Genomic DNA, 46530 nt, shown 5'->3' with positions numbered 1-46530 from the left:
CCGGAGCCGGCTCGAGCGGCTGATGGAGGAGTCACTCCGGGTCTCACCGGCGCCAGGAAGCCACTCGCCCGCATGGCGCGCTAGCGTGACGCTGCACCGTTGGCACGCAGGTGCCAACTCGACCGACGTACCTGACGCCTCGGCCGGGGGTTTGCCGGTCCGCGGCACTGATCGCGGCAACCGGCCTCATCCGACGCGTGGGAACGGTACGTTGGAGGTGTGGTCGATCCTCCCTGGGACCTTCTGCTGACTGTGGCCTTCGTGCTCACGGGCACCGCGGGGATCTGGATTCTCGTGGTCTGCCCACCATCGGGCGGGGAGACCGTTCTCCACCTCAACCACGCCGCGATGAGTGCGGCGATGATTCTGATGATCTGGGTGATCGTCTCGGACGCTGCGGTCTGGGCACAGGTCGCGCTCTTCGCGGGGCTGACCCTGGCTCTGCTGCCGGCTCTGCGGGGCGCGAGCGACAGGGCCCGGCGGGCTGACGTGGTCGGACATCTCGCCCTCAACGCCGCGATGATCTGGATGCTCGCCGCGATGCCGCTGCTGATGGCTGACGTGGGCGGTCTCGAGGGTCATGCGGGCCACGGCAGCGCGGCGGCGATCGCACCGGCCGGGCACCCGCCCGGCTGGGCGATCGCGGTCAACTCGGGTTTTGTCGTGGTCTGCGCGGCCGGGGTGCTCTGGTGGCTGGTGCGGGCGACCTCGGTGCGCGAGCACCGCCTGCCGGCCCTCGGCCACGGGCTGATGGCTGCTGGGATGGGCACGATGCTCGTCCTGCTTCCCGCATGAGGGTCCGGCTGCGGCGTACGAACTGGGTCAGACACCCGCGAGCGGCCGGCCGCTGTCGCGCCAGCCGAGCACGCCGCCCTCGAGGTTGTAGGCCCGGCGACCGGTCGCGGCGGCCCGGGCGGCGAACCGTGCCGACCGGTCACCCGTCGGGCAGGCGAAGACCACACGGGACGCCTCGGAGAACGGCATCCCCGCCTCCAGGACCTGCTCGAGCAGGTCGTCGCGGAGGTTGATCGCCCCGGGGATGTGGCCGGCCTGGAACGCCAGGGCCGTGCGTACGTCCACGACGACCACATGCTCGCCCGCGGCGGTCCAGGCCTCGAGCTCCTCGGGGGCAGCCGAAGGCGCCTCATCGGCAGGAGCCGGTCCGGCAGCCCCGAACAGGTCAGGACGGCGGTGGCGGTAGTAGGAGAGGTACGGCTCCATCCGGTCGCACGCGATCACGACCGCGGTGACCGGGCCACCAGGCCCGGACAGGAGCCGCTCTCGGGCAGCGGCATAGGCGGCCCCGGTGGTGGGGCCGGCGAGCACACCGTGCCGGGTGGCGAGCTCGAGGCTGGCGGAGATCGCGTCGGCCGAGTCGACGGCGGCGATCGCGTCGTAGAAGCCGGGGTCGAAGAGACCGACCTCCCACATCTCCGCCGCCGAGCGGATGCCGGGGATGAAGTCACCTTCCGCGGCGACGACGCCGACCACGGCCGTCTCCGGGTTGCGCTCGCGCAGGTACGTCGCGGCCCCTCGGGTGGAGCCGGTGGTGCCGAGCCCGCCCACGAGCAGGTCGACCGGGCCGGCGTCGCGGTAGATCTCGCGACCGGTCTCCTCGTAGTGGGCTCGCAGGTTGTCCTCATTCGTGTACTGCGAGGTGTGGTGATAGCGGCCGGGCTCGCCCGCCATGAGGTCGCCGATCACCCCGAACACGTCGTTGGGCGCGGTCGGGTCCGGGCACTCCGAGAGTCCGGGCATCTCGGTCACCTCGGCGCCGAGCAGCGACAGCATCTCGCGGACCTCCCGCACCCGGACCCGGTTGGTGAAGGCCCGGAACCGGACGCCGTGCATCGAGGCGATGATCTGGAGCGCCTTCGCGGTGTTGCCGCTCGATGCCTCGAGGACGACCTGCTCGTCCTCGACGATCGATCCGATGTGGTCGCGCAGCAGCGCCCAGGCGACCCGGTCCTTGACGGAGCCGAACGGGTTCGCCGACTCCAGCTTCAGGAAGATCTCGGCCTCGGGCACACCGTGGGCTGCCGGATCGAGCCGCAGCAGCGGGGTGTCGCCGATCATGTCGAGCACGCTGTCGTATCGCATGGTCAGCTCCCGTGGTGGTCGTCGGCGACGAAGGTGAACCGTCCGCCCTCCAGGACCGCCGCGACCTTGGGCGGCGGCGGATGCCCGCCGGCGGAGGAGGCCGAGAGGTCCATCTGATAGGCAGCGGTGTTGACGAACGCGAGTACGTCGCCGCTGCTCGGCTCGGAATCCAGGAACACCTTGCGGCGGCTCACCAGGTCCGACTCCAGGCACAGCCGGCCGGCGAGGAAGACTCCCTCCGCCGGCGGCTCACCATGCGCATCGACGAGCACCGGGTCCAGCAGGACCTCCTGGTCGGCGGGGGTGACCTGGTTGCGGGAGAGGTCGAGCACGACCAGGTCACGCCCGGCAGCGCGCTTGCGGTAGAGGACCGAGGCCAGCGTGATCCCCGCATGGTCGACCAGGGCCTTGCCCGGTTCGATCCACAGCGTCAGCATGCACTCGCGCAGGACCTCGGCGACGGGGCGCCGCTCGATCTCTGCGGCCAGGAACCTCTCCAGGACGTCGGTGGCCGGGCGGTGGTTGCCGTACTTGTGCGCGACTGGTGCCCCGGCCACTGCGCCCGCTCGCCGGAGCCCGAGGTCGTGACCTGGCCACACCAGCTCCCCCGGTCCGGTGGCAACCGCCTGTGAATACCGCTGGAACGGCTCGGGGTCCTCGACGAACCGCTGGCGGAACCCGCCGCCGATGTCGATCACCGACGGCCGCAGACCCTTCCGGTGGGCGGCGGCCACGACCGCCATCGACTCGGTCAGCGCGTCCACCCGGGCGGCCGGGTCGGCCGTGTCGAGGTGAAACGCGACGCCGCGCAGGTCGAGGCCGGGGGCGCGGCGTACGGTCTCGAGGGCGGCGTCGGCGTCGGCGAGGTCGATGCCGAAGCGGGACTGGGGCACCGCCGGCGAGGCGAACCCGGAGAGCCGCAGCAGGACCGGGACGGTGCTGCCGGCCGGCGCGGCAGCGGCGAGCCGGTCGAGCTCCCAGAGGTCGTCGGCGTTGGCGGTGAGCCCCAGCGCGGCGATCCGGTCGATGAATGCCGGCGACTTCGGACCCGTCGCCTCGATCCGGTCCGGCGCGAACCCCGCGGCCAGGGCGCGGTCGAGCTCGGCCGCGGAGGCCACGTCCGCGCCGAGCCCGGCGATGGAGGCTCCGGCGAGGAGTGCGGCCGAAGCATTGACCTTGTGCGCGTAGAAGATGTCGTACGGCACGCCGTGACGCCGGAGCACGCTCGCAAGCGCCGTGGCGTTCTCGGCCATGACCTGGGGAAAGACCACGTGGAGCGGCGACCCGAACCGTTCGATCGCCTCGCCCACCGCAGCCGCGTTGTCGAGGAAGCGGGCGGCGATCGGGTGCCGCGCGGCGGGAAGCGGGTAGCGAACGCTCACCCGTCGGCCACCGTGTAGCCGGAGTCGCGCAGGTCGGCGAAGACCCGGTCGCGCTGACCGGCGTCGGTGAACCTGGCCCGCACCCGCTTCCCGTGCAGGTCCACCTCGATCAGCTCGGCCGCCTGGGCGTCGAAGACGGCGGTGATCGTCACCCGGCAGTGCCGGCAGGTCATGTCCGGGACCCCGAACTCCTGCTCCCCTGCCGCGAACGACCCCTCCCCCGCGGCCGGTCCGGGCGCCTCGGCGATCCGCACCGACTCGACCGCCGACCGGAACGCGCCGGTGAGCGCCTCGGCGACGGCCGCGAGGGGCTGGACGCGCTGCCCGTCGACCTGATGGGCCCGCTGCCCGAGGCAGACGGGCCGCTCCCCCGCCGGCAGCAGGGCGTACTGTCGCGAGATCTGGTCGAGCTCGACGTGGTAGCGCTGGATGGCGGCACGCACCCCGAGGCCCTCCTCGCGGGCCCGGTCCATGACATCGTGGGCGTCGGCGATGGTGCGGCGCTTCATCTCGGCGAGCAGCGCGACGGTCTCGGGGGTGTAGCGCAGCCGGCCGCCCGTGCCCTCCAGGCTCGCGGGGATCATGCCTCTGCGGTACGTGGAAGCCTGCAGCTCCCAGAACCAGGTCGAGGCCACCGTGCCGTAGAGCCCGGAGTCCAGCATCGCCTCGGCGAACTCGACCGGGTCCTCGATCCCGACCTGTCCGGCGAGCATGCCGTGCTGGACGAGCGCGCGGCCGGCGGCCTCGGCCCCGACGCGGAAGATCTCGGCGGGCTCCTGGTCGGTGGTGGTGTCGGCGAGGACGTCGAGCGCGTCGTCGCCGAGCGCGTCCGAACGTGCGGTGACAGGATCGGCGCCGGCGATCGCGTCAGCGACCGCGATCACGGCCTCCCTGGCAGCGATCGGCAGCACCGGGCCGAGCGGGCCCGGTCCGATGTGGCCGCTGTTCGCGATCCCGCGGGAGTCGCGCCAGGTGATGCGGTGGGTGGCACTGACCACCTGGTCGGGTCGGCACGGCCGCATGAAGGACTCCAGGTAGCGCCGCTGTCCGGTCGTCAGCGGTCCCCCGGGTTCCGGGCGGAGCGCCTCGACGCGGTAGTCCACCGACACCTCGGCCACCGCCGGGGCCGGGCCGGTCAGGAAGTCGGCACCTGCGACCTCGGCCAGGATGCGGGCGGCGGCGGCGCGGTCGTACCTGATCCCTTCGTTCTGCACGTGTCAGTCCCTTTCGGCAGCGGCGGCGAGGCCCTGCAGGAGTCGGTCGACGTCGTTCTTGTCGTTGTACAGGTGGAAGCTCACCCGGACCGCGTCCTCCCGCGGCCCGTCCAGACAGTGGTCGCCGGCGCGTACGTACACGCGGCGGCGTTCGAGGGCGAAGGCCACGTCGGCGCCCGCCTGGCCATCGACGGCGAAGGCGGCGATGCCGCTGTGCGGTCTGCTCGCGTCGACCGGCGGCCCGAGGAGGGTGACGCCGCCGATCCGGGAGGCACCGTCGGCGAACCGGGCGGCCAGGGCGGCCAGGTGGTCGCCGACGCGGTCGAGGCCGATGGTGTCCAGGAACGCGGTGGCGCTCGCGAGCCCGGCGGCGCCGGCCCCGTCGAGGCTGCCCTCCTCGGCGGCGTCGGTCAGCGGCGAGACGTGTCGCGCCGGCCCGCTCCGAGCGGCCGCCCGGTCGACCGCGATCCGATGATGCTGACCCCGGCGTACGTACACCGTGCCTGTGCCGGGAGGCCCGAACATCTTGTGGCCCGAGACGACGGCGAGCTCGGCCCGGGACTCGGCCAGACGCAGGGGCAGCCGCCCGGCGCTCTGGGAGCAGTCGAGACAGACCGTCGCTGCCGGCGGGATCGCCAGGGCGTCGAGGTCGGTCCGGGTGCCGTGGAGATTGTGGACGTCGGTGGCGACGACGACCGCGGTGCGGTCGCTCGCGGCACGGGCGAAGTCGTCGGGGTCGATGCGACCCAGGCGGTCGCGGCGGTACGCCACCGCCCGGACGCCCTGGTGCCGCATCCGCTCGGCGAGCCGGAGCCACGGCCGAACCGTCGAGAGGTGGTCGCCGGGGCAGTAGAGGATGTCGCCGCCGTTCGCCAGCGCCGCGGGTCCCCAGCGGTCGGCGAGGAACGCCATCGCGCCGGTGGCGCCGCGAGTGAAGGCGACCTCGTCCGGGAACGAGGCGCCGAGGAACGCGGCGACGGTGGCGCGGGCCTCCTCGAAGCGACGCAGCGCGTCCCGAGCCCACGGGTGTCCGCCCCTGCCGGGGTTGGCGGCAGGCCCGCGCAGCTCGGCGGTGAGCTGGGCGATGACCGGTTCGGGACAGGGGGTGCCGGACGCGGCGTCGAGGTAGACGAGATCAGGTTCGCTGGTGAGGGCCGGAAAGTGCTGACGGGAGCCGAGGCCGGGCACGGACGACTCCTCGGCCGGTCAGGGTTCGCGAGCGATCGTGAATCCGGCCTTGGCGAGCGTGGATCTGACGACCCTCGGTTCGAGCGGTCCGTCGGCGGTGACGCGGGCGCTGGACACAGCTCCCGGGTTCAGGTCGACCACGACCCCCTCGACGCCCTCCAGGCCACCGAGAGCGCTCGTCACGGTCTCGACACAGCGGTGACAGGTCATTCCATCGATGCGCACTTCGAACTGAACCGACATGAAACTGCCCTTCAGTAGGACTTCGGTGGTCGCCCAAAAATATCACCGAACGAGTGGCCGCGAGGTCGGTTCGCGTACGACGCAGCGGAACCCGACGTGAGACGTCGTGTCCCGCACGCCGTGCCCCTGGCGCGCTGCCGGCCGGTAGCGGCGGCAGTACTGCGGTGAGCACAGGTGCGACCCGCCCTTCGTCACCATCCGATCGGTCTCCTTGACCTGGTCGTCGCCGGTGCCGGGGCGTTGGCTGCCACCGCAGCAGGAGGGCGCAGCGACGTCGGCCCGCCGCGAGGACGCACCCGAGCCAGCCCGACCGTGAGGTGGGGCGATCAGGTCACGATGGTCGGGCGTCCAGGGGGTGCGGGTCCATTCCCACACGGTGCCGACCATGTCGTAGAGGCCATGCCCGTTCGGCGGGTATGAGGCGACCGGGCTGGTGCGGTCGTGGCCGCGCGGATCCTCGCTGCGCCACGGCCACTGTCCCTGCCAGGTGTTCGCCATCAGGCGCCCGCCTGGGGCGAGCTCGTCACCCCACGCGTAGTCAGCGCCGACGAGGCCACCGCGGGCCGCGTGCTCCCACTCGGCCTCCGTCGGAAGCTCCTTGCGCGCCCAGCGGGCGTACGCCACGGCGTCCTCCCAGCCGACGTGCACGACCGGGTGGTCCGGGATCTCGGTCCAGTCCGCCACCTGGCGTCCGGGCCGGCTCCCGACGTCTACTGCGGGGCCGTCGGGGTGGCGCCACTGGGCGCCGGGCTGCCAGCGCCACCATCGGGTCCAGTCGTGCAACGGGACCGGACCCGGCGCCTGGGTGAACACCTGCGATCCGGGCACCAGCAGCGCCGGGTCGGCACCCGGGAAGTCTGCGGGGTCGAGATCGCGCTCGGCGACGGTGACATGCCCGGTATCAGCCACGAAGGCCGCGAACTGCGTATTCGTCACCGGGTGCGGATCCCACCACACATCACCCACGGCGACCTCGACCACCGGGCGCTCCTCGGGGTAGAAGCGGTCGCTGCCCACCAGGTCCAGGCCGCCGGTGACGAGCACCTGCCCGGTCCTGGCGGTCGCTGAGGTCTCGACCTGATGGGAGCCCATCTCTCAAAATCCTCCGGTAGAAGCGTGGGGTGACGGGTTGTCGCGTTCGGCCCCGTCTGCATCGCGATGCGTCGAGCGTAGGAACCGGACGGCTCCCGGCACACCACCCGAGACGGGTGAGGCACCGGTCCTGGGCCTCAGTCCAGCAGCGCGGCGAGGTGGCCGGCGACGGTCGAAGGATCCAGGCCGAGGGCGCCCTGGCCGACCGTCATCTCGGTCACCATCCGACCCGGCTCCTCGGCCGCGGTCCAAGGTCTGCTGAACGCGAGCGACTGCTCCTCCATCTCGGCGAGGAGACGGGCGTTGACCTGGTCCGGGTCGCCGGCGGCGTACAGCAGGAAGGTGTTGGTGTGCGGCACGGGTGGCTGGACGGTGATGTACGACGGAAGCGCGGCGGCCAACGCCCTCCCCCAGATCACGCACTGGCCGATGTGCGGGAGCCGGTCCCGCAGGCCGACCAGCGCGGCGACCGCCTCGGCGGTCGACCGGTAGAGGGTGCCACCCATCCGGTGCCGCCACAGCCTGGCCTGCGCGACGAAGTCCTCATCGCCCAGCAGCGCCGCGCCGGCGAGCCCGCCGAGACCCTTGTAGAAGCTGGTGTAGACGGTGTCCGCGAGGCCGGCGATGTCCGCCAGCGGCTTGCCGAACCACTGCTGCGACTCCCAGATCCGGGCTCCGTCGAGATGGAACGCGATCCCGCGCTCACGGCAGGCCTCGGCCAGCTCCGCGAGCTCGTCGAAGGTCGGCAGCAGGCAGCCCGCGTCGCGCAACGGGATCTCGACCAGACACGCGGCCAGCGGCCCCGGGATGGCGTCCAGGTGAGCCTTCGTCGGAGTCGTACGCCCGGTGGTGAGGTGTTCGATCAGCAGGTCCTGGAGGATCCGCGGCCCGTCGTCCTCGTGGACGAGCAGGTGCGAGAGGTCGGGCATCGCGACCCGCCGGTTGCCCGCGTTGTCCGCGTGGATCCGCAGCGCCACCTGCTGCGCCATCACCCCTGAGGGGAAGTACGCCGCCGGCTTCCCGAGCAGCTCACCGACCTCGGCCTCCAGCCGTGCCACCGGCCCCCGCTCGGCGTAGACGTCCCACTCCTCGATCCCCAGCTCCCGGCAGGCCTCGGCCAGCCCGTCGAAGACCTCCGCCGGGCTCGCGTACGCCGGGAACACGCTCTCGCGGCAGGCGATCATCGCCGCCCGCAGCCGCTGCTCCAGGGGCTGCTCCATGGACTCCTCAGTCGCCGTCCCCACCGCCGTCGATCGCCTCTCCGCCACCTTCGGGGCCGTGCGGGATCCGGTCCTCGAGCTGGTAGGCGATCGTCTCCTCCAGCGGCACCGACGGCGGGAGCTTGCTGAAGTCTTCCGGGGGCTGGTTCGTCATCTCTCGAGTATCGCCCCAACTCGCCGCTCCGTGCTCGGAATTCCCGGCGGCCGCCCCATGGGTAGATCGACCCACTACCCACCGCAGGCGAATGCGCCGTACGACCGACGCGGAGCGGCGAGGTACGGACCTAGCGTCATCAGCATGGACACCACACACATCGAGACGCTCATCATCGGCGCCGGGCAGGCTGGCCTGGCGACCGGCTACCACCTACGACGGCGCGGCCGCCCGTTCGTGATCATCGACGCGAACGCGCGGGTCGGCGACAACTGGCGGCGCCAGTGGGACTCGCTCCGGCTCTACTCCCCTGCCAAGTACGACTCCCTGCCGGGCATGGCGTTCCCGGCGAAGAGATGGTCGTTCCCCGGAAAGGACGAGGTCGCCGACTATCTGGAGACGTACGCCCGCACCTTCGAGCTGCCGGTGCGGCTCGAGACCCGAGTCAGCGGACTCGAGCGCCACGGCGACGGCTTCGAGGTGACGACGGATCGGGGCACCTGGACCTGCGACAACGTCGTGGTCGCGACCGGCTCCTTCGGCCGTACGCCGAACGTCCCGGCCATCTCCGCACAGCTCGACCCGTCGATCCTGCAGCTGCACTCCAGCGAGTACCGCCGTCCCGGGCAGCTGCGCGAGGGCCCGGTGCTCGTCGTCGGCGCCAGCCATTCCGGCTGCGACATCGCCTTCGAGGTCGCCGAGTCCCGGCCGACGATCCTGGCCGGCCGAGACTGCGGCGAGATCCCGCCGCGCCTGGAGTCGCGGGTGATGCACCTGATCTTCCCCGTGCTGCTGTTCATGTGGCGGCACGTCATCACCCGGCGTACGCCGATCGGCCGCAAGGAGATGCCTGAGGTCCGGCGCCACGGCGGGCCGATGCTGCGGGTGAAGCGCTCGGACCTGGCCGACCGCGGCGTCGAGCGGGTCACCTCGAGGGTCGAGGAGGTCCGCGACGGGCTGCCCGTGGTCGACGGCGCTCCGCGCGAGGTCGCCAACGTCGTGTGGGCCACCGGCTTCCGGCAGGCCTTCGACTGGATCCACCTCCCGGTCCTCGACGAGGACGGCTGGCCGCGGGAGATGCGCGGCGTGGTGGCGGAGGCCGAGGGGCTGTTCTTCTGCGGCCTCAGCTTCCAGTACGCCTTCAGCTCGATGCTCCTGGCGGGCGCGGGGCGCGACGCTGCCCTGGTCGCCGACCGAGTCACGACTCGGATGCGCCGGGCCGCACCCCACTCGCTGGCCGCCTGATCCGAGTACGCTCTCCAGTGGAGGTGCCTGCCGTGGCCGACATCCAGCTGGAGAGCGCCCGCGCCGACTTCGTCCGCGGTGACTGGGGCGCGGCGTACGCAGCCTGGTCGGGAGCCGACCCGGAGGCGCTCTCGGCCGAGGAGCTCGAGGACTTCGCCGTCGCCGCCGAGCTCACCGGGCACCACGACGACACGGTCAGCGCCCTGCACCGCGCCTTCCGCAAGAGCCAGGACGCCGCCGACCTCGGCCGCTCGGTTCGCTGTGCTTTCCGGATCACGATGACCGCCCACGTGCACGGGGAGAGTGCCCTGGCCCGCGGCTGGACCTCACGGGCCGTGAGCCTGGTCGCCGATCTCGACGACGGTGTCGAGCTCGGCTGGGTCGACTTCCTGCGGATGTTCCGGGCGCTGAGCACCGGCGACTTCGCCATGGCGGGCGGCTTCGCCGACAAGGTCGCCGAGCGCGGCCGGCGCTACGGCGAACCGGACCTCACCGCTCTGGGGCTCTGCTCCCAGGGCCGGATGGCGCTCTACTCCGGCCGGGTCGCAGACGGCCTCGCCCTGCTCGACGAGTCCATGATCCGGGTGATCGCGGGCGAGGCCTCCCCGGTCGTGGCCGGGCACGTCTACTGCACCGCGATCGAGGGCTGCCAGGAGATCAGCGACTTCGGCCGGGTGGCGGAGTGGACCGCGGCCCTCGAACGCTGGTGCGCCGCCCAGCCCGGGCTGCTGACGTTCACCGGCCAGTGCGCGGTCCACCGTGGCCAGCTGCTGCGGCTGCACGGCGAGTGGCAGCAGGCGCTGGAGGAGTTCGAGCACGCGACCCGCCGCTACCAGGAGGTGCACGCGCCGGACGCGGCCGGTCTGGCGGCGTACGAGGCCGGCGAGGTGCTCCGGCTGCGCGGTGAGTACACCGAGGCGGACGCCGCCTACGAGCGCGCCGCCGACCGCGGGTTCGACCCGCAGCCCGGGCTCGCGCTGCTCTGGTCTGCGCTCGGCCAGGGCGCGGCGGCGCTCGCCGCCACCGAGCGGCTGCTGGTGGAGACCGGTGGTCCCGTGCAGCGATGCCGGCTCCTGCCGGCCGCCGTCGACGTACTGCTCGGTGCGGGCGAGACCGACCGGGCCCGGCAGGTCGCGGACGAGCTCGACGGGCTCGCCGGACACTTCGGCTGCGTCTGGCTCGAGGCCGCCGCCGCGCACGCCCACGGCGCGGTCGAGCTCGCTGCGGGAGACCCCGCCGGTGCCCTCCCCTACCTGCGCAAGGCCCAGCAGCTGTGGGCGCGGGCCGAGGCGACCTACGAGCGGAGCCAGGCACGGCTGCTGACCGGGCGCGCGCTGGCCGGCGTCGGCGACACCGAGTCGTCCCGGCGCGAGCTCGAGGCGGCGCGTACGGTCTTCCGCCAGATCGGCGCCCGGCCCGCCGCCGACGAGGCCGACGGCCTGCTCGCCCCCGCGTCCCTGCCCGCCGGCCTCACCGCCCGCGAGGCCGAGGTCCTCCGCCTGGTCGCCTCCGGCCGCAGCAACGCCCAGATCGCCGCCGACCTGGTCCTCAGCGAGAAGACCGTCGCCCGTCATCTCTCCAACATCTTCACCAAGCTCGACGTCCGTTCGCGCACCGCCGCCACGGCCTTCGCCTTCGAGCACAGCCTGGTCTGAGCACGAGCGTTTCCGGCAGCCGGTGGCGACGGATTTCACCCAGACCGGATGAGGACGCCACGACCTGGCCCGTCGAGGATGACGGTGTGTAGGGAGAGGGAGGGTGGCCGCCGCGATGGACCAGGTACTGACGCGTCGGTCGACCCGGCTCAACCTGGTCGCCGCCGTCGCCTTCGTTCTCGGTGGCTCGTTGTTCGCCCTGGGGGCGGCTTTCGCCCAGCTCGGGGTGGTCACCCTGCCGACCGTCAACGTGACGTACCTGGTCGGTGGCTGCTTCTTCACGCTCGGCGGCTACGTCTCGATCCTGCTCGCGGACAGCACCGATGAGCACAGGCCCTGGTGGCGCTTCCGGTCGCGCCCGCGCAGCTGGCTGAGCGCGTTCGTGCTGTTCGTGGGCACGCTGTTCTTCGGAGTCAGCCTGGTGGCCGCCTTCGCCGAAGGTCTGACGCCGCGTCAGTCCGACGGGTGGATCTGGTTGCCCGACATGACCGGCTGCGTCTGCTTCCTGGTCTCCGGTCATCTGGCGATGCTCGAGGTGGGCGCGGGGCACGTCCGGATGCTGACCCACCTGGTCGGCTGGTGGGTCGTCGCGGTCAACCAGGTCGGGTCTGTCCTCTTCTTCCTCGCCGGCATCGCTGCCTTCACCCGCCCCGCGACCTCGAGCGCGATCGACACCGGGCTCGTCAACTGGGGGACGTTCACCGGCGCAGCGTGCTTCGCGGTCGGCGGGGTCATCCAGGCATTCGACACACCCACTACGACAAGAACGGTGGTTCAGCAATGACACGACTCAGCGACACAGAGGCCGAGGTGCTCTACGGCAACCGGTTCCTGACCGAGGCAGCCCCCTCGACCACGTTCCCCGAGACCGGAATGCGCCCGGTCGACGCGATGCGCCTGATCGGCGAGGACCTGGTCATGGAAGGTGACCCGCAACGCAATCTCGCGACGTTCGTGACCACGTGGATGGAGCCGGAGGCGCAGCGGATCATCGCCGAGAACCTGCACCGCAACTTCATCGACCACGCGGAGTACCCGATCTCCGCCGAGATCGAGCAGCGCTGCGTACGGATGCTCGCCGACCTCTACCACGCCCCCGGCGAGACGACCGGCTGTCGCACGCAGGGCTCGTCCGAGGCGATCATGCTCGGCGCCCTGTCCCTGAAGTGGAAGTGGAAGCAGCGCCGGCAGGCCGCGAACGCCTCGGTCGACCGGCCCAACCTGGTGTTCGGCGGCGACGTCCACGTCGTGTGGGAGAAGTTCTGCCGGTACTTCGACGTCGAGCCGCGGATCGTCCCGCTCGAGGAGAAGAGGTACACCATCGGCCCCGATGACGTCGCGCCCCACCTCGACGAGAACACCATCGGCGTGGTCGCCGTGCTGGGCACGACGTTCACCGGGCACATGGACGACGTCGTCGGCATCAACCAGCTGCTGCTCGACGTCAAGAACGACAAGGGCCTGGACATCCCGCTGCACGTCGACGCCGCCAGCGGCGGCTTCGTCTGGCCGTTCCTCTACCCCGACTCCCCCTGGGACTTCCGCCTCGAGCAGGTCCGCTCGATCAACGTCTCCGGACACAAGTACGGGCTGGTCTACCCCGGGATCGGCTGGCTGGTGTTCCGCGAGAAGTCAGACCTCGCCGAGGAGCTGGTGTTCTACGAGAACTACCTCGGCAAGACCGACGCCACCTTCACCCTGAACTTCTCGACGGGTGCGGCCATGGTGCTGGCGCAGTACTACAACTTCGTCCGGCTGGGCCGCGACGGCTACACGTACGTGATGAAGCAGATGCAGCAGAACGCCAAGGCGCTGGCGAAGAACCTGCGCGACAGCGGCCGGTTCGAGGTGATCGGCGACGACCTCGAGCAGCTTCCGCTCGTGGCGTTCCGGCTCAGCGGCGACCGCACGACGTACGACGAGTCCGACATCGCCTGGCAGCTCTCGGCCGAGCGCGGCTGGATGGTGCCGGCGTACACGTTGCCGCCCAACGCGGAGAACGTGAAGATCATGCGCGCGCTGGTCAAGGAGACGATGAGTCGCGAGCAGGTCGAGCGGCTCACCCGCGACATCGCCGACGCCTGCGCGACACTGGACGAGAAGGGCGGCGCCCATCCGTCCGAGCGGGAGCAGGTCAAGCGAGGGACCGGGTACTGAAACTCGGTCGGGGGCCACGGATCTCGAATGCGACGCCGCGTCTCACGCGGTGTCCGCGAGCCGCCCGAATGCGCTGCGGTGGAAGATCAGCGGGCTGCCGGCGTCGGGATGTGCCACCGCGTGCAGTCGAAGCAGCACGATGATGTGGTCGCCCGCCTCAACCTCGCGATAGATCGTGCAGTCGAAGAGGGCCAGCCCGTCGTCGAGTGCGACGGCGCCCTCCTCGGTCACGGTGTACGCCGCGCCGTCGAAGCGATGCTCGACGGGTCCCGCCAGCCGGCGGCAGACCTCGCCCTGGTGCTCGGCCAGCACGGTGACGCCCAGGTGCGGGGCCCGGCGCAGGTCGGGCCACGTCTTCGAGGTCGCGGCGACCGAGAACGAGACCAGAGGAGGATCGAGGCTGACGCTCGTGAAGGAGGAGGCAGCCAGGCCCGTCGGCCCACCGTCCACCTGCGCGGCCACGGCGACCACCCCGGTCGGGAAGACGCCGAACGCCTTGCGCAGGGCGGCGGGGTCGAGGTCCTGGTTGGTGTACAGGGGCGAGACGGTCATCGGGAGTCTCCTAGGTCTTGTAGACGATCGCAGGAAGGTCGCTGCCGAGCTTGAGCGACTCGAGGAAGGTGACGACCGTGGCCGCGACCGAGCGGTGGGAGACGTCGTTGAGGATGTCGTGGCGGCCGCCGGCGACGAGCCGGCGGTGGACCGTGGGTGCGTCCGCGTACGCCTTGATCGCCTGCTCGGCGGGCGTGACCGGGTCGGCGTCGCCGTGCACGACCAGCACGGGCTTCGCGGGAACCGGGAGGCTCAGGTCGGACCACTCGCCGGGAAGGTTCGCGCTCAGTGCTCCCCTGCCGAAGCCGTCGTCCTCCCCGATCACCTTGCGGTGGACGGGGCAGGCGCTGCGGGCCTCGACCTCGTCCACCCAGCCCTCGACGGTGGACGATCCCGGCAGCGCGATCCCGGCGATGACGGCTGCGTCCACGGCGAGGTCGTTGATCACGGTCGCGGCCAGGGTGGCGCCCGCATCGCTGCCGACCAGCACCTTGGGCGCGGGCAGGGACTCATCGGCCAGGTGTCGTTCGATCTCGGCACCGGCCGTGCTCAGGTCGCTCAGGTCGGTCTCGACGAGCCGCACCCGGTAGGCGTCGGCGGCGAGCCGTCTGCCGAAACGCTGGTAGGTCGTCGCGGTCTCCCCGCGTCCGGTGAGCACGATCAGTGTGCCGCGCGGGGTGCCCCCGGGTGGCTCGTCCCAGGCGGTGGGGATGGTGGTCTCGGTGACGATGGTCATGTGCTGCTCCTGTCGGAGGATGTGGATCGGGGGCGCGAAGAAGGCTCAGATCGCGACGCGGGTCCGGGCGGCGCGGTGGGCAAGCTCCTGGCGGACCAGAGGGAGCAGGTCGCGGCCGTAGTCGATGGCGTCCTGGAGCGGGTCGTAGCCGCGGATGAGCACGGTGTTCACGCCGATCTCGACATAGTCGAGGATCGCGGCGGCCACGGTCTCCGGTGACCCGACCAGCGCGGTGGAGTTGCCGCCTCCCCCGACGGCCTTGGCGGTCGGCGTCCACAGGCAGCGGTCGTGGAGGTCGCCTGTCTCCGCGACGGCGAGCAGGCGCTGCGAGCCGGCGTTCTCCGGGGCGGCGCCCTGCGGATGAAGCTTGTTGACCTTCTGCTTGAACTGGGCTCCGATCTCGCCGTTCACGGTGTCCAGGATGCTGTGGGCGCGCTCCCAGGCGGCCTCGTCGGTCTTGCCGAGGATCGGCCGGAAGGAGACCGAGACCCGGGGACGCTGCGTACGCCCGGCCTCGGCCGCCTTCTCGGTGATGGTCGCGATCTGCTCGCCGGTCTGCTTCAGGGGCTCGCCCCAGAGCATGTAGGTGTCGGCGTGCTTGGCCCCCACCACGTACGCCGCCGGGGAGCTGCCACCGAAGAAGAGCTCCAGGTGGCGCTCCGCGTAGGGGAAGACCTGGGGCGTGAAGCCCTCGAAGCGGTAGTAGGCGCCCTCGAAGTCGCGGGGGCCCTTGGTGTCCCAGGCGGCGCGGAGGATCTGGAGGTACTCGTCGGTGCGGGCGTACCTCTCGTCGTGGGGGACGAAGTCGCCCTCGCGCCGCTGCTCGACGTCGCTGCTGCCGGTGACGATGTTGAGCGCGACGCGACCGTTGGAGAACTGGTCGAGCGTGGTGAACGTGCGCGAGGCCAGGGTCGGGTGTACGACCCCGGGCCGGTGCGCGATCAGCAGGCCGAGCCGCTCGGTGCGGGCGGCGGCGTACGCGGCCACCTGGGTGCCCTCGGACCAGCCGGAGCCGTAGCCGATCAGGACCCGGTCGAAGCCGCCCTCCTCGTGTGCCTGGGCGAAGCGGGCCGTGTAGTCGGGGTCGATGACTGTGCCATCGGACGGACGGATCTCGGAGGCGTCGGCGGTGCCGATCATGCCGAGGATCTCGACGTTGTCGTAGGTCATGCTCGGTCCTTTCGTCTGCCGGCGGAGTGCCGGCGGTCGCTCGGGGTGAGTGTGTTGGCGAGGCGGCTCAGGCCGGTTCCGTGGCGAGCTGGAGGTCCTCGGTGCTCTCGGGGCGGATCTGGCCGAGCCAAGTGGCGGCCACGTGGCAGGCGGCGCTTCGCTCGGTGGCACCTGGCAGCGGCATGGCGGCCGGCTCCTGCTGGCAGGCGTCATGGGCGAACCGGCATCGGGCGGCGAACACGCAGGCGCCGGGTCCGGCTGGGAAGGGATCCGCGTCCGGCGCGGGCCGGATGTCCGCCGGACGTAGCCGGTCCTCGTGGCCGACCGAAGGCGCGGAGGCGGTGAGAAGACCGGTATAGGGGTGCGCCGGGCGGGTCAGGACCTGCTCGACGTGGCCGGTCTCGACGAGTCGGCTGCGGTAGAACACGGCGATCCGGTCGGCGATCCCGGCCAGTGAGGACAGGTCGTGGGCGATGATCACGACGGCGAGGCCGAGCTCGCGGCGTAGCCGGTCGAGCAGGCTGAGGACGAGGTTGCGGTTGGAGACGTCCAGCGCGCTGACCGGTTCGTCGCAGAAGAGCAGCTTCGGGCGCGTGACGATGGCGCGGGCGAGCGCGATGCGCTGCCGCTGACCGCCGGAGAGCTGACGCGGTAGCCGGGCGCCGATGGCTGCCGGGTCGAGACCGACGAGCCCGATGGCCTCCTCGACCCGGGCGCGCTGCTCGCTCCGGGGTACGCCGCCCACAGCCAACGGCTCGGAGACGATCTGGTCGACGGTGAGGTCGGGGTCGAGGGAGCGCAGCGGGTCCTGGAAGACGAGCTGGACCTGGCCGCTTCGGCGGAATCGGCGTCGTGCTGCCCCCGTGAGTCCGCCGATGTCGGCGCCGTCGAAGACGATCGACCCGGCGGCCGGCGCGACCAGGCCGACGGTCGCGCGGGCGAGGGTCGTTTTGCCCGATCCGGTCTCGCCGACGATGCCGAGGATCTCGCCTGGGCGGACCTCGAGGCTGACGTCGCGCAGTGCGGCACCGGCGCCGAGGTGCGTGCCCTGGCGTGGAGGCGCGTAGGTGACCGAGAGATCGGTGATGCTCAGCAGCGGCGTACTCATGCGGAGGCCTCCAGACGGACGCAGCGAGCACTGCGCACGGGTCCGATGTCGGTCAGGGGTACGGGTCCGCCGAGGCACGCCTCGGCTGCGTACTGGCAGCGCGAGGCGAACCGGCAACCCGGCATCCGCTCCCCCGCTGCCGGCGGCTGACCCGGGATGACCTCGAGGGTGCGGCGCGACCAGTCCCCGATGGTGGCCACCGAGAGCAGGGCCCGGGTGTAGGGATGGCGCGGATCGGTGAGCACCTGCTCGGTCGGACCGGACTCGACGATCTCTCCGCCGTACATGACCAGGATCCGGTCACAGGTCTCGGCGACGACCGCGAGGTCGTGGGTGACCAGCAGCAGGGAGAGCTCGTGGTCGCGGCGCAGGCGGGCGATGAGCTCGAGGATCTCGGCCTGGATGACGGCGTCGAGGGCGGTGGTGGCCTCGTCGGCGATCAGGAGCTCGGGATCGCAGGCGATGGCGATGGCGATCAGGACGCGCTGCAGCATCCCGCCCGAGAGCTGGTGGGGATAGTGGTGGAAGACGCCTGCCGGATCGTGGAGGCCGACCTCGCCGAAGAGCTCGACGGCACGGTCGCGGGCCTCGGTCCTGCCGAGCCCGCCGCGGACACGGAGCTGCTCGACGAGCTGGCGGCCGACGCTGATGCTCGGGTTGAGGTAGGAGCCGGGATCCTGGAAGACGGCGCCGATGCGGGTGCCGCGGACACGGTCCCAGGTGGGACGCCCGGCGCCGGTGAGGTCGACTCCGGAGTCTCCGTCACCGAGGGTGATGGTGCCGGAGTCCACCTCACCGGTCTCCGGCAGCAGCCCGAGGACGGCGCGGCAGGTGAGGGTCTTGCCGCTGCCGGACTCGCCGACCAGGCCGACGGCCTCGCCGCGGCGGATCTGGAAGGAGACGCCGTTCACTGCGACGAGGTGGTCCCCGACGCTGACCTGCAGGTCCTCGACGGTGAGGGTGCGGGGGCCGGTGGCGTACGTATCGGGATCAGGCTGCGGCATCGACGGTCTCCTTCCGGTCGCGCGCGCGGGACGGGCGTCGGCGGCGGCGCTGGGTGCCGGCGTCACGGATGCCGTCGGCCAGGATGTTGAGGGACCCGACGGTCGCCATCATCAGGAGCGCCGGGAAGATCGGTGCCCAGCTCTGCTGGCCGAGGTAGCCGAGGTCGGCCGAGAGCATCCCGCCCCAGGTGGGCGCCGGCGGCTGGACGCCGATCCCGAGGAACGAGAGCGAGGCGACGACCAGGAGGCTCGCGCCGGTGGCGTGTGCGGCGGCGACGGCGACGTTGGGAAGCACCTTGCTCCAGATGTGCTTGCGCAGCGTCCACCATTGGCTCGCGCCCATCAGCTCGGCGGCCTCGACGTACTGCGTACGCCGAAGGCCGAGGGCCGCGGCCCGGGTGACCCGGAAGAACATCGGGCTGATCAGGACGCCGACCGCGACCATCGCCTGCTGGATGCCGTTGCCGATGGTGCCGGCGACGGCGATGGCGAAGACGGTGAACGGCAGGATCATCAGGGTGTCGGCGATCCGCAGCGAGACCCACTCCCCGATCCTGCCCATCCAGGCCGAGGCCAGCCCGGACGGGACACCGAGGACCGCGGCGATCGCAACCGCCTCCAGCGCACCGACCACCGAGAGCCGCGTGCCGGCCATGAGCCGCGACAGGACGTCGCGTCCGACGTAGTCGGTGCCGAGCAGATGCTTCCCCGAAGGGGCCTGGAGCACCTCGTCGCTGAACTGTCGCAGCGGGTCGTACGGCGCCAGGGTGCCGCCGAAGACGACCAGGAAGGCGATCACCGTCAGGACCGCGAAGGCGAAGCGGCTGGCGGGCTGCGCCCGCAGGGCCTTGAGCGTTCTCATCGCTTCCCGCCCCTCGCGCCGCGAGCGGCCGGGTCGAGCGCCGCCTGGGCGACGTTGACCACAAGGCTGGCGATGACGACGACGACCGCGGTGACCAGCAGAGTGCCGAGGACCACGGGTACGTCCCCCTTCTCCGAGGACTGCAGAGCGAGCTGCGCGATGCCGGGCAGGCCGAAGAGCTTCTCGGTCATGACGGCACCGCCGATGACGAGCGGGATGGCCAGGCCGATGACGGCCAGCGTGGGGGCTGCGGCGTTGCGCAGGACGTGGCCGAACAGGACCCGCCGGCGACCGAAGCCGCGCATCTGGGCTCCGATCGCGTAGTTCTCCCGCAGCGCCCCGACCAGCGAGGTGCGCAGCTGCCGGGCGATCGAGGCCGCGACGTCGAGGCTGAGCGCCAAGGAGGGCAGGATCGCGAAGCGGAGCCACTCGGCCGGGTTCTCCCCGATCGGTACGTAGCCGCCGGCGGGAAGCAGCTTGGCCTTGACCGCGAAGACCACGATCAGCGCCATCCCGATCACGAACGGCGGCAGCGTGCCGAGCAGCGAGCAGACGACGGTGACCGCCCGGTCGAAGACTCCCCCGTTGCTCAGCGCCGCGCCGATCCCGGCCGCCCCGCCGACGAGGATCGCCAGCACGATGGCGAGCAGGGCGATGGAGAGGTCGACCGGGAGCGCCTGGGCGATGCTGTCGGCAACCGGGACGGTCGTGAACCAGGAGACGCCGAGGTCGCCTTGCAGCGCGGAGCCGAGCCAGTCGGCGTACTGGACCACCAGCGGCCGGTCGAGACCGAACTGGTGGTCGAGCCGGGCGATGTCGGCATCGGTCGCGGTCTCGCCGAGCACCGCCGCGGCCGGGTTGGTCTTCGCCATCGCCCCGAGCGCGAAGGTGATGACCGAGGCCAGCAGCAGCACGGCCGCGGTGATCGCGACCAGATTGAGGATGCGGCGGAGCCAGCCGCCGACCGCGCCCGCGGTCGGTCGTACCGCCGACGCGTCGGCGTACGCGGCGGTGGAAGAGGTGGCTTGGGCCACGCTCACGAGGTCGTCACTCCCTCGAAGCGCTGCAGGCTCGGCGAGGCGGGCAGCTCGGAGGCGTTCTTGCGGGCGATGATCCGGGGCGCGTTGTAGAGGAAGGTGTTGGGGAAGCTGGTGATCGCGATCCTCGTCGCCTCCTGCAGGACCGAGGGGTACGCGGGGTCGTCGGTCGGAGTGGCCCGGACCTTCTTGAGCTGGGCCTCCAGGGCGGGGTTCGTGGCACGGTTCGGGTTCATCAGACCCTCCTTGCCGAAGAGGACCTGGAAGGCCTGCACCGGCGACTCCCGGCCGGCGAAGCCGTCGTAGGTCAGCGCCTGGGAGTGCTCGATGTAGACCAGCTGGGTGTGCTGGGTCTGTGGGATCGACTTGATGGTGAGCTCGATCCCGATCTCCTTGAGCTGGGCCTGGATCAGCTCGACAGCCGCCGCGGCCTGGCCGCTGCTGGTGAACTCGCCCTTGACCGGGCCGGTGTGGCCGGCGTCCGCGAGGATCTGCTTCGCCTTCTCCGGGTCGTACTCGTAGACGCCCTCGAGCTCGGGGTTGAAGCCGACGTACCCCTTGGGGAAGAGCTGGTAGTTGACCTCGCCGATGTCGAAGTTGGCGACCTTCTTGATCTTCTCCCGGTCGATGCCGTACTTGAGCGCCTCGACGACTGCGGGGTCGTCGAACGGCTTCTTCCCGGCGTGTACGTCCAGGCACGAGACGAACATCGAGTCGAGGATCTGGACCTCGAGGCCCGCTTGCCGGGCCTGTTCGACCTGGGCGCCGGAGATGCGGGCGACGTTGTACTGGCCGGACTGGACCGAGGCGACCACAGTGGCCGGGTCGGGCTGCGGGTAGAGGTGGAACTCGTCGACCTTGATCTCGTCGGCGAGCTGGAAGTGGGCGTTCTTCACCAGTTCGGCGTGGTCGTTCTGGACGTACGTGGTCAGGCTGAACGGCCCCGAGCCGGCCGGCTTCGTGGCCAGGGAGGCGGCGTCCTTCTCGAAGACGGCCGGGTTGACGACCATGCCCGTCTTGCCCGCGAACAGAGCCGGGATCTGGTAGTCGACCTCGGCCAGGTCGAGCACGACGTCGAGGTCGCCCGAGGCGGTCACCTTGGTGATCCCGACCATCTGGGGAGCGATCAGGGAGCCGTCGGCGGTGCGTCCGCGTTCGATCGACTTGGCCACCGCCGTGGCGTCCAGCGGCGTGTCGTCGCTGAACCTCAACCCCTTCTTCAGGGTGAAGGTCACCTGCGTGCCCTCGGAGTTGTACGTCCACTTCTCGGCCAGCCACGGCACCGGGTTGCCCTTCTCGTCGAGGCCGGTGATGGCCTCGTAGACGAGCGCCAGCATCTGGACGTCGGAGCCGGCCGAGGAGGTCACCGGGTCCCAGGTGGTGGGCAGCTGCCAGGCCCAGGTGATCCGTCCACCGGACGCACTGGCACCGGTCTCGGAGCCGCAGGCTTCCAGGGCGAACACGGCCGCGGCGCCGAGGGTGAGGCCGAGCAGGCTGCGCCGGCTGAGGGTCGGCGTCGATGACGTGGTCGAGATGGAGCGCTTGTCGCTGCGCGCGAATGCCTTGTTGGCCATGGGAGTGATCGGTCTTCCTGTGTCGTCTCTGGCGGTGAGGTGGGTGTGTCGTTCGGCGCCCGAGCGCTGTGGAGGTCAGCTCGTCGGAGTACGGCGAGTCAGGGTGTGGCGGTTCTCCGGGACCGGAAGGCCGAGGTTTCCGCGCAGGGTGGTGGCCTCGTACTCGCGGCGGAAGACGCCGCGCTCGGCCAGGATCGGGATGACCTCCTCCACGATCCGCCTGAAGTTGGCCGGGTGGTCGACGCCGATGTTGAAGCCGTCGCACGCCCGTGCCTGCCACCACTCCTGCAGCTTGGTGGCGACCGTCTCGGGGCTGCCGACGAACTCCGACTTACGGAAGACCCGGGTCGCCTCGACGGTCTGACGCAGCGTCCAGCCGTTCTCGACCGCTCGCTGGGTGATCTTCTGGGCCTGGGTGAAGAAGGACCGCTCGCCGTGCTCGAGCGCCTCGGCCGGGAAGGGTGCGTCGAGGTCGTACTGCCGGAAGTCGTGCCAGCCGAAGGGCCGGCCGAACTCAGCGAGAGCCTCCGCGAAGCCGTGGTCGCGTTCGTGGTCCGCGGCCTCGATCTCACGGGCCTCCTCGTCGGTGTCGCCGACGACGACCTTGACCCCCGGCATGATCACGAGGTTGTCCGGGTTGCGGCCGAAGCCGCGGGCGCGGGTCTTGATGTCGTCGTAGAACGCCTGGCCGCTGCCGATGTCGGGAGCGTGGGTGAAGATCCCTTCCCCGACGGAGGCACCCAGGTCGCGACCCTGGTCGGAGTCACCGGCTTGGAAGATGACCGGATGTCCCTGCGGGCTGCGCTGCAGGTTGAGCGGGCCGGCGACCTTGAAGTAGGTGCCCTCGTGGTTTAGCGCATGCTGCTTGTCGGGGTCGAGGAACCGGGCGGTCTCTCGGTCGCGTACGAAGGCGTCGTCCTCATAGGAGTCCCACAGGGCACGGGCCAGCTCGACGTACTCCTGAGCGCGGCCGTAACGGGTGTCGTAGTCGTAGTGCTCCGCGAGCCCGTAGTTGGTCGCGGTGCCCGCGTCACCGGTGGTGACCACGTTCCACCCGGCGCGACCGTGGCTGATCAGGTCGAGGGAGGCGAAGCGGCGCACCAGGTTGAAGGGGCTGTTGAAGCTCGTGGTCGCGGTGCCGACCAGACCGAGATGCTTCGTGTGGGTGGCCACCGCGGAGAGCAGGGTGAGTGGTTCCAGACGGTTGAGGTAGTGCGGCGGGCTGTGCGGGGTGATGAACTGGCTGTCCACGATGAACATCAGGTCGAAGCGGCCCTGCTCGGCCAGCTTGGCCGTCTGGATGAACCAGTCGATGTTCACGCTCGCGTCGCCCGGGATCTCGGGGTCGAGCCAGAGCCGGTGCTGGCCCGGACCGCCGGTGCCGTACGGGACGGCGCCCAGCTTGATCGTGCGTCGGGACATGCTGCCTCCGTGATGGTCAGCCGCGGCCGGGTGTCAGCCCGCGGTGGCCCTCTTCCCAGAGAGCCTTATGTCTATGAGTTTGATAGACAAATGCCACCGGGTCCAACGACGTTCCACGATGCTGAACCATCACGAACGCTCATCAATTGTGTATTACTCTGATCGACATGAGCCAGAATCTGGATATCGCCCCGCTGCGCAGCCTGGTCGCCGTCGCAGACTTCGGCGGCTTCCAGCGGGCCGCCACCGCGCTGCACCTGACACAGAGCGCGGTCAGCCAGCACGTACGCCGCTTGGAGTCCGCGATCGGGCGCACGCTGGTCGAGCGGCAGGGTCGCGGGTCCCGGTTCACCGCCGATGGATCCGTGCTCCTGGCACAGGCGCGCCGGATCATCGCGCTGCATGATGAGACCGTGGCGAAGTTCCGTCCGTCCCCCACAGACGCTCCGATGACGGTCACCATCGGGTCGACCGAGCACGCCGCCGCCCAGCTGTTGCCCAACGTGTCCAGAGCGCTGGCGCAGTCGGTGCCGAAGCGCGACTTCCGATTCCGGATCGACCGTGGCAACAAGCTGCGCGAGGGCCTCACCGCCGGTGGCATCGACCTGGCCCTGCTGATCCAGCAGGCAGACGACCCTCGGGCCCTCTACGTCGGAGATCTGAGGCTCACCTGGTTCGCCTCGCACTCGTGGCGCCTCCCCGCGGCGACCAGCCCCGTGCCCATCGTCGCCTTCGACGAACCGTGCGCGCTTCGCAGCCGAGCCCTGGAGACGCTCGCCGATCACTCGATCCCTGCCACCATCGGCGCCGAGGCCATACAGCTGGCCGGCGTTCAGGCAGCCGTCGGGGCCGGCCTCGGCGTCGCGCTCATGGCGACCCTGGGCGAGACTCCCGAGGGCCTGGTCCGGGTGCCCGATCTCCCGACACCCGACCCGCTCCCGCTCTACGTCTGCACCCGACCCGGTCTGCCCAAGGAGACGGCCGCACAGGTGGCCGCCGTCCTGCGGCCACTGCTCGCCATGCCCGGCAACGACCCTGTCCTCACCTTGGCCAAAGGAGCCTGATGTCTGCCGTTCACGTACCTGCCGGGTCCTCTGACGGGGACTACATCCGCACGCCGAGCGGTGTCCTCGTCCCCGCCGAGATCGACGCGTTTCACCGGCACCTCCACCACGTGGCCCCCTCCGGCCTCGTCGACCAGACCGGGCAGACCTCCGGGATGCGGCGGCTCGAGGCGGTCAGCGGCAAGACCGTCGGCGCGAAGAACCTGTGGATGGGCCAGACCCATGTCCCCGCCTCGACCGCCTCGGCCAACCACCACCACGGTGCCTCCGAGACCGCGATCTACGTCGTCTCCGGCAACCCGGTCTTCGTCTTCCTCGACACCGAGGGAGACGAGCCCGTCGAGACCCGGGTGGAGACCGGCCCCGGCGACTATGTCTTCGTGCCGCCGTGGGTCCCTCACCGCGAGGAGAACCCCGACACCGACACCGAGGCCGTCGTCGTGATCGCACGCACCACCCAGGAGGCGATCGTCGTCAATCTGGACGGCCTCGACTGGTCCGAGGTCCGGCTCAGCGGCGGCTCCTGAGCCTGCAAGCGTCGTCAGCGCTGTGGCGAGTCCGATCGGGCGCGGTCGAGGAAGTCCGAGAGTGGCCCCGGCATCTCAGCGCTGCGGTCTCCCCAGTCATAGACGACACAGGTCTTGGCGATCAGGTCGTGGAAGGAACGATGCTCACGCTGCACCACGATCAGAAGCAGGCCGATCCCGAAGAACACCACACTGAGCGGAAACACCAGCGTCCTGACGAACATCGTGCGCACCCCTGGAGCAGTGCCGTCGGCGCGTACGACGTGTAGTCCGGTCAGTCCCTTGCCGATCGTCCGGCCGGTGATGGCGAGGCTGATGAAGACGTAGGAGAACGCCCAGCTCACGAAGGCAGCGATCCCGAGCAGCGTCGAGCGGTCGTCGGTGAGCGACATGGACGTGAACATGTCGAGCAGGAAGCTGAACCCGGCGACGCCCAGCGTGTAGAGGCCGGCGATGAGAAGTCCGTCGATGAGAGCGGCAGCTGCCCTGCTGATCGCTCCCGCATAATGTCCGGACACCGAGCGGCGCACCCGACGGATCCTGGCGCTGCCGTTCCTGAGATCGGGCGTTGCTCCTCGGGCCGCAACCAGGCTGAGCGGCCCGTCCCGTCGCTCGGCCTCGCTCCGTCGCATCAGCCGGTCCACGATCCGGTCGATGACGACGTCGAGCCCCACCAGCTGTCGCCGGGCGACGTCGAGGGCGGATCCAGCCATCGAGTAGGTGCTCTCCGCCACGATGTCGGGGATGCCGGAGCGGCGTACGAGCGCCTCGAGGTCGACATTCCGCAGCAGGGCGTCCAGGTCTACGTCGGCCAGCAGCGTGTTGATGTCGACCCGGGCGAGCAACGCATCCATATCGACCCGCGCCAAGACCGCGTCGAGGTCGACCCGGCTGAGCAGGGCGTTGAGGTCGACGTGCTCCAGGACGATATCGGGATCGACCGTGACGACGACCCTCTCCGTCACGGCGCCGGCGACCCGACCGAGGAGCCTCTTGCCGTTCTGCCGACCCTCGGTCATGACGTCGCCGGCTCCGACACGCGGAGCGTCATGTGAATCAGCCCGCCCGGAACCGACGCACGGCTGGGGCGTCGTCTCGTCGCGCGCACAAGATTCCCATCGCAGGTCCCGCCTCTTCCAGTCGTGGATCGCTGGAAGCCTAGAGCCGTCTGATCTGTTCTCTCATCACCCGGGCCGGGTGATTCAGCCGCCCCAAAGCGGCCGGTCGCGAAGCGCTTTCAGCCTCGCCGGTCGCGGCGGTCGTCTCGGCGGTCCTCGCGGCGGTCGCCCCGCCGGCGTACGCCGTGAGTGACGACGGCGGCGGTACCTACGACGGCGGCTGTCCTGGCAACGGGCGCGGGGCCGATGACTCCCCGTCGTGCCCTACGTCTCAATGGCATGTCAGTCCTCCTCTTCAAGATCTGCTTCGATGGCTGCGAGAACCGCTTGGACCGGAATACGGCCACTCGCGACGAGCTGTCCGCCGGCGTGGCGCACCGCTGATCCGAACGGGGCGGCCCAGGTGTTCTCCCAGACCAACAGCGCGGCGGTGCTGCCCGGCGCGACGGCCGCCGAGACGGACTCGACGTCCTCCTGGCTCAGCAGGTTGGCCATCGCGGTCTCGTAGTCCCGGATGCCCCCGATCTCGCCGTCGTCGAGGTCGCTGATCTCGAACGCATCGAACGACCCGTCCTCCCCCTTGCGGATCATCAGCAGATCGAGGATCCGGATGATCCCGCGGTCGACCAGGTCCATCAGCGTGGGCGCGATCTTGCCGTTGAACCGGCTGCCGGGGAACTCCACCACGATCCAGTCGACAGGACCGAGCTCGTCGAGGGATTCGCTCTCGTGCACGGTCTCCTGGTCGGTCATGCCACCACCTGCTCCACTGGTTGCGGGCGCCTCTGCGGCACCTCGTCCCTGTCATCATCGGCGGCGGATCCCTGTCGATGCGTCATCCCATATGGATGACCCGGAGACGTGGAACTCCCTTCGAGAGCTGCGTCAGTCCAGTGGACGGGTGGGCGAAGGTGAGAACTCCTGCAGCTCCTCGCGGCCACCCCTGACGATGAGGCAGGAGGACTCCGGCACCTCCCGCCACGCCCCGCGCAAGTCCCCCAACGGCTCGGACACTACGAGGCGTGCGTCATCGGAAAGCTGATGCAGTACCGGGTTGTCGGGGTACTGGAGACGGAGTGTGGCGACGTCGGTGTTGTGGAACAGCGATCGGGACCTACCCTCGCTGGAGTAGCGGAATGCCCACGTGGTCTCCCCGTCGGTGGTCGCCACCGACATCTGGATCGGGTATTCGACTCCGTGGCGTCGCCCCGTCTCCTCGATGAGGCCAACCGCCTGAGCCACCGCTTCCGGCGGGTTCTCTTGGAGTCCGAAGGTCAGGGCGAGGAAGAAGAACAGCTCCGAGTCCGTCGATCCCTCGATGTCGGGGAACAGCCCGGGCTCGACGGCCAGGGTCAGGTCGCGCTTCAGCAACGGGAAGTCGGCGATGGCCCCGTTGTGCATCCACAGCCAGCGGCCATGGCGGAAGGGATGGCAGTTGGTCTGCTGGACCGCCGTGCCGGTCGTCGCTCGGATGTGCGCGAAGACCCGACCGGCGGCAGCGTGGGCCGAGAGCTCTCGGAGGTTGCGGTCGTTCCAGGCGGGCTCGATGCTGTGGTAGATCCCTGGGGTGTCCTGGGCGCCGTACCAGCCGACACCGAAGCCGTCACCGTTGACCGTCTCCACGCCCAGGCGTGAGTGCTTGCTCTGCACCACGAGCGAGTTCTCCGGCTTGAACAGAAGGTCCTCCAGGAGCACCGGCGAACCTGAGTATGCGAGCCAACGACACATGTCGATCTCCCTTCGCCGCCCCCGACACACATCGGAGCGCGACTGCTCCAGTACAACGGCGAAGACGGGCCCAGCGGATCACCCGTTTCGGATAGGGCGGACCCGAACCGGCCAGTTGTCCTGGAGCGGAGATGAACGGTGAGCCCCTGTCTGCCATCCACCCGTCAACGATGGGATCAGGCCGCCGACAGCTGTTTCATCCCTAGTGGGTGACGTCGGTGCGGCACCAGGGGGCGAGAATCGAACCGCCGATGCCGACGGCGAACGGTGCCGCACCCGGCGGGCGTCTGCCCGCCGGCGACACCCCTCCTAGGAGGACAAGGAGAAGCTCATGGCCGAGCAGCCCTCAATCGCCGACCACGCCATCATCGGGGACCTGCAGACCGCGGCGCTGGTGGCGAGCAACGGCGACGTCGATTGGTTCTGCACCCCGCGCTTCGACTCGCCGAGCGTGTTCGCGTCTCTGCTCGACGCCGACCGCGGCGGCCGCTTCCGCATCGCTCCGGAGGGAGACGGCCACCTGACCAGGCAGAGCTACCTGGGCGACTCGGCGGTTCTCGCCACCCGGTTCATGGTCGAGGCGAGCACGAGCTCGGTGATCGACTTCATGCCGATCTCGGATCCCGAGGTCGCCCGGGACCAGCACACGATCGTCCGCGTCGTGCGAGGCGTACGCGGGCGGACGCGGTTCCGGATGTCGTGCGCGCCCCGCTTCGACTACGGCCGCGCCTCCCACACGGTGGAGGTGACCCCTTCGGGGGCGGTGTTCGAGTCGGGTGGCACCCGCATCGTCCTCCACGCGGGGGTGCCCCTCGAACAGGTCGGCGACGACGTGGTGGCGTCGTTCGAGGTCGAGGAGGGCCAAGACGTCGGTTTCGTCCTGGAGACGGCCGGGGACGGGCCCCGCCGCGTCGAGGAGGGTGAGGTGCTCGCGGCGCTCGAGGGCACGGTCGGCTTCTGGCGCTCGTGGTTGGCGCGCTCGACCTACCGGGGGCGGTGGCGCGAGATCGTCAACCGGTCCGCCATCACGCTCAAGCTGCTGACCTACGCCCCCACAGGCGCACCGATCGCGGCGGCCACCGCCGGCCTCCCCGAACAGTTGGGCGGAGAGCGCAACTGGGACTACCGCTTCACATGGATCCGAGACTCGTCGTTCTCGATACGGGCCCTGCTCGGTCTCGGCTTCACCGAGGAGGCCGCGCAGCTCGCCCGCTGGGTCGGGGACCGGGCGCGCGAATCCGCAGCCGCCAACGAAGCCGTTCCCCTGAAGATCATGTACCGGGTCGACGGCTCCCCCGACCTCGTCGAGGAGACCCTCGATCACCTCAGCGGCTACAGGGAATCGCGCCCGGTCCGGATCGGCAACGGGGCTGCCGACCAGATACAGCAGGACATCTACGGCGAGTTCGCCGACTGCGCCTACGAAGCTGACCGACTGGGTGCACTGCCCGCCAGCTACGAAGGGCTCCAGACGTTCTCCCGGATCCTGAACTGGCTGTCCGAGCACTGGGACCAGCCCGACGCGGGCATCTGGGAGACACGCGGCGGTCTCCAGTCCTTCACGTACGGACGGGTCATGTGCTGGGTCGCCTTCGACCGCGGGATCCGGCAGGCCACGAAGTACGGGCGAGGGCGAGCGGCCGACGTCGCACGGTGGACGGCGGCGCGCGAGGCCATCTACGAGCAGATCATGACCGCCGGCTGGCACGAGAAGCGCCAGGCCTTCGTCCAGCACTACCAGACCGACGTGCTCGACGCCTCCGTGCTCCTGGCGCCGGTCGTCGGCTTCATCTCCTCGCAGGACCCGCGGTGGCTGTCGACCCTCGACGCCATCGAGGAGGAGTTGGAGACCGACAGCCTGGTCTACCGCTACGACCCGGCCGCCTCACCCGACGGGCTGCAGGGGTCGGAGGGGACCTTCTCCATCTGCACCATGTGGTACGTCGACGCCATGGCCCGCGCCGGACGGGTCGAGATGGCGAGGTTGGCGTTCGAGAAGATGCTCACCTACGCCAACCACGTCGGCCTCTACTCCGAGGAGATCGCCGTCAACGGAGAGCAGATCGGGAACTTCCCGCAGGCCTTCACCCACCTGTCGTTGATCAACGCTGCGCTCACGCTGGACGCCCAGCTCGACCTCGCCGGCCGACCGGGTCACGTCTCCGGCGACGGCATCGCCGCCCTTCTGGACGAACGCCGCCCCCCGCCGTGACGCAGGGCTACCTGCACCCGGATCACCAACCTTGACGGCTGACGGAGACGCATTTCGACCTCGTGAGCCCAGCATGGGCCCATTGGCCCGCCAACGGGCAACGTGGTGAACCTCGCGGGCAGACGCAAAAACGCCCCTGACCTGCATGAGCAGGTCAGGGGCGATCTGTCGGGCTGACAGGATTTGAACCTGCGGCCCCTTGACCCCCAGTCAAGTGCGCTACCAAGCTGCGCCACAGCCCGAAACTGCGAGTGGATTTCTCCGCTCGAAGCGCTCCGAACATTACCGCACGGCGTCACACGCTCACCAATCGGTATCCCCCTCCGGCGGGTCGTCGGCGGAAGCGAGGGCCTCGGCGGCTTCGTCGATGATGGCGCGCATGGCCTCCTCGGCGGCTGCCGGGTCGCCGTTGCGTACCGCGATCGCCACCTTCTCGTGCAGCTCGATGGCGGTGGGGTTCGGCTTGTCGGGCATCAGGTGGTGGTGCGTACGTCCGGCGAGGAGCTCGGCGACGAGGTCCCCGAACGCGGCGAGCATGTCGTTGCCGCAGGCGTTGAGCAGGACGCGGTGGAAGGTCGTGTCGGCCTCGAGATAGGCCTCCAGGTCGCCGGCGGCAGCGTGGACGACCATGTCGGCCACGGATCGGGCCAGCTCGCCGTGGTGCTGGGGCTCGGCCCGCTCGGCGGCGAGCCGGGCCGCGATCGGCTCGAACCCGAGCCGGAGCTCGGAGAGCGACAGCAGCTGCTCGCGCCGGCCGTCGCCGTCGAGCCGCCAGCGGATGACCAGCGGGTCGAAGACGTTCCACTCCTGCCGCGGGAGGACGGTGATGCCGACCCGTCGCCGGGTGGTGACCATGCCCATCGCCTGGAGAACGCGTACCGACTCCCGTGCGACCGGGCGCGAGACGTCGTACGTCGCCTGGATCCCCTCCAGCGTGAGAACGGACCCTGGCGGCAGCTCGGCAGAGACGATCCTGCGTCCGAGCGCGTCCCGGACGCTCTGGTGCAGTCGATGTACGGCATCACCGCTGGAAGTCGTCACTGCGGCATCGTCGCACAATCCCGACCCGTCGTAATCAGAATCCGTTATGACGCCTCGCCTTGCCAAACGGATGCCTTTTGATGCACCCTGTGACGCGTGACACAGAACCCCCTCCTCGTCGTCATGGGAGTCTCCGGCTCCGGCAAGTCGACCGTCGGCGCTGCGATCGCCCAGCGCCTCCGGGTCCCCTTCGCCGACGCCGACGACTTCCACCCGCCGGAGAACATCGCGAAAATGGCCTCCGGTCGTGCGCTCAACGATCACGACCGGCAGCCCTGGCTGGAGACGCTCGGTGGCTGGCTCGCCGAGCACGAGCAGACCGGCGCGGTGCTGAGCTGCTCGGCACTCAAGCGCAGCTACCGCGATCTGCTCCACAGCCGCGCCCGCGGACTCCGGCTGCTCCACCTCAGCGGCACCCCGGAGGTGGTCGAGGCACGCCTCGCCGCTCGCGCGGGGCACTTCATGCCGCCGTCGCTGCTGCGCTCGCAGTTCGCGACCCTCGAGCCCCTCGCTCCCGACGAGCAGGGCACGACCATCGACATCGACCAGGACATCGACGCGATCGTCGACCGCTTCCTCACCACCGAGAACCTGACCCCCACCCTGATCTCCAAGGAGTCGGCATGATCCTCCTCGCTGCGCCAGAGCCGGTCGCACCGGTCGCCTCCGGCGGCGTACTCCTCGCCGCCGCGCTGGCCTCGATCGCCCTGATCGTCGTCCTCATCACCTACGTGAAGCTGCACCCGTTCCTCGCGCTCCTGCTCGGCGGCATCACTGTCGGGGTGCTGGCGGGACGCAACGTCATGGACGTGATCACCTCCTTCGGCGAGGGCTTCGGCGCGACCGCCACCAGCGTTGGCCTGCTGATCGCGCTGGGCGCGATGTTCGCCAAGCTCCTCTCCGACTCCGGCGGTGCCGACCAGATCGTCGACACGATCGTGGGCAGGTCCTCGGTGCGTACGCTGCCCTGGGCGATGGCGCTCGTCGGCGCGATCATCGGCCTGCCGATGTTCTTCGAGATCGGCCTGGTGCTGCTGATGCCGGTCATCTACCTGGTCGCCCGTCGTGCACAGGTCTCGCTCATCACCGTCGGCATCCCCACCCTTGCGGGCCTCTCGGCGATGCACGGCCTGGTGCCGCCACACCCGGGTCCGCTCGCCGCGATCGGCGCGCTCCAGGCCGACCTCGGCACGACGCTCGCGCTCGGCGTACTGGTCGCCATCCCGGTCATCATCGTCAGCGGGCCGCTGTTCGGCCGGCTCGCGGGCCGCTGGGTCGTCGTCGAAGCACCGCACACCTACGACTCCACTCCGGTGGGCGGCCCGGGAGCCGCCACAGCCACCGACATCCGCCGCCCCTCCTTCGGCGTCACCCTGTTCAGCGTCCTGCTGCCGCTCGTGCTGATGCTCGCCAAGGCGATCGTCGACATCGTCATCAACGACCCCGAGAACAATTTCCAGCAGGTCTTCGACGTGATCGGCTACCCGCTCGTCGCGCTGACCATCGCGGTCATCGTCGCCATGTTCACGCTCGGCCGCGGGTCCGGGATGGATCGCCGCCAGATCGCCAAGACGGTCGAGATGTCGCTGCCGCCGATCGCGGGCATCGTGCTCATCGTCGCCGCGGGTGGCGGGTTCAAGCAGTCGCTGATCGACACCGGCATCGGCACCCAGCTCGCCGACTGGGCCCAGGGCTCCGGCGTGTCCGCGATCGTGCTCGCCTGGGTGCTCGCGGTCCTCATCCGCCTCGCCACCGGCTCGGCGACCGTCGCCACCATCACCGCCTCGTCACTGGTGGTCGACCTGGTCGCCAACATGCCCGCCGCCGAGGTCTCGCTCGTCGTGCTCGCCGTCGGTGCCGGCTCGGTGTTCTTCTCCCACGTCAACGACGCCGGGTTCTGGCTGGTCAAGGAGTACTTCGGCCTCGACGTCGTCCAGACGATCAAGTCCTGGTCGCTGATGGAGACGGTGCTCTCCGTGTCCGGTCTGGTGTTCGTGCTGGCACTGAGCATGGTGATCTGACACCCGCCCTCACGAAACTGTCGGTGCTGTCCGACACAATCACTCCTGACACATGGATCACACCCACCACAGGAGCTCACCGTGTCGGATACACCTTCCCCATCCAACACAGCCCCGTCGGACCCTGCCCCCAGCAAGCTCGACCCGATCTCCCGCAAGGGCACCCCGGCCCATCGCACGAAGTCGAAGCGGGAGGGCGCCGGGCGGCGCCAGGGGATGCCGGTGCAGGCGATCAGCCTCTCCGTGCCGGCATCCCTGGCGGCGCAGTGGAAGACCTACAGCCAGGAGGTCCCGCGTTCGCTGGTCGACGTCATGCTCGACGCCGTCGCGGCGACGCGCCCCCGGCTGCCGGTCCTGCTGCGCGCCCACCAGGCAGCGCTGCGCGAGAAGACCAGGCCCGTCTCCGACGGCACCTTCATGCGCACGGTCCCACAGCCGAAACGGCTCGAGGACCCGTACGTCACGATGCCCCTGCGTCTCCTGGCGACGAATGTCGACGTGCTGGACGCCATGGTCCACGAGATGGCCGCGGAGTCCCGCTCGCAGCTGGTCGTGGTGGCGCTGACGGCGTGGCTGGCCGACCGGCGGGCCGAGGAGCAGGTCTACGCCGAGCAGCTCGAGCTCGAGGTGCCCGAGGACCCGTTCGACCGTCCCTGAGCGCGGCCGGGACCGGGCCGGTGCCCGTCCCGGCTGCGCCGTGCCTCAGAGCACCTTGGTGCCGTACATCTCCCCCAGCGGGTCGGCGAGGAGCTCGAGCCGTTCGCCGTCGGGCCCCATGAAGTAGAGCGACGACTTGGACTCGACCATGTAGTCGACGCCCGCGGCGTCGAGCTTGGCGCGCAGGTAGTCCCACTTCTCGGGGGTCACCGAGATCGCGATGTGGTGCAGCCCGCCGAGCACCTCGGCGTACGGGCCCAGGTCGAGCCCGGGAAGCGTGAAGAAGGCCAGCAGGTTGCCCGCCCCGACGTCGAAGAAGAAGTGGTCGGAGCCGGCGTAGTCCCGGTTCTCGAAGATCTCGGTCAGCGGAAACTCCAGGAGCCCCTGGTAGAAGTCGATCGACCTGCGTACGTCCGAGGAGAGCAGCGCGGCGTGGTGGATCCCGCGAGCCGTGCTGGCCGGTCGGGCGCCCTCCTCACGGAGGTACTCCTTCTTGATCCGCTCACGGTCCTTCGTGATGAAGTCCATGTCGATGCTCATCGTGCTCTCCTCATGCCCTGACGTCTCGGATCCAGTCTAGTTTCTGCGTCAACTGTTGCTGGAGGCGGGCGGTGGTGCTGAAAGCACGAGCTACGACTCGGTAAGGTATGCCTCATGGATGAGGTCAAGTGGCTCAGTAACGACGAACAGGTCGCGTGGCGTGCCTGGCTCGCCGTCAACGCACAGCTCACTTCGCGGATGAACCGTGACCTCCAAGCCAAGAACGGCCTCTCCCTCGCCGACTACGACGTCCTGGTCAACCTGACCGACGTCCCCGACCGCTCGCTGCGGATGTACGAACTCGGCGACAAGCTGCAGTGGGAGAAGAGCCGGCTCTCGCGCCAGGTGATGCGGATGGCCGCGCGCGGCCTCGTCGAGCGCCGCGAGTGCCTCGACGACCGGCGTGGCGCCTTCGTCGACCTCACCCCCGCCGGGCTCGAGGCCATCAAGGCCGCCGCTCCTGAGCACGTGAAGCTGATCCGCCAGGTCATGTTCGACGCCTTCACCCCCGAAGAGGTCGCCGCTCTGACCAAGCTCTACCAGGGCGTGCTCGAGCGCCTCGAGGTCTCGCCGGCCCGCGCCGCCGCAGACGGCTCTGCCGCCTAGCCCGCCGGCCCACGACGTAGAACGAGGCCCGCAGGTCACCGATGGTGACCTGCGGGCCTGTTCGTTGCGCTGTTAGCGCTTGACCCCGAACGCCGCGACGACCTTCTGGGTCACCGTGTTGCCGGCGTCGTCGCGGGCGGTGGCCCGCAGCGAGACCAGGTCGGCGCCGCGCGCGGGGATGCGCAGGCGCGTCTCCCAACGGTCACCGTCCTTGCGCAGCTTCACCGCGGTCCAGGTCGAGCCGCCGTCGTAGCTGACCTCCAGCGTCGCCCCGGAGACCGACCCGGCCCGCGGAGCGCCCGGCACGGTGTAGGGCACGACCGCGAACGGGACCTCGGCTCCCGCACGCACCGTGCCGTCCAGTGCCGTGTCCACGTCGTAGTCGAGCTGGAGCAGCGGCAACGGCGTGCCGTCCTCACCAGGAACGGCTTCATCGGCCAGGTCGGCCACGAACGTCCAGGACGTACGAGTGCTGGTCGAGTAGCGGTGGGCGTCGCCGGCCGCGTCGGTGTCGATCTCGAAGCGGTACGTCTGCGGGCCCTCCTCAACGGGGACCGCGGTCTGAACCGCCTGTCCGATGTTCTCCCGTACCAGGGTGTCTCCGTGGAAGAGGCGGGAGGTCACCGGGGTCTCACCCCAGGGGAACCCACCGGTGATCCCGTCCGGGCCGCTGGCGTGGGCGACGTTGACCTGGAACCAGTCACCGTTGTGTCGCGGACCCCAGTAGCCGTCGCCCGTGCGGGGCGCGGTCACCGGAGCGAACCAGTTGCGCACCGTGGTGCTGCGTGGTTCGTACGCCTGGCGCACGCCCCGCTGCTCCCAGGTGCTCTCATGGTCCACGTTCTCGTACCAGGTGACGCCGTCGTAGGTGGAGACGTAGTCGGTCCGATCGGTCGCCGTGGGCTGCAGCGCCCGGACGCTGAGGCACGGCGGCCACTGGTAGTCGCGGCAGTCCGCGCGGTCGTCGACGGCGAGCCGCTCCTGGGTGTCGTGGTAGCGGCTCTCCACGGTGGCGAGCTGCCGGGTGGTCGGCGCCAGCGCGAGCTCGCCCGGAATCTCACCGGGCCAGCTCTTGGAGACGTCGTAGAGGTAGGAGGGGAACTGGACGGCCTTGCCCTCCAGGGTCACCGTGCCCTTCGCGGCGGCAGCCACGAGCTTCTCGCCCTGAGCCGACCGCACCGAGACGACGGGCAGGTCCTCCTGGGTCACGAAGTCGACCAGCGGCCCGGGACGGTCGTTGACGACGATGAGCAGCGCCGCTCCGGCGGCCCGGGCCGCGGCCTCCCGCTCTTCGGCGGTGACGGCGTCGTCCCTGGTCACGAGCACGGCTCGGCCCTTGGCGTCGACGTCCTCGTAGTCGGCGGACGTGCCCTTGCCGGCCGCGACCGCCCGCAGCGACACCCGGCCGTCGAGCCTGGTCGAGCCGAGCTGGTAGACCGGGTCGAACGCGAGCCTCCGCGAGCTGCGCGCCGTCACGTCGAGCGCCGGCTCGATGGCCCGCCAGCGTACGGCGAAGTCGAACTCGGCGCTGTCGACGGGGCCGGTGGCCTCGGCGTAGATCGAGTCGACGTCGACCGGGACGGCGTACGTGGCGCCGAAGGTCGCATAGAGCCCGCCGATGCCGGAGTCGTTGAAGAACTGGAACCGGCGGTAGGCGACGTCGCTGTCCTTGGGCGTCTTCAGGGTGAGCTCGTCGGCCTTCCGGGCGTCGAGCACGAGGGACTGGTCCTTGTCGGTGACGACGACCTGCGGGTCGCCGACCAGCGCGACGCCGGTCGAGCCGGGTCCCTGGGAGCCGGCGACGTCGAGGAACGCCGTGGCCGAGTACGTGCCGGGCTGCAGACGCTGGGTCGGCACCGTGCCCGTGGCCGGGTCGATCGGCAGGCTGCTGACGAACTGGTCGCCGTAGCGGTAGAAGTCGACGTAGCCGGCTGCCGGCTCGCCGGACCGGTCGAGCGCGGTGATGTCGAGGCCGTAGCGCTCCTCCTCCTTGACCAGCGCGGTCGCGGTGCGCACGGTGATCTCGCCGGAGGTGGCGACGACGGCACCGCTGTACTTGCCGGCGAGCGGGGCGTCATCGGCGTCGGCCGTGATCGTGACCTCGGTGCTGCCGCCGGCGGGGACCACGACCTCATCGGCGGAGAGCGAGACGAGGTCGCTCGCCGTGCCGTCGGGGCCGACGACGTCGGTGCTCAGCGCGAGCGTCACATCGGCGTCGGTGGAGTTGGTGTAGGTCACGGTGCCGTTGGCGGGCTCGTCGCCGTCGTGCGGCCAGCCGTAGAAGCCGAGGAAGCCATCGCCAGACCCGTCCACGCCGTCGAGCGCGGCGGGCACGTCGAGGCGGCCGGTGCCGACCTCGTACGCCGGCGCGTCGATGTCCGCGGCCGAGGAGACCAGGGCGTTCTTGAGCTGCTCACCGGTGAGGTCGGGGTGGGCGCCCTTGAGGATCGCGGCAGCTCCCGCGACGTGCGGGGTGGCCATCGAGGTGCCGTCCATCGAGCGGTACCAGCCGGTGCCGGACGACTGCTGGGAGCGGGCGGCGAGGATGTCGACGCCGGGGGCGGTCAGGTCGGGCTTGATCGCGTGGTCGCCGATCCGCGGGCCGTAGCTGGAGAAGTCGGCGCGTACGTCACCGTCGTCCACGGCACCCACCGTGAGAGCGGCATCAGCGGTGCCGGGGCTGCCGATCGATCCCTCGGCATAGCTGTTGCCGGCCGCGACGACGAACAGGGCACCGGTCTCCTCGCTCAGCGCGTTGAGCGCCTGCGCCATCGGGTCTGTGCCGTCGTTGAGGCTGGAGTCACCGAGGCTCATCGAGACGATGTCGGCGTTCGCCGCGCCCCACTCCATCCCGGCGATGATCCAGGAATCCTGGCCATAGCCGGCGTTGTCGAGGACCTTGCCGACCAGCAGGTCGGCGCCAGGGGCGACGCCCTTGTAGAGACCCTCGCTGGCCGCGCCGGTGCCGAGGACGGTGGAGGCGACATGCGTGCCGTGCCCCTGCACGTCGCTGGTGGCCTCCTCCCCCGGGACGAACGACTGCGCCTCGTCGACCTGATCGGCGACGTCGGGATGGGTGGCGTCGATCCCGGTGTCGAGGACCGCTACGGTCGCGCCCTTGCCCTCGAAGCCCGCGGCCCACGCCTCGGGGGCACCGATCTGTGCGGTGCTGCGGTCCAGTGTGGTCTCGGCCTTGCCGTCGAGCCAGATCTTCTCGACGCCGCCGCCGAGCTCCCCGGCCGGACCCGCTGCGCGCGCGGACGCCCCGCCGTCGGTGGCCACCGCGGACCAGAAGGCGGACGACTTCTTCTTGCTCACCGCCACGGCGTCGGCGTCGATGCTCGGCAGGTCGAGCGTACGCTCGGCGCCCGGCAGCTTCGCCGCCTTGGCACGGGTCGGGGCCTGCTCCAGGATCAGCGGAGTGGCGTCGACGGTCTCGTCGTCGTAGCTCATCTCGAGGAGCCCGGTGACGTCGAAGAGCCGGCGGTCGAGCGTGCCCGCGGCCAGGTAGGGCTTGGCAGCGGTGGGGATCGCGTAGAGGTGGTCGCCCACCTGCTGGGTCTCGATCGCACCGGCGGCGGCGTCGAACCCAAGGGTCAGGACTCCGTCGTCGGTCGCGATCACGTCGATGACGTCGCCGGTCACGAGGGTGATCGTGGTCCGTCCGTCGTCGAGGGCGGGCGTACGGGGCGCCGTGCCGGCGGTGCTGCCAGCGTCGGTCCGGGGGCCCTCAGGCGTGGGGTCGGTGCCTGGGGTCGCATGCGCGCTGGTGGCCATGGTCGCGACCAGGGCGGTCGCCGCAGCAGCTGCCGCGACGGCCTTGGTGGCGGCCGACAGGCCGGATGTGGTTGGGGGTCTCATGGAGATGGACCCTGTCAATGGGGCGCGACAGGCGACAAGAGCGATGTCGTGGCGGTTTTACGGCATGGCGAGACTCCGTCAGCACCGGAACATCCGGGTTGTGTCGCAGAAGTGCCATGCTCGGCCTCGTGCTCGGTCTGACCCCCGATGAGACCCTCGCCTACGGCGAGCTCATCACCATGCCCTCCGCCACCGCCGCCGAGTTCGCGGCCGCCCTCAGCGCGTTCGGGACGTCACCGGGAGAGGCACATCTGCTGCTGCGCCGCCTCGAGGAGCACGGTCTGGCCGCTCGGATCACCGGCGACGAGCGGCGTTTCGCCGCCGCCCCGCCCGCGATCGCGCTCGGCGCGCTGCTCGCCCGGCAGCAGGACGAGGTGCGGCAGGCGGAGATCGAGCTCAGCCGCCTCGACGAGGCCTACCGGGTGGCGGCTGCCGGCCGCGGGCCCACGGACGTGGTCGACGTGATCCACGGCGAGGACGCCGTCCGGCACCGGTTCGAGCAGGTCCAGCTCGGCGCGCGCGAACGCGTCGACGCGTTCGTACGCCCGCCGGTGATCGTGACCTCCAGCCAGGAGAACTCGGCCGAGAACAAGGCCGTCGCGCGGGGCGTGCACTACCGGGTCGTGGTCGAGCGCAGCATGCTCGAGAGCCACGACGTGACCGTCGACGAGGCGATCGAGGCGACCGACGCGGGCGAGGAGATCCGCTTCGCCGACCAGGTGCCGCTCAAGCTCCTCATCGTCGACAGGCGGCTCGCCCTGATGCCGCTGACCTCCTCGGGCGACGTCGTCGGTGCGCTGCTCGTCCGCGAAAGCACGCTGCTCGACGCCCTGATCGCGCTCTACGAGAACGTGTGGGACCAGTCGACGCCGATGCTGGTGGGGACCGCCGGTCTCACCGGCGACGTCGCGCACCAGGTCGACGACGAGGACGCGCAGGTCCTCGGGCTGCTGCTCGCCGGGCTCACCGACCAGGCCGTCGCCAAACAGCTCGGTACGTCGCTGCGTACCGTGCAGCGCAGGGTGCGAGCGCTGCTCGACCTCGCCGGGGTGGAGACCCGGATGCAGCTCGGCTGGCACGCCGCGAACCACGGCTGGGTGCAGGTAGGGGCGGACGGTCAGCTGACGCCCGCCCCACCCGAGGACTAGCGCTTGCGCTTCTCCCGAACCCGCTGCTGGAGCACGATCGGGGTGCCGACGAAGCCGAACTCCTCGCGCAGACGGCGCTCGATGAAGCGCTCGTAGGAGGCTTCGAGCTTGCCGCTGGTGAACAGCACGAACGTCGGCGGCGCGGTGGAGGGCTGAGTGCCGAAGAGGATCTTCGGCTGCTTGCCGGACCGGACCGGGTGCGGGTGCTCGGCGACGAGGCGGCCGAGGAACGAGTTGAGCGCGCCGGTGCCGATCCGCGTCTCCCAGCCCTCGAGGGCCTTGTCGAGAGCCGGGACCAGGCGGTCGACGTGCCAGCCGGTGCGGGCGGTGATGTTGATCCGCGGGGCCCACTGCACCTGGACGAGATCGCGCTCGATCTCGCGGTCGAGCTGCCAGCGACGGTCCTCGTCGACGAGGTCCCACTTGTTGAACGCGATCACCAGCGCCCGGCCGGCCTCGCGGACGGTCTGCAGGATGCGGATGTCCTGCTCGGAGATCTTCTCGCCGCCGTCGAGGACGAGCACGGCGACCTCGGCGCGGTCGATGGCGGTGGTGGTGCGCAGGGAGGCGTAGTACTCGTGGCCCGAGGCCTCCTTGACCCGCTTGCGGATCCCGGCGGTGTCGATGAAGCGCCACTCGCGGCCGCCGAGCTCGATCAGCTCGTCGACCGGGTCGACGGTGGTGCCGGCGACGTTGTCGACGACCGCCCGCTCCTCCTGGGCCAGCTTGTTCAGCAGGCTCGACTTGCCCACGTTGGGCTTGCCGACCAGCGCAACCCGGCGCGGGCCACCGATCTCGGTGCCCTCGGGAAGCGGCGGCGGGTCGGGGAGCACCGCGAGGATCGCGTCGAGCATGTCGCCCGAGCCGCGGCCGTGCAGCGCGGAGACCGGCCAGGGCTCACCGAGCCCGAGGTTCCACAGCGCGGCGGCCTCGGCCTCGGTGCGCATGTCGTCGACCTTGTTGGCGGCCAGGACGACCGGCTTGCCGGACTTGCGCAGGATGCGTACGACTGCCTCGTCGGCGTCGGTGATGCCGACGGTCGCGTCGACCACGAAGAGGACGGCGTCGGCCAGCGAGACCGCGATCTCGGCCTGAGCGGCGATCCGCTCGGCCAGGCCCTGGGCGTCGGGGTCCCAGCCGCCGGTGTCGACCAGCGTGAACGCCTTGCCGTTCCAGTCGGCGTCGTAGGAGACGCGGTCGCGGGTCACTCCGGGTACGTCCTGGACGACGGCCTCGCGACGACCGATGATCCGGTTGACCAGGGTCGACTTCCCGACGTTCGGGCGGCCGACGACCGCCAGCACCGGCAGTGGGCCGGCCGGGGTCTCGTCGGTCTCGGTGGTGTCTCGTACCTCTTCGTACGAAACGTCGGGGTCAGTCATTGTTCTCCTCGCTAGGTAGCGGACCGGGCAGTTCGCGACCGGTCAACGCCAGGGCATGGTCCTGTTGGACCTGCATGTGCTTCTGGAGCAAACCCGAGACATGCCCGACTTGTTCCCTGGTACGCGGCCAGCCTACGCGCTCGACGTGGAAAGGCTCGCCATAGACGATGTCGATCCGAGCACCTTTGTGTGGCAGCGACGAGACGCCGCCGCCCGGATCGCGGCTGCCGAGCATCGTCACCGGCACCACCGGAGCACCCGAGGCGAGGGCGAGATAGGCGGCGCCGCGGTTGAAGTGGGACAGGTCGCCCGCGCCCCGGGTGCCTTCGGGATAGATGCCCATCGCGTTGCCCTCACGCAGCACCTTCAGCGCCATCTTCACCGCGGCCGGGTCGCTGCCGAACCGGTAGAGCGGGATCTGACCGGCCCAGCGCAGGAACGGGCCGAGGAACCAGTGCTCGAACATCTCGAGCTTGGTCAGGGCGTGCACCGGTCGCGGCGTGAAGATCGCCAGCAGCGGGCCGTCGATGATCCCGATGTGGTTGGAGGCGAAGACGACCGGCCCGGTCGCCGGGATGTTGGCGGTCTCGTGCAGGCGTACGTCGAACCGGCGCCGGATCAGCCACCGGGCGTAGACGTTGATGTGGTAGAGCGCCCACCGGCTCGGATGCGGGACCCCGTCGGTGCGGGGAAGCTCGGTGCGGGGTGTGCCCGCGGGCGGGCTCGCGCTCACTCCCCCGCCTTCTGAGCGAGGTCGACGACGAGGTCGATGACCTCCTCCAGCGTGTAGGGCGTGGTGTCGAGATGGGTGGCGCCCTCCGGCACCACCGCACCGCCCTTGGTGGAGTCGATCTTGTCGCGGTTCTCCAGCGACGCGCGGACGGCCTCCGCGTCGGTGCCGCCCTCCTCGGCCGCGCGGCGCGCGGCGCGTGCGGCGGGGTCGGCGGTGACGTACAGCTTCAGGTCGGCCTGCGGCCAGACCGCGGTGCCGATGTCGCGGCCCTCGACCACGATGCCGGAGCCGGCGGCGAGGGCGTCCCGGATCTCCTGCTGCTGGAGCGCGATCAGGCGGGCACGGACCTCGGGGACGGTGGCGACCGGGGAGACCGCCGCGTTGACCTTGTCGCTGCGGATCTCGACCGAGACGTCGGCGCCGTCGAGGGCGATCGTCGGGGCGAGCGGGTCGGTGCCGGAGGTGATCACCGGCTTGCCGGCCGCGGCGGCGATCGCGTCTGCGTCGTGCACGTCGATGTCGTTGCTGAGCATCCACCAGGTCATCGCCCGGTACATCGCGCCGGTGTCGAGGAAGCGCATGCCCAGGCGGTCGGCGACGCCGCGCGAGGTGCTCGACTTCCCGGAGCCGGAGGTGCCGTCGACGGCGATGACGATGCGGGCGGGTTCAGTGGTGGGATTGCTGCTGCTCACGGGCGGGAGCCTACCGGTGAGCGACCCAACCCCGGGACTCCAGAATCGCCTGCATCCGGTCGGCCGCGTCGTCGGCCACGATCAGCTCCATGACACCGACCGGGCGGCCGGGGTCGTGGTCGATGCGTACGTCCTCGATGTTGACGCCGCTCTCCCCCGCGTCGGCGAAGAGACGGGCCAGGTTGCCGGGCTCGTCGGGCACCGTGACGTAGATGGTCGCCTGCGCGGTCTGCGGCCGGCCGTGCTTGCCGGGGATGGCTCTGGTCCCCGCCTGCCCCTCCTTGAGAAGTACGTCCAGGGCGGCCGCGTCACCGTTGCCCACCGCCGCGATCATCTCGTCGAGCTGAGCGCGCACCTCGGTGAGCAGGTCGGTCACCGCGCGGGCGTTGCCGGCCACGATCTGGCCGTAGAGGCCGGGATCGCCGGCGGCCACACGGGTCACGTCGCGGACCCCTTGACCGCTGAGGCCGAGGTGTCCCTCGGGCGCCACCGCCAGGCGGCCGGCCACCAGGGCGGCCATCAGGTGCGGGACGTGGGAGGTGCGGGCGACGGCCTGGTCGTGGTCCTCCGGGCTGAGGGTCAGCGGAACGGCGCCGCACAGCGTGGCGAGCTCGCCGACGAGCTCGGTCGCCTCGAGGTCCGCCTCCGCGTGCGGCGTGACCGCCCAGGGCCGCCCTTCGAACAGCGTCGAGGTCGCGGCCAGCGGCCCGGAGCGCTCGCTGCCGGCCATCGGGTGCCCGCCGACGTAGCGTCGTACGTCACCGGGGCTGTGCTCACGGACGTAGGCCAGCGGCGAGGCCTTCACGCTGCCGACGTCCGTCACGACGGCGCCGGGGCTGTCGGCGAGCGCTCGGGCGATCACCTCGCCGAGGTGCGCCGGCGGGACCGCGACGACGACCAGCTGCGGCGCGTCGCCGGGCCTGCGGCGGCGGCCGGCCCCGAGGCCGGTCGCGGTGCGCACGTGACTGGCGACCGAGTCGCTCAGCAGCACATCGAGTCCGGCGGAGGCGCAGGCGAGCGCGACCGAGGTGCCGAGCAGGCCGACACCGACGATCTCGACCGGGCCGGTCAGAGTCGACAGCCCTCCCCCTGCGTGCCCGGTCTGTGTCATGCCTCCAAGGCTAGACGGTCGATGCCGCCGGACCCTTCTCGTCTCAGCGCATGTGGTGCGCTACCGCGACCGGCGACCAGGGTGTGCGATATCGCGTCGCGATCACGAAGGCTGGTAGCTGCCGATGGACCAGGAGTTGCCCTCGGGATCGGTCACGGTGCCACCGCGGCCGCCGTAGTCCTGGTCGACCATCGGCCGGTCCACGGTGGCGCCGGCGGCGACCGCCTTGTCGAAGACGGCGTCGGGGTCGTCGGTGACCAGGTAGGCGGAGGAGACACCGGTGTTCTTGATGCCGCCGTCCTCGCGTACCTGTCCGAACATCAGCCCGCCTCCCCCGGGCCAGAGCCACTCCGCGTGGTGCACGATGCCGCCCTCGCGGTAGGTGGCGTGCTCGACGAAGCCGATTGCGCTCAGCCACGTCATCATCTTCTCGGCGTCCTGGAACGCCATCGACTGCCAGTACTTGATCTTCGCTACGTCGGTCTTCTGCTCAGTGCTCATGCATCCGAGTCAACGCCCGATGCGTAGGCCAGGTCTTGAACGAATGGGAACTCCTCGCGCAGCCAGGTCGTGGGCGTACACCCGCCGAATTCCTGCCACTCCCGCGTCAGGTGCGCCTGGTCGGCATAGCCGCAGGCGGTCGCCGCGCGGGCCAGTGGCATCCGGCCGACCAGTCCACGCGAGCGGTCGAAGCGCGCCAGCCGCTGGAACTGCTTCGGCGCCACCCCGGTCTCGGCGCGCACCAGGTCACTGATCCGCCTGCGGCTGTAGCCGACGTCGTCGGCCACCTCCTGCACTCCCGCTCCCCCGGTCAGCAGCGCCAGCGCGCGGCCGACCTCCGCCCTCGGTCCGGGCTCGCCATGGCGTGCCAGCGCCTCGACCAGGCCGGTCACCACCAACCGTGCCCACTCCCGCGGATCGGCCTCGGCCAGCCGCTCCGGAAGATGACGTACGCCCCCAGGTGCCGCGACCTCGTCGAGGGCGAGGAGCTCGCCGCGCCACGCCGCCGCCGGCATCCCGAACAGCGCCCGCACCCCGGTGGTGGTCAACCCCAGCTGTACGCCCCGCTGGTGGCCGTGGTGATGGATCGCCGCCGGCCGGGTGTGCAACCCGGAGACCATCGACCACGCCGTCACCGGCTCCGTCCCGCTCCCCCACGAGGTCACCAACGGCTCGTCTACCGGGAGCACGAAAGTGATCTCGGTCGACGGCATCCCCCGATGCACCCCCGGCGCCCCGAAGTCGACGTCGTAGGTGACCAGCGAGGTGACATAGGGCCGCAGCACCTCCGGCACGGTCATATCTCGATGGTGCCACGGTCGAGGCGGGTTGCCCATGCACTATCGCCGCCGGCGAGGAGGGTGTGCGATAGCGCTGGGCGGTGATGGTCATGACGCCTCAAGCTCTCACCACGACACGCCAACCGCCCGAGACTCGTACGCCGCCTTCATCCGCGCCACCAGATCATCGACATCGACCCGCCGCTCGACACCGGCGGCGACGTCGCGTACCTGAACCTGCCCTCCATCGGCCTCGACCGACCCGAGGACCGCGATCAGCGGCTCCCGCCGGCGACGAGACTCGCGGATCCGAGCACCGAGCGAGCCGTCGGCGTCCAGACGCGGACGGAGCCCATCGGCGACGAGCGCGTCGACGAGCCCGCGGGCAGCGGCGTCCTGATCTGCGGAGACAGGGAGGACGGCGATCTGGACAGGCGCCAGCCACAGCGGGAGACGACCCTGGTAGCGCTCCAGGAGGGCAGCGGTGACGCGCTCCATCGACCCGACGGTGCCTCGATGGACCATCACGACCCGCTGCTGGGACCCGTCGGCGGCGTCGTAGGTGAGGTCGAAGCGCTCGGGCTGGTTGAAGTCGACCTGGACGGTGGCGATGGTCTCCTCATGGCCGGCAGGGTCGATGACCTGCAGGTCGAGCTTGGGTCCGTAGAAGGCGGCCTCGCCCGGCGCCACGACGACCTCGACGCCGGCCTCGGCCGCCGCCTTCCTCAGCGCCTCCTCGGCGCCGTCCCACTGTTCGACGGAACCGAGGTAGGACGGAGAGTCGTCGCGGAGGGAGAGGCGTACGTAGTCGACCCGCAGACCGAGGATCTCCTGGGCCTTCAGCGCCGACCGCAGCGCCTTACCCGCTTCCTCGGCCACCTGGTCGGGGCGGCAGAAGACGTGGGTGTCGTCGAGGTTGATCTGGCGTACCCGGCTCAGACCCGAGAGCACCCCGGAGCGTTCGGCGCGGAACATCGGGGCGAGCTCGTGCAGCCGGATCGGGAGCTCACGGTAGGAGTGCTGGCGGGCCTTGTAGACCAGCGCATGGTGCGGGCAGTTGGCCGGACGGAGCACGAGATCGTCCTCGTCCGAACCCGATCCCATCGACATCGGCGGGAACATGTCCTCGGCGAACTTCGCCCAGTGACCCGAGCGCTCGAAGAGCGCACGTTTCCCGAGCACCGGGGTCTTGACCGGTACGCAGCCGTCGGCCCGGGCCAAGTCGGCGGCGAGCCGCTCCAGCTCGGCGAAGATGACGGCCCCGTCGGGCAGCCAGAGTGGCAGCCCGGATCCGGCCAGCGGGTCGGTGGCGAAGATGGCGAGGTCGCGGTTGAGGTCGCGATGATCGAGATTCATGGTGTGCTCCTGGGTCGAGGTCCCGGAGCACGGCCACCAGAGACGAGAACCGCCCCGGAGCGATGCTCCGGGGCGGTCTGCGAAAAGTGGACAGCAGGTCAGCGCCGGAGTGGGTCCGGCGTCGTCGTGCTCATCGCGCGCTGCTGCATGCCGATCACCTTAGCGGCTCGAGCCCCACGTACGCACCAGGGTTTCTGCGGCCTCAGAGCTCGGTGGTGTCGAGGAGCTCGCCGAGCTCCTCGCGGGACAGGTCGCGCATCTCGCCGGGCTTCATGGTGCCGAGCCGGACCGGGCCGATCCGGGTGCGGGTCAGCCGCGTCACCGGGTGGCCGAGGTGG

The 46530-nt window shown here is 70.6% G+C and carries 44 protein-coding genes and 1 tRNA gene (1 of these 45 cut by a window edge); 13 read left to right on the top strand and 32 right to left on the bottom strand.

Annotated features, from left to right (window positions below; all coding sequences use genetic code 11):
- Positions 1 to 219: 219 nt before the first annotated feature.
- Positions 220 to 795, top strand: a complete 576-nt coding sequence (locus tag ABTX24_RS11170) for a DUF5134 domain-containing protein (RefSeq protein ID WP_350839545.1) — start codon at positions 220 to 222, stop codon at positions 793 to 795.
- A 27-nt stretch (positions 796 to 822) separates the two neighbouring features.
- On the opposite strand, the gene ABTX24_RS11165 is transcribed toward ABTX24_RS11170, so the two are convergent.
- From ABTX24_RS11165 to ABTX24_RS11130, 8 genes are all read right to left on the bottom strand, one after another.
- A complete protein-coding gene (locus ABTX24_RS11165; protein ID WP_350839543.1) occupies positions 823 to 2100 on the bottom strand; it encodes a pyridoxal-phosphate dependent enzyme in 1278 nt (425 codons plus the stop codon).
- Positions 2101 to 2102: 2 nt separating this feature from the next.
- Positions 2103 to 3482 carry an alanine racemase gene (locus ABTX24_RS11160; RefSeq protein ID WP_350839542.1) on the bottom strand — a complete coding sequence of 460 codons (1380 nt, stop codon included), beginning with the start codon at positions 3480 to 3482 and terminating at the stop codon, positions 2103 to 2105.
- Positions 3479 to 4696 carry a heavy-metal-associated domain-containing protein gene (locus tag ABTX24_RS11155; protein ID WP_350839541.1) on the bottom strand — a complete coding sequence of 406 codons (1218 nt, stop codon included), beginning with the start codon at positions 4694 to 4696 and terminating at the stop codon, positions 3479 to 3481. Before ABTX24_RS11155 ends, ABTX24_RS11160 begins: the two co-directional genes overlap by 4 nt.
- A gap of 3 nt (positions 4697 to 4699) precedes the next feature.
- Positions 4700 to 5884, bottom strand: coding sequence for an aminotransferase class V-fold PLP-dependent enzyme (locus ABTX24_RS11150; RefSeq protein ID WP_350839539.1), 1185 nt, complete (start codon positions 5882 to 5884; stop codon positions 4700 to 4702).
- Between the two features lie 18 nt (positions 5885 to 5902).
- Positions 5903 to 6127 (bottom strand): heavy-metal-associated domain-containing protein, encoded by a 225-nt coding sequence (locus ABTX24_RS11145; RefSeq protein ID WP_160023692.1) that lies wholly within the window; start codon positions 6125 to 6127, stop codon positions 5903 to 5905.
- 42 nt (positions 6128 to 6169) lie between these two features.
- Positions 6170 to 7219, bottom strand: a complete 1050-nt coding sequence (locus ABTX24_RS11140; protein ID WP_350839537.1) for a formylglycine-generating enzyme family protein — start codon at positions 7217 to 7219, stop codon at positions 6170 to 6172.
- A 137-nt stretch (positions 7220 to 7356) separates the two neighbouring features.
- The gene (locus ABTX24_RS11135) at positions 7357 to 8439 is read right to left on the bottom strand and encodes a threonine aldolase family protein (protein ID WP_350839535.1); all 1083 of its coding nucleotides are present in this window, start codon (positions 8437 to 8439) and stop codon (positions 7357 to 7359) included.
- Between the two features lie 7 nt (positions 8440 to 8446).
- Entirely contained in the window at positions 8447 to 8593 is a 147-nt protein-coding gene (locus ABTX24_RS11130; RefSeq protein ID WP_350839533.1) for a hypothetical protein, read from the bottom strand.
- 144 nt (positions 8594 to 8737) lie between these two features.
- Between ABTX24_RS11130 and ABTX24_RS11125 the strand changes: the two genes are divergently transcribed.
- The 4 genes from ABTX24_RS11125 to gad all read left to right on the top strand — a co-directional run bounded on the left by ABTX24_RS11125 (position 8738) and on the right by gad (position 13650).
- A complete protein-coding gene (locus ABTX24_RS11125) occupies positions 8738 to 9838 on the top strand; it encodes a flavin-containing monooxygenase (RefSeq protein WP_350839532.1) in 1101 nt (366 codons plus the stop codon).
- A gap of 32 nt (positions 9839 to 9870) precedes the next feature.
- Positions 9871 to 11493, top strand: a complete 1623-nt coding sequence (locus tag ABTX24_RS11120; RefSeq protein ID WP_350839530.1) for a LuxR C-terminal-related transcriptional regulator — start codon at positions 9871 to 9873, stop codon at positions 11491 to 11493.
- 115 nt (positions 11494 to 11608) lie between these two features.
- On the top strand, positions 11609 to 12277 hold the full coding sequence (locus tag ABTX24_RS11115) for a hypothetical protein (protein ID WP_350839528.1): 669 nt from the start codon (positions 11609 to 11611) through the stop codon (positions 12275 to 12277).
- Entirely contained in the window at positions 12274 to 13650 is a 1377-nt protein-coding gene (gene gad, locus ABTX24_RS11110; RefSeq protein ID WP_160023705.1) for a glutamate decarboxylase, read from the top strand. The genes ABTX24_RS11115 and gad overlap by 4 nt, the downstream gene beginning before the upstream one ends.
- A 42-nt stretch (positions 13651 to 13692) precedes the next feature.
- Here gad and ABTX24_RS11105 read toward each other — a convergent pair whose 3' ends face one another.
- From ABTX24_RS11105 to ABTX24_RS11065, 9 genes are all read right to left on the bottom strand, one after another.
- A complete protein-coding gene (locus ABTX24_RS11105; RefSeq protein WP_350839526.1) occupies positions 13693 to 14202 on the bottom strand; it encodes a flavin reductase family protein in 510 nt (169 codons plus the stop codon).
- A 10-nt stretch (positions 14203 to 14212) separates the two neighbouring features.
- The gene (locus ABTX24_RS11100) at positions 14213 to 14938 is read right to left on the bottom strand and encodes an alpha/beta hydrolase (RefSeq protein WP_350839524.1); all 726 of its coding nucleotides are present in this window, start codon (positions 14936 to 14938) and stop codon (positions 14213 to 14215) included.
- Between the two features lie 45 nt (positions 14939 to 14983).
- Complete coding sequence (locus tag ABTX24_RS11095; protein WP_350839522.1) at positions 14984 to 16108, bottom strand: LLM class flavin-dependent oxidoreductase; 1125 nt, start codon at positions 16106 to 16108, stop codon at positions 14984 to 14986.
- Between the two features lie 67 nt (positions 16109 to 16175).
- Positions 16176 to 17216 (bottom strand): ABC transporter ATP-binding protein, encoded by a 1041-nt coding sequence (locus tag ABTX24_RS11090; protein ID WP_350839520.1) that lies wholly within the window; start codon positions 17214 to 17216, stop codon positions 16176 to 16178.
- Complete coding sequence (locus ABTX24_RS11085; RefSeq protein WP_350839518.1) at positions 17213 to 18220, bottom strand: ABC transporter ATP-binding protein; 1008 nt, start codon at positions 18218 to 18220, stop codon at positions 17213 to 17215. Before ABTX24_RS11085 ends, ABTX24_RS11090 begins: the two co-directional genes overlap by 4 nt.
- The gene (locus tag ABTX24_RS11080; protein WP_350839516.1) at positions 18207 to 19082 is read right to left on the bottom strand and encodes an ABC transporter permease; all 876 of its coding nucleotides are present in this window, start codon (positions 19080 to 19082) and stop codon (positions 18207 to 18209) included. The genes ABTX24_RS11085 and ABTX24_RS11080 overlap by 14 nt, the downstream gene beginning before the upstream one ends.
- Entirely contained in the window at positions 19079 to 20122 is a 1044-nt protein-coding gene (locus ABTX24_RS11075) for an ABC transporter permease (protein WP_350839514.1), read from the bottom strand. Before ABTX24_RS11075 ends, ABTX24_RS11080 begins: the two co-directional genes overlap by 4 nt.
- Complete coding sequence (locus tag ABTX24_RS11070) at positions 20119 to 21693, bottom strand: ABC transporter substrate-binding protein (protein ID WP_350839512.1); 1575 nt, start codon at positions 21691 to 21693, stop codon at positions 20119 to 20121. The genes ABTX24_RS11075 and ABTX24_RS11070 overlap by 4 nt, the downstream gene beginning before the upstream one ends.
- A gap of 75 nt (positions 21694 to 21768) precedes the next feature.
- Complete coding sequence (locus ABTX24_RS11065; protein WP_350839510.1) at positions 21769 to 23115, bottom strand: LLM class flavin-dependent oxidoreductase; 1347 nt, start codon at positions 23113 to 23115, stop codon at positions 21769 to 21771.
- 167 nt (positions 23116 to 23282) lie between these two features.
- Between ABTX24_RS11065 and ABTX24_RS11060 the strand changes: the two genes are divergently transcribed.
- Both ABTX24_RS11060 and ABTX24_RS11055 read left to right on the top strand, forming a co-directional pair.
- Entirely contained in the window at positions 23283 to 24179 is an 897-nt protein-coding gene (locus ABTX24_RS11060; protein WP_350839508.1) for a LysR substrate-binding domain-containing protein, read from the top strand.
- Entirely contained in the window at positions 24179 to 24706 is a 528-nt protein-coding gene (locus tag ABTX24_RS11055; protein WP_350839506.1) for a cupin domain-containing protein, read from the top strand. Before ABTX24_RS11060 ends, ABTX24_RS11055 begins: the two co-directional genes overlap by 1 nt.
- A gap of 14 nt (positions 24707 to 24720) precedes the next feature.
- Here ABTX24_RS11055 and ABTX24_RS11050 read toward each other — a convergent pair whose 3' ends face one another.
- From ABTX24_RS11050 to ABTX24_RS11040, 3 genes are all read right to left on the bottom strand, one after another.
- On the bottom strand, positions 24721 to 25725 hold the full coding sequence (locus tag ABTX24_RS11050) for an RDD family protein (protein ID WP_350839504.1): 1005 nt from the start codon (positions 25723 to 25725) through the stop codon (positions 24721 to 24723).
- A 381-nt stretch (positions 25726 to 26106) separates the two neighbouring features.
- The gene (locus tag ABTX24_RS11045; protein WP_350839502.1) at positions 26107 to 26577 is read right to left on the bottom strand and encodes a DUF6325 family protein; all 471 of its coding nucleotides are present in this window, start codon (positions 26575 to 26577) and stop codon (positions 26107 to 26109) included.
- Positions 26578 to 26709: 132 nt separating this feature from the next.
- Positions 26710 to 27552, bottom strand: coding sequence for a class II glutamine amidotransferase (locus ABTX24_RS11040; protein WP_350839500.1), 843 nt, complete (start codon positions 27550 to 27552; stop codon positions 26710 to 26712).
- Between the two features lie 331 nt (positions 27553 to 27883).
- Here ABTX24_RS11040 and ABTX24_RS11035 point away from each other — a divergent pair, with 331 nt between their 5' ends.
- Positions 27884 to 29764 carry a glycoside hydrolase family 15 protein gene (locus ABTX24_RS11035; RefSeq protein WP_350839498.1) on the top strand — a complete coding sequence of 627 codons (1881 nt, stop codon included), beginning with the start codon at positions 27884 to 27886 and terminating at the stop codon, positions 29762 to 29764.
- Between the two features lie 168 nt (positions 29765 to 29932).
- Here the strand turns inward: ABTX24_RS11035 and ABTX24_RS11030 are convergent.
- Positions 29933 to 30006, bottom strand: a tRNA-Pro gene (locus tag ABTX24_RS11030).
- A gap of 61 nt (positions 30007 to 30067) precedes the next feature.
- Complete coding sequence (locus ABTX24_RS11025) at positions 30068 to 30805, bottom strand: FadR/GntR family transcriptional regulator (RefSeq protein WP_350839496.1); 738 nt, start codon at positions 30803 to 30805, stop codon at positions 30068 to 30070.
- 123 nt (positions 30806 to 30928) lie between these two features.
- On the opposite strand from ABTX24_RS11025, the gene ABTX24_RS11020 reads away from it, so the two are divergent.
- From ABTX24_RS11020 to ABTX24_RS11010, 3 genes are all read left to right on the top strand, one after another.
- Positions 30929 to 31432 carry a gluconokinase gene (locus tag ABTX24_RS11020; protein WP_350839550.1) on the top strand — a complete coding sequence of 168 codons (504 nt, stop codon included), beginning with the start codon at positions 30929 to 30931 and terminating at the stop codon, positions 31430 to 31432.
- Positions 31429 to 32826, top strand: a complete 1398-nt coding sequence (locus tag ABTX24_RS11015; protein WP_350839494.1) for a GntP family permease — start codon at positions 31429 to 31431, stop codon at positions 32824 to 32826. The genes ABTX24_RS11020 and ABTX24_RS11015 overlap by 4 nt, the downstream gene beginning before the upstream one ends.
- 81 nt (positions 32827 to 32907) lie before the next feature.
- The gene (locus tag ABTX24_RS11010; protein WP_160023719.1) at positions 32908 to 33483 is read left to right on the top strand and encodes a hypothetical protein; all 576 of its coding nucleotides are present in this window, start codon (positions 32908 to 32910) and stop codon (positions 33481 to 33483) included.
- Between the two features lie 45 nt (positions 33484 to 33528).
- Here ABTX24_RS11010 and ABTX24_RS11005 read toward each other — a convergent pair whose 3' ends face one another.
- Positions 33529 to 34023 carry a VOC family protein gene (locus tag ABTX24_RS11005; RefSeq protein ID WP_160023721.1) on the bottom strand — a complete coding sequence of 165 codons (495 nt, stop codon included), beginning with the start codon at positions 34021 to 34023 and terminating at the stop codon, positions 33529 to 33531.
- A gap of 114 nt (positions 34024 to 34137) precedes the next feature.
- Between ABTX24_RS11005 and ABTX24_RS11000 the strand changes: the two genes are divergently transcribed.
- Entirely contained in the window at positions 34138 to 34629 is a 492-nt protein-coding gene (locus ABTX24_RS11000; protein ID WP_160023723.1) for a MarR family winged helix-turn-helix transcriptional regulator, read from the top strand.
- Between the two features lie 72 nt (positions 34630 to 34701).
- On the opposite strand, the gene ABTX24_RS10995 is transcribed toward ABTX24_RS11000, so the two are convergent.
- Positions 34702 to 38490 carry a S8 family peptidase gene (locus ABTX24_RS10995; RefSeq protein WP_350839491.1) on the bottom strand — a complete coding sequence of 1263 codons (3789 nt, stop codon included), beginning with the start codon at positions 38488 to 38490 and terminating at the stop codon, positions 34702 to 34704.
- A gap of 116 nt (positions 38491 to 38606) precedes the next feature.
- Between ABTX24_RS10995 and ABTX24_RS10990 the strand changes: the two genes are divergently transcribed.
- Entirely contained in the window at positions 38607 to 39638 is a 1032-nt protein-coding gene (locus tag ABTX24_RS10990; RefSeq protein WP_350839489.1) for a helix-turn-helix domain-containing protein, read from the top strand.
- Here ABTX24_RS10990 and der read toward each other — a convergent pair.
- The 8 genes from der to ABTX24_RS10950 form a co-directional block, all read right to left on the bottom strand.
- Positions 39635 to 41020: a ribosome biogenesis GTPase Der gene (der, locus tag ABTX24_RS10985; RefSeq protein WP_160023729.1), complete on the bottom strand. Its 1386-nt coding sequence runs from the start codon at positions 41018 to 41020 to the stop codon at positions 39635 to 39637. The genes ABTX24_RS10990 and der overlap by 4 nt on opposite strands.
- Positions 41013 to 41753 (bottom strand): lysophospholipid acyltransferase family protein, encoded by a 741-nt coding sequence (locus ABTX24_RS10980; protein WP_350839487.1) that lies wholly within the window; start codon positions 41751 to 41753, stop codon positions 41013 to 41015. Before ABTX24_RS10980 ends, der begins: the two co-directional genes overlap by 8 nt.
- Complete coding sequence (gene cmk / locus ABTX24_RS10975) at positions 41750 to 42445, bottom strand: (d)CMP kinase (RefSeq protein WP_350713902.1); 696 nt, start codon at positions 42443 to 42445, stop codon at positions 41750 to 41752. The genes ABTX24_RS10980 and cmk overlap by 4 nt, the downstream gene beginning before the upstream one ends.
- Positions 42446 to 42455: 10 nt before the next feature.
- Positions 42456 to 43556 (bottom strand): prephenate dehydrogenase, encoded by a 1101-nt coding sequence (locus ABTX24_RS10970; protein ID WP_350839485.1) that lies wholly within the window; start codon positions 43554 to 43556, stop codon positions 42456 to 42458.
- A gap of 102 nt (positions 43557 to 43658) precedes the next feature.
- On the bottom strand, positions 43659 to 44057 hold the full coding sequence (locus ABTX24_RS10965; RefSeq protein WP_160023737.1) for a VOC family protein: 399 nt from the start codon (positions 44055 to 44057) through the stop codon (positions 43659 to 43661).
- Positions 44054 to 44857 carry a helix-turn-helix domain-containing protein gene (locus ABTX24_RS10960; protein WP_160023739.1) on the bottom strand — a complete coding sequence of 268 codons (804 nt, stop codon included), beginning with the start codon at positions 44855 to 44857 and terminating at the stop codon, positions 44054 to 44056. The genes ABTX24_RS10965 and ABTX24_RS10960 overlap by 4 nt, the downstream gene beginning before the upstream one ends.
- Positions 44858 to 44962: 105 nt before the next feature.
- Positions 44963 to 46192 (bottom strand): threonine--tRNA ligase, encoded by a 1230-nt coding sequence (gene thrS / locus ABTX24_RS10955; RefSeq protein WP_350839483.1) that lies wholly within the window; start codon positions 46190 to 46192, stop codon positions 44963 to 44965.
- A 202-nt stretch (positions 46193 to 46394) separates the two neighbouring features.
- Positions 46395 to 46530 carry the final stretch of a pseudouridine synthase gene (locus ABTX24_RS10950; RefSeq protein WP_160023742.1) on the bottom strand. Its footprint extends 632 nt past the window's final position, so only the last 136 of its 768 coding nucleotides appear in the window; its start codon lies beyond the right edge, outside the window; its stop codon occupies positions 46395 to 46397.

The organism is Nocardioides sp. NPDC127514, assembly GCF_040302125.1.
GTDB lineage: Bacteria > Actinomycetota > Actinomycetes > Propionibacteriales > Nocardioidaceae > Nocardioides.
The sequence above is the reverse complement of the archived record's forward strand: the minus strand, read 5'-3'. Positions and strand labels throughout refer to the sequence as shown.

Bases quoted from the DNA above. Each gene is read 5' to 3' on its own strand.
- ABTX24_RS11165 (WP_350839543.1), bottom strand. From the start codon at position 2,100: ATGCGATACGACAGCGTGCTCGACATGATCGGCGACACCCCGCTGCTG.
- ABTX24_RS11145 (WP_160023692.1), bottom strand. From the start codon at position 6,127: ATGTCGGTTCAGTTCGAAGTGCGCATCGATGGAATGACCTGTCACCGC.
- ABTX24_RS11140 (WP_350839537.1), bottom strand. From the start codon at position 7,219: ATGGGCTCCCATCAGGTCGAGACCTCAGCGACCGCCAGGACCGGGCAG.
- ABTX24_RS11135 (WP_350839535.1), bottom strand. From the start codon at position 8,439: ATGGAGCAGCCCCTGGAGCAGCGGCTGCGGGCGGCGATGATCGCCTGC.
- ABTX24_RS11130 (WP_350839533.1), bottom strand. From the start codon at position 8,593: ATGACGAACCAGCCCCCGGAAGACTTCAGCAAGCTCCCGCCGTCGGTG.
- ABTX24_RS11125 (WP_350839532.1), top strand. From the start codon at position 8,738: ATGGACACCACACACATCGAGACGCTCATCATCGGCGCCGGGCAGGCT.
- ABTX24_RS11115 (WP_350839528.1), top strand. From the start codon at position 11,609: ATGGACCAGGTACTGACGCGTCGGTCGACCCGGCTCAACCTGGTCGCC.
- gad (WP_160023705.1), top strand. From the start codon at position 12,274: ATGACACGACTCAGCGACACAGAGGCCGAGGTGCTCTACGGCAACCGG.
- ABTX24_RS11105 (WP_350839526.1), bottom strand. From the start codon at position 14,202: ATGACCGTCTCGCCCCTGTACACCAACCAGGACCTCGACCCCGCCGCC.
- ABTX24_RS11100 (WP_350839524.1), bottom strand. From the start codon at position 14,938: ATGACCATCGTCACCGAGACCACCATCCCCACCGCCTGGGACGAGCCA.
- ABTX24_RS11095 (WP_350839522.1), bottom strand. From the start codon at position 16,108: ATGACCTACGACAACGTCGAGATCCTCGGCATGATCGGCACCGCCGAC.
- ABTX24_RS11090 (WP_350839520.1), bottom strand. From the start codon at position 17,216: ATGAGTACGCCGCTGCTGAGCATCACCGATCTCTCGGTCACCTACGCG.
- ABTX24_RS11085 (WP_350839518.1), bottom strand. From the start codon at position 18,220: ATGCCGCAGCCTGATCCCGATACGTACGCCACCGGCCCCCGCACCCTC.
- ABTX24_RS11080 (WP_350839516.1), bottom strand. From the start codon at position 19,082: ATGAGAACGCTCAAGGCCCTGCGGGCGCAGCCCGCCAGCCGCTTCGCC.
- ABTX24_RS11070 (WP_350839512.1), bottom strand. From the start codon at position 21,693: ATGGCCAACAAGGCATTCGCGCGCAGCGACAAGCGCTCCATCTCGACC.
- ABTX24_RS11065 (WP_350839510.1), bottom strand. From the start codon at position 23,115: ATGTCCCGACGCACGATCAAGCTGGGCGCCGTCCCGTACGGCACCGGC.
- ABTX24_RS11060 (WP_350839508.1), top strand. From the start codon at position 23,283: ATGAGCCAGAATCTGGATATCGCCCCGCTGCGCAGCCTGGTCGCCGTC.
- ABTX24_RS11055 (WP_350839506.1), top strand. From the start codon at position 24,179: ATGTCTGCCGTTCACGTACCTGCCGGGTCCTCTGACGGGGACTACATC.
- ABTX24_RS11050 (WP_350839504.1), bottom strand. From the start codon at position 25,725: ATGACCGAGGGTCGGCAGAACGGCAAGAGGCTCCTCGGTCGGGTCGCC.
- ABTX24_RS11045 (WP_350839502.1), bottom strand. From the start codon at position 26,577: ATGACCGACCAGGAGACCGTGCACGAGAGCGAATCCCTCGACGAGCTC.
- ABTX24_RS11040 (WP_350839500.1), bottom strand. From the start codon at position 27,552: ATGTGTCGTTGGCTCGCATACTCAGGTTCGCCGGTGCTCCTGGAGGAC.
- ABTX24_RS11035 (WP_350839498.1), top strand. From the start codon at position 27,884: ATGGCCGAGCAGCCCTCAATCGCCGACCACGCCATCATCGGGGACCTG.
- ABTX24_RS11020 (WP_350839550.1), top strand. From the start codon at position 30,929: ATGGGAGTCTCCGGCTCCGGCAAGTCGACCGTCGGCGCTGCGATCGCC.
- ABTX24_RS11015 (WP_350839494.1), top strand. From the start codon at position 31,429: ATGATCCTCCTCGCTGCGCCAGAGCCGGTCGCACCGGTCGCCTCCGGC.
- ABTX24_RS11005 (WP_160023721.1), bottom strand. From the start codon at position 34,023: ATGAGCATCGACATGGACTTCATCACGAAGGACCGTGAGCGGATCAAG.
- ABTX24_RS11000 (WP_160023723.1), top strand. From the start codon at position 34,138: ATGGATGAGGTCAAGTGGCTCAGTAACGACGAACAGGTCGCGTGGCGT.
- ABTX24_RS10995 (WP_350839491.1), bottom strand. From the start codon at position 38,490: ATGAGACCCCCAACCACATCCGGCCTGTCGGCCGCCACCAAGGCCGTC.
- ABTX24_RS10990 (WP_350839489.1), top strand. From the start codon at position 38,607: ATGCTCGGCCTCGTGCTCGGTCTGACCCCCGATGAGACCCTCGCCTAC.
- der (WP_160023729.1), bottom strand. From the start codon at position 41,020: ATGACTGACCCCGACGTTTCGTACGAAGAGGTACGAGACACCACCGAG.
- ABTX24_RS10970 (WP_350839485.1), bottom strand. From the start codon at position 43,556: ATGACACAGACCGGGCACGCAGGGGGAGGGCTGTCGACTCTGACCGGC.
- ABTX24_RS10965 (WP_160023737.1), bottom strand. From the start codon at position 44,057: ATGAGCACTGAGCAGAAGACCGACGTAGCGAAGATCAAGTACTGGCAG.
- ABTX24_RS10960 (WP_160023739.1), bottom strand. From the start codon at position 44,857: ATGACCGTGCCGGAGGTGCTGCGGCCCTATGTCACCTCGCTGGTCACC.
- thrS (WP_350839483.1), bottom strand. From the start codon at position 46,192: ATGAATCTCGATCATCGCGACCTCAACCGCGACCTCGCCATCTTCGCC.